Below are 55603 nucleotides of genomic sequence, written 5' to 3'. Positions count from 1 at the left end.
GGTCGACTTCGACACGTCCCACGCCTGCGGTATGCGGACCGTGTTCAAGTACGCCTGCTGACTGGAGGCGAAGTACGGATCGTTCGGTACGGCGGAGACCCTGCGACGGTAGCTCAACGACGCCAACTCGACCGCGGGGTCGGACTTGACCTTCTTCAGCAGGTCGGGCGCGGACAACTTGCCCTTGAGCTTGACGACACCGGAGGACGTTTGCCCCTCCGCTGTCGCCCCGAGCTTCGAAGCCGCGGCCTTCCGCGCCGCCGCGGTCGCCTTCCGCTTGAATTTCACCATCACGGCGTTCGGCTCGATCTCGGGCTTCGAGGTGCTGTGCCGCGCGAACCCCAGCCGATACGGCCCCGGTTCCGCGGCCACTCCCGAGGACCCACTCAACGCAACCACCGAACCCGCCACCAACACAGCCGGCAACCCCCACCGCAACAGATGGGCAAAACGGACGGACAAGACGCCCCCAGGGAAGAAAAGTTACGAACGCCGGGAGTATGACAGAGGTCTGCCACCGCCCATGCCAGGCGGCACCTGGTTTTGGCCGACCCCTCCCTTGGGGCAAACTGCAGGGCCCTCGTGTAGGGCGAACACTTAGCGCCCCCGAACGAGGTCGACGTTGTTCTCTACCTCGGTGATACGCCCATCGGTTGCAGAGCGCGTACTGCGCGCGATCACCGACGTACGCACCGCGCACCGGCATACGTGAACACGGACCGTGTGGAAGACAAAGGGGCTCGATCTGGCGTACCTGGCGCGAGAGGCTGAACGCCGGCGACCTCGAGCTGCGAGGTCCCCAGTCAGACGCTGGCTCACGCGGTGGCAGCGACGCCAGTCCTCTCTGGGTGTTGAGAATCGATCGTTATCTGGAGCCGCTGGCGTGGGCGCGGCTGTGACCTGGGGGTTTTCGTCTTGGACGGTGTCCCCAGCGAGGCGGTCATGGTTCGTGGGGCCGACGTCAGCAGGACTCGATCGTTATCGAAGTGCATTCCGAAGCTACGAGGGCGGAGACCCTGTCGACGTGTGGTCGTTTTGATGCGTCGGTTGGTAGTGGTCACCCAGACGACAAACGACAGCGACTGGCCGGTGATCGAGCCGGTCACGCGCCAGCGCCCCGGGGATGGCCAGGCCGCTGACTCGGAAGCCGACGAATGCCGTAGCCATCAGGGATATCGCTTCGATTCTCAACACGAGCGGCCTGCATCCGTCCGCATCACCACGAAGTATGGCGGGTCTATGCCTGCCGCTGCCCGCATGCTTTCCTGAAGACTCCGGGTGTGGGAGGTGGCTGGTGGATTTTCGCGAGGGTCCGGCGAAGGCCTCACCAGACCTGCCGGTCGTGCGGCAGTGGGTTGAGCGCAACCCGGACACGCGCGCGAGACTCACGGAGACCGTCGAGCATGGCGGTGATCGAGTGGTCCTGGTCATCAACATCCCGGTTCACGAGGAGATGCTCCGCGCGCGGATCGAGATTCCCCCGCTCGTGCAGTCCCCCGAGTTGCTGCGCTTCCGACGCCGGCAGCCGGCCGAACAGGAGACCGAGTGGACCCTGCAATGGGTACTGGGCCTCATGCGCAGGCAGGGCGATCTCGGCTTGCCGACCAAGGTCACCTCGACGGGACCGCACCCGGCGTCCGGGCTCATCATGATCACGCTTGACCGCGTCGACCCCACCTACGCCGCCGAACTCGAAGCCCGCGGCAACGGTCTCACCGTCGTCCTGCCCGAACCGGAGAATCCTGTTCCGCTGGCCGTCGCGCGCACCTGGTCACCTCGTGACCGAGTCCCGGACGCAGCAAGTCCGACCTGGGTCACGGTGGAAAAGCCGCGGCTGTCGTAACCGTGCGAGTGCCCCTTGACGACGGGATCAGCCCGGCAGCCTGCCTGTCCCGATCGCTCGTAACTCGCCGAGGGCCTGGGCGAGTTGCAGGCAGAGTCGCTGGTTGTCTTCGGCGAGTTCACGGTTGCGTGCGTTGGCGATCTCAAGGCGTTGTAGCAGCGACGGGTCGGTGGTGCGTTGTCGCGCGGGCACCGCTTGCGCCGGTGCCCGCTGGTGAAGCCTCCGGAGACGTTCGATCTCGACGCGAATGTCGGGTTGGGTGTAGAGCCACGACCTGGACACGCCGGCGGACTTGGCGACGATCTCGAAGGTGACGACTCCGCCGGACGCGTCGAGCTCGCGCAGCGCCCGGATGGTCTTGCTTCGCGTGAGTTCGTGGCGGCGCCGGGCCGCTCTGGTCAGGTGGATCGTGTTGTCAGCCCTCATCTCGGATGTCCTGGTCGCTGTGCCTGTCGTCTGCGAGGGCGCCGATGATCCGGTCGAGGTTGCACAAGACCTGCCGGTTCATCTCCGACAGCCGCTGCTGCCCGCGGGCCTCGGCAGCGGAGATGATCTGCAGGACCTGGTGGCGGTGCTCGTGGTGCTGGGGCAGGAAGTGGGCAGTCGTGATGAACATCAGACAGCTCAAGCAGGCGTTCGCGTGCGGGCAGGACTGCTGCAACGGCAGACCGCAGTACCCGTTGGGCAGCGCCTGGGTGGCCCGGCCGAGTCGTTGCTTGGCCCAGGCCGCGTCGGCCAGTGGCCCGGAGGGATCGAACGACACCGTCTCTCCGCTGATGTTGACCTTGCGGGCCCTCTCCCAGTGGCGCCGGATGGTGGTGTCGCTGAGCCTGGCGTAGTGCGCGGTCATGACGTGCGAGTCGTGGTCGAGGATCCGGCGCACGACCTCTTGGGGGACATCTCGGTTGATCAAGCGGGTCCCGAGCGTGTGACGGAACCTGTGCGGGGTGACGTTCACCGGCTGCCCGTGTTCGTCGCGGACGTCGCAGCGTTCCAGCCAGCGCCGCAGCGCCCGGCGGTAGGTCCGGTCGACCATCCACCGCTTCCCGTCCGGGTTGCCGGTCGGCTGCGGGAACAAGACTGGCGTGCCGTCGGGCCAGCGGTCTCGGACGCGTTGTCGCTGTTCGCCGAGCTCGCGTTCGAGCTCGTCGTCGATGGGGACGAGCGCCTCGCGCCGCATCTTGTGGTTGAAGTAGCGCAGGTAGGGACGCCGTCACCGTCGCGGGCGATGCAATCGGGCGACAGGCGCAGCGCGTCGCCGATGCGAAGTCCGCAGCGCATCATCACCAGGGTGACCAACCGGTGCGCGGGATCGGCCCACCGGGCGAGGTTGTCGGGATGCTCGAGCTGGGCCATGACAGTCTCGCTCAGCGCGCGAGGCAGCCGCTCCCCTTCCTTTGGGAAGTCCTCGGGGAAGAACATCGCGGTGGTCGGCAGCGTGTCGTCCCAGCCGTGCTGGCGGATCGCGGTGAGGAACAGGTTCAGCTGCCCGATCGTGGTTCGGTGAACCACTCGACCGCCGACGAGGGCGTGCAGGTGGGCCAGGTAGCGCTCCAGCAGCGCTCGATTCAGCTGGCCCAGGCTGGTGATTGCGGACTCCTGGCCCGCCAGGAACTCAGCAAAGCGGGCGACCGCCCTCGTCCCCGACGCCGCCGTCGCTGGGCCGAAGCCCGCCGCGAGCCGCCATCGTGCCCACCGCTTGGGAAGGCCTTGAGCCAGGGTTGCGGGATCAAGTTGAACCGGATGCGCGCCGGCGTGCGGCTGTCGATGCCGAGCTCGCGGAGCCGCCAAACGTCCCGGTCGTACTCGGCGTCCCAGGCCGCGTGCGCCACCGGGCGCAGCTCGCGGGCGGGCGCGAGTGTGCTCCGGCCGGGCATCAGCGTCATAGCCGCACCTCTCGGCCGCTGAACCAGCCCGCTTCCTCCAGCGCCTTGCGGGCATCCTCGGCGGTCAGGTGACCGTAGACGTTCGCCGTGGTGGTGATGTCGGCATGCCCGAGCAGCTTGGACACGACCTCGATCGGGACACCGTCGCGCCGCAGCCGAGTTGCTGCGGTATGGCGGTACCAGTGCGGGTCGAATGCGATCCCGGTCCGGCGCCGCAGCCGCCGTACCAGGTCATAGACCGCCGTGTAGGTGAGCGGGTGCCCGTGCGGCTGTGCCCAGAGGTTGACGAAGACGTAGTCGGAGTCCAGATCGCCGTACTCGTCATGCAGGTAGTCGGCGTAGAGCCGGACCAGTTCGGCACTGACCGGGATCACCCGCGTCGCGCGGGACTTGGTGCGAGCACCGTTGTCGTTGACCCGCGCAATGATGGTGACCTCGCACTCGGCGGCAGTGATGTCGGCATACCGCAGTCCCAGCGCCTCGCCGATCCGTACCCCGCTGTCCCACAGCAGCGCGAACAGGAACCGATCCCGCAACCGGTGGCACGCGTCGAGGATCGCCTGTGTCTCGGCGACCGTCAGCACGCGTGGCAGCTTGCGTGGCGCCGCCAGCTTGATCGTGCGCCGTCGTTGAGACTGCCCCTTACTGATGTGATGCAGGAACGGCTTCCACCCCGAACCCCGCTGGCCAGCCGTCCGCCACGTCGCCAGCAACTCCCCGAGATCCATGCCGTTGCGCGATGCGTGCTCGTAGAACGTACTCAGCGCCGCCAGCTTACGATTCGCCGTCGACGCCGAGCAGTGGTACTCCACCGACGGCAGCACCGCCACCACAGCGGCCCGGGCCGCAGGCGGCCGCCGAAGCCAGGCCATGAACTCAGCGATGTCCTCCAACCGCACCTCGCGCCAGTCCAGTCCCAGCCGCGCCAGGAACACGAACCAGTCCTTCAGATCATGCGCGTAGGCCTTCACCGTGTTCGGCGACGGCTCGATGTCGGTTAGGTAAGCCAGAAACCGCTCGACCGGCCCGACCGGACCGCCGTCATCGCCGAGCACCGTCCACGACTCCAACTGCGTGGCAGGTGACAGCACCCGCTGGACATGCATCGCTCCTCCGAGATCAATCCGCGTGATGGACAGCCGCAGATAACCACGGCCAGCACGCAGATCAGGAACGCTCAGGCACTCCTGGCCGACGTCGACGACGCCTACGCGACGGCTCTAGATAACGATCGTTTCTCGACACCACGTCGGTCAGCGGCGCCTGGTGTCGATGTCCGAGTTGTCTGCACGGTTCCAGCGCTGCGAAGTGGCCGATTTGCAGGCGAGTGCGAGGCATGGCGGTGTACCGAAGTGGCCTGCGCGAGCGTCACAGCCTCGTGAGTTGAGGCGACAGAGGACCAGGACGCATGGCCCGACGACAAATGGGCAGCCGCTCTACCCCACTTTCAGGTCGAGGCCGATGCCGGACGGGGCTAGAAGTGTCAGCTGGTTGTAGTCGATGGTGTAGGAGACCGCGGGCTCGAGGGTGGCCAGCATTGCGGCCTGCATCGCGGCGGTTTCGGCTGTGCAGGTGTGGCCTGTGGTGGCGACGTTGCCGAAGGTCAGTTCTGTGTTGTTGCGGGTGACGGTGCCGGAGAGTTCGCTGCATCCGCTCCAGCCGGTCAGGCGCCCGCCGTCGAAGCTGATCCACGCCTGCTCGGCGTGGTAGCGGTGGTGGCGCAGATAGGCGTTGGTGATGATGGTGACGACCTCCCACCTGACCCCGTCGAGCGGGACGTCGGGTTCGGCGATCTTCCGGTCCAGCAGCGTGATCGTCGTGCTGCCTGAGGTGAGGGTGAGCTCGTCACCGTTCAGCCGCCAGTTGGGTTGGCTCGTCAGGAACGTCTTCAACCATTCCTCCTGGTCCCGAAGCGGCGGTTGGCAGCCGACCTGGGTGCCGCCGATTCCGTCGATCCACAGACTCCCGCCGGCCAGCAGTTCGCCGGCCGCGGCGGCTGTGCCCAGGCTGTTGCAACCACGTGCGCTCGCACGACGTCGTACACCCGTGGCCCGTCCGCGTTCTTGTTGGGCACTCGCGCGAACTCCAGCCGGATCCGCGTCTTCGGCACCAGCTGCTTGGGCTCGCCATCCTCGGTGACTGCGGTGGACAGATACGCCTTGCCCATCGGCGCACCGGTCGATCCGTCCACAACCGCGATCGTGGATCTGAACTCGCGCAGCCGTTCCAGGATCACGTCGGCTCCGCCGACCTCCTGGTCCTGGATACCCGATCGATGCAGGGTCAGCCGGCCGTCCTGGTCGACGCGGATCATCGTGCTGGCTCGGCGGCCGGCTCGCGGAGGTGGTCGGCGTCGATGATCACAGTGTCGGCCGGGAACTGCGCACGGGCTTCGGTGGCGGAGGCGGCCGGGGCTTCGCCGGTTCGGTTGGCGCTGCTTCCGTACAGGAAGGGGAAGCTCTCCCACAGCAGCACCAGTGGACGCCAGGCTCCGTCGAAGAACACCACCCAGCCGTCCTGGATCGCAGGCGCCAGCCATTCGGGCATCGTCGGGTCCGACCCGATCGGCGCCAGTACGGAGATTCGCTCGGCGAGAGCGAAGTCGATCGCGGCGAGGGTGTCGCTCCGGAGATCGAGGTACCGGAACAGCTGATCGTGCGCGGCCGCCGAGTGCACCGAGATTCCGACCGGCTGGTCGACGGGGCGACCTTTCAGGAGATTCACCGCCCGGGCATCGCGGGCCAGCACGCCGTACGTCATCGGACTGGGGTTGGTCACGACAACAGCGCCACCACCCCGCAGTACCTCAACCGCCCGAAGTTCTGCACGATTCAACTCGGGCAGATCCATCTCCGACATTCCCCAAGTATCGGACGTACCACCGGGGCAGGGAGCAGATCGGGGGAATCGACGCCGCTCGCAAGCTATGGGGTCCTGGCCGGACGGTTGATCCGCTTCGCGCGGGAGGCCGCTCCGGCTGCGCGCTCCGAAGGCACCAGTTTGCAGGCGAGTGCGAGTCATCGGGGTGTACCGGCGTCGTCTGCATTAGCGTCACGAGCTCGGTGATTCTCGCGAGCTTGGAGACGCGGCGTTGGGCCCGGAGGAGGTATCTGAACGTGGTGTGCTGACGGCGTCGGACGAGCTGTGGGAGGCCGCCGTACGGCGGGCCGCGGTGATCAGCCGCCTGGCCGCGCTGGACACGGCGGGGGTGACCGCTGTGGACGCGGCGGCCGAGGAGCTGGGGGTGTCGCGGCGCCAGGTCGACGTTCTCGAACGTCGCGCAGCGCGGCCAGTACGACAGCGACGGCAATGCCGTGATGACGCTCACGGAGCTGAACGCATTGCTGCTCGGGCGATTCGATCGAAGTCCGGCCGGACCGTACGGCGCGTTCCCCGGAGCCGCAGGTCAGCGGTGAGCTTCTCGTCACTCAGTCCGAGCTCGACGATGCGCACGGTGCCGCCCATCGCATGCGGGTCTCGCCGACCTGGTCGCCCATATTTTGAACGCAGATCCCGCAGGGACCCACCGCGCGGCCTACTTCCAGTCGACGATGTCGTCCATGCGGGCGGGGTAGCGGAGCTCGCAGAACTCCTGGTACGCGAGCATGTGCTCGCGCATCAGGCGCTCGGCGCGGCGGGCGTCGTGTTTCTCGATGGCGCGGGTGATCTGCTCGTGCTCGATCGCGACCTGTTCGCGGTCCTCCGGCGGATACAGGACTGCGGTGACCCGGACCGACCAGATCGCGTAGATCGACTCAGCTGCCAGGGCGATGACCGGATTGCCAGACGCCACGCCGACGGCTTGATGGAATCCGCTCGTGGCCGCCGAGTACAGCTGGTCCTCGGACGAGCGCTGGCCCGTCCCGTCCATGGCCGCCCGGACGGTCTCGCCGGCGGCGTCGCCTTCCTGCTCGGCCGCCTTACGCGCCAGAACGGTCTCGTACTCCACCCGCGCATCCAGCAGTTGACGGTAGTTGGCGCCGATGGACTGCAGATGCAATGTCGCCATCTGCCCGAAGTTCCGGGGATCGTGGGCCGCGACAACGGGACCGCCACCAGGCCCGGGCTTCAGCGTGACGAGGCCGTTGACCTCGAGGATGCGCAACGCCTCACGGAGCGAGCCGCGCCCGATGGCGAACCGCTCGAGCATGGCGCTCTCCGGCGGCAAGGTGGCCCCGGCCCGCAGTCGCTGGCTCTGGATGTCGCGCAGAATCTGGCGCGCGACGGATTCCGCGAGCTTCTCGGTGCGCTGCGCCATCCTGATCCCTCCCCAACGGCCACGCCGTGCCGCTGACCACCAACGACCTGAACATTCGTATAGTAGTCACCAATGCGGTCAGCAGGCTCCATGGCGCGCCTCAGGTGACGAGCCCCGCCAGATCCCGTGCGATGGTGTCGACGGTCTCCCCCATGATCCGTTCCACCAGTTCGGCGCAGGTCGGAACGTCGTCGATCAATCCCTGGCTCTGGCCCGCCCACCACAGACCGCCGTCCGTGTCACCGTCCCGAAGGACCCTCGTCCGCCCCCGGTTGCCGGAGGCAAGATCGGCGAGGTCGGCGAAGGTGGTGCCGGGCCGGGCCTCGATCCGGACGATTTCCTCGGCCACGGCGTTCCTCGCCACCCGAGCCGTGTTGCGCAGCGAGCGGAAGACCAACGTCGTCGACCGTTCGTCGTTGCTCACCAACAGCCGCTTCACGTTGTCGTGCACGGGCGCCTCCCGGGTCGCGACGAATCGCGTGCCCATGTTCACCGCGGCGGCGCCGAGCGCCAATGCCGCCGCCACCCCACGACCGGTCGCGAACCCGCCACTGGCGATCACCGGGATCCGCAGCCGCCGCGCCGCGAGTGGTATCAGGATCAGGCCTGGTACGTCGTCCTCGCCCGGATGACCGGCACACTCGAACCCATCGATGCTCACGGCATCAACTCCGAGCGACTCGGCCTTGACCGCGTGCCGGATCGACGTCGCCTTGTGAATCACCTGGACGCCGGCCGCCTTCAACGCCGGCAAGTGTGGTGCCGGATTATTGCCGGCCGTCTCGATGATCCGTACTCCCGACTCGATGATGACGTCGCGGTAGTCGTCGTACGGAACCGGCTTGATCGTCGGAAGGATCGTGAGGTTCACTCCGAACGGCTGGTCGGTCAACTCACGGCAGCGAGTGATCTCCTTCGCCAGGGCCTCCGGGCTCGGCTGGGTGAGAGCGGTGAGGAACGCGAGTACGCCGGCATCCGCGAGCGGCGCGATCAGGTCGGCTGTCCCGACCGCGGCCATCCCACCGCAGACCAGCGGATGCCGTACGCCGAACAGGTCCGTGAAGCGGGTCCCGATCATGCGCGCTGGTCGAACTTGCGGTCGAGCAACTCCGACACGATGCGGACCTTCTGCATGGTCGGCGTACCACCGGCGATCGCCCAGCCGTGGGCATCCCGGTGCAAGCGCTCGATGCCGTACTCCTCGCTGTACCCGTTCCCGCCGTGCAAGCCGATCGCGAGATCCGAGGCCCGCTTGCCCGCTTCGTTGGCGGCCCGCTTCGCGATCGACACCTGCAGCGAGTCGGGCAGACCGCGGCCCGCGGTCATCGCGGCCCGGTAGACCAGCATGCGTGCCGCCTCGACCTCGACGACCATGTCTGCCAGGTCGGTCTGCACGGCCTGGAACTCGATCAGCGGCTTGCCGAACTGCTCCCGCGTGGTGACGTAGTCGATCGATCTGTCCAATGCGGCTTGGGCGATCGACAGGCTCACGGTGGAGTTGCCGAGTCGCTCGATCGAGAACGCGTTGAACAGCTTGCGGAAGTCGCCGGCGTTGACGAGCAGGTTCTCGGCCGGGACCAGAACGTCGTCGAAGTAGATGTCGCGCGAGGGAATGCCACGGAATCCCATCAGCTTCTCGGGCGTCCCGAACGACACCCCGTCGAAGCCCTTCTCGACGATCAGTGCACCGATCCCCCGCGCCCCGGGCTCGTCGGTGAGCCGGACGTACAGCAGGTACAGATCCGCGTGCCCGGCATTGGACACCCAGCGCTTCATCCCGTTCACCCGGAAATGGTCGCCTTCGCGCACCGCCTTGGTGGTCATGTCCGTCGCGGCCGATCCGGCGTCCGGCTCCGAGATCGCGACCGCCATCGACGAGTCACCACTGATGACGGCGGGCAGGTACTTCGCCTGCTGCCGTTCGGTTCCGAGCTGGGCGACGACCTGCGCCGGGCCCGTGTTCGCCTCGAAGACCTGGAACGCGGCCGGGCGGCAGACCTTGGCCAGCTCCTCGATCACGATCAGCGCGTCGAGGATCGGTGCGCCGCCTCCGCCGTACGGCTCGGGCAGGGCGATGCCGAGGAATCCCAGCTCGCCGAGCCGGCGGCGATCGTCGAACGGGAACGGCGTCCGCCCCTCGTCCCACTCGTGTGCCCGGTGCTCGAACAGGCCGTGCGCCACCTTGCGGGCCAGCGCGCGGAGCTCGAGCTGGTCGTCGGTCAGGTCAAGGCCGGGCATAGAGACTCCTTCGCATTGATGTCTAATGATTAGCATGGTTTATCCACTCTATGCTGTCAACGCATCCGGCGACCGGAACGAGGTCGAGACCTTGACGGCTATTGATGCATATTATTAGCATCAGTCTGTGTCCACCTCCGATGGTCGAGTCCGGGTCCAGGAGCGCGACGAGTCGCGCTGGATCACCCTCGACAACCCCAGCGCCCGGAACGCGTACGACGAGCAGATGGCCGCGGCGGTCGCGGACATCCTGGACACCTGCAACGACGTCCGCTCGGTAGTCATCACCGGCGCTCCGGGTGCGTTCTGCGCCGGCGGCATGCTGGCCGGGATGAGCGCGCCGACGACGCGCGGCATGCGGAAGCTGTACCGCGGCTCGCTGCGGATGTTCGACGCGATCAGATCCTGCCCGCGCCCGGTCATCGCTGCCGTGAACGGTGCGGCCGCCGGCGGCGGGAACGAGCTCGTCGTCGCCTGCGACCTCGCGATCGCGGCCGCCTCCGCAACCTTCGGCCAGACCGGACCGCGGGTCGGGTCCGCACCCGTCACCGGCGCCACGAACGTGATGGGCGTCCAGATCGGCGAGAAACGCGCCAAGGAGCTCGCTCTCTTGTGCCGCCGGTACGACGCTGCCGCGGCCGAGCGCCTCGGTCTGGTGAACCGCGTCGTACCCGATGACCAGCTCGAGACCGAGGTGCTGACGTGGTGCCGCGAGCTCGCGGCCCTGAGCCCGCGCTACCTGGAGATCACCAAGGTCAGCTCGAACATCTGGTGGAACGCGGCCCGGGACTCGTTCGCGAACGGCGTCGGCATGCTCGTGCAGGCGATCGGCAGCGAGGACATGCGCGAGGGCGCGAGTGCGTTCCTGGACAAGCGACCACCGAAGTTCGTCCTCGACAACGGGGAGTTCGGTTCCTGACCACCGGCCGATACAGAAACGGGAGTGAGCACGTGGACTTCAGCGCCAACGCCTTGCACGAGGACATCCGGTCCGCGGTCCGGGAGATGATGGAGCCGTTCGACGACCAGTACTGGATGGAACACGACGTCGATCACGAGTTCCCCTGGGACTTCTACAACGCCGTCGCCAAGGCCGGCTGGCTGGGCATCACGATCCCGGAGGAGTACGGCGGCGGTGGGCTCGGGGTCACCGAAGCCGCGATCGTCGAGCAGGAGATCTCGGCCTCCGGCGGCGGCATGAACGCCTGCTCCGCAGTGCACATCGGGATCTTCGGCTTCGACCCGATCATCCGGCACGGCTCCGAGGACCTGAAGCGGCGGTTCCTGCCGCGCGTCCCGACCGGCGACCTGCACATCTGCTTCGCGGTCACCGAACCGGACGCGGGCACCGACACCACCGGGATCACCACGTTCGCCACCAAGGTGCCGGGTGGCTACCGGGTCAGCGGCAAGAAGGTCTGGATCACCAAGGCCCAGCAGGCCGAGCGGATGCTGCTGCTCTGCCGTACGACGAAGCGCGCCGACGTCACCAAGAAGACCGACGGTATGACGCTGCTGTTCGCCGATATGGACCCGGATCACGTGCAGATCCGGGAGATCCCGAAGCTCGGCCGGAACGCGATCAACACCAACGAACTGTTCATCGACAACCTGTTCGTCGCCGACGAAGACGTCGTCGGCGAACCGGGCAAGGGTTTCAAGGCGATCCTCGCCGGGCTCAACGCCGAGCGTGTGATCGCGTCCAACGCGGCCCTCGGTATCGGCCGGGCCGCGATCCGCCGGGCCACGGCCTACGCAGGAGAACGTGAGGTGTTCGGCCGCAAGATCGGGCAGAACCAAGGCGTCGCGTTCCCGATCGCCGAGGCGCTGATGCGGCTCGACGCGGCCGAGCTGATGGTGAACAAGGCGGCCTGGCTACTCGACCACGACCTGCCCTGTGGCCGCGAGGCGAACATGGGCAAGTTCCTCAGCGCCGACGCCGCGTTCAAAGCCGCGGACGTCGCGGTCCAGGTGCACGGCGGCTACGGCTACGGCAAGGAGTTCCACGTCGAGCGGTACTTCCGCGAGGCACGGCTGAAGCGGATCGCACCGATCAGTCAGGAGATGGTCCTCAACTACATCAGCGAGCACGTGCTCGGCCTCCCCCGCAGCTACTGATCCGGAGAGCATCGACGATGAAGCCTTATCGCACCGTCCTTTTCGTCCCCGCGCACAAGACCTCGTGGTACGAGAAGGCCGCCGAGTCCGGTGCTGACGCGGTCTGCTTCGACCTCGAGGACTCGGTCCCCGAACACCTCAAGGAGTCCGCGCGCAAAGAGGTCGCCGACGGCGTGACCGCACTCGCACGGAGTCATCCGAGCATGGGGCTGTTCGTCCGGACCAACTCGCTCGCTACTCGGCTCACGGGCCTCGATCTCGAGGCGACCGTCGTACCAGGGCTGACCGGGATCTTCGCGCCGAAGGTCGACGAGGCCACCGACGTGATCCGGTACGACACCCTGCTCGATCACTTCGAGGCGCGGGCCGAGGTCAGCGGGCTGGAGTACATCATCCCGGTCGAGACGATCCAGGGCATCCAGCACTGCGAGGAGATCGCCGCCGCGTCACCCCGGGTCGGCGCGATGATCGGCCCGACCGCCGAGCATGCCGACATCGCCAAGGCGGTCGGATACGAGTGGTCGCCGGAGGGTCTGGAGTCACTGCATCACCGGACGCGCATCCTGCTGGCGACCCGCGCCGCCGACCGTCATCCGCTGACTGCGCTCTGGGAGCGGATCCGCGACCTCGATGGTCTGCGCACGTTCGCGACCCAAGGCCGCAAGATGGGCTTCCGCGGCCAGATCGTTCTCCACCCCACGCATGTCCCGGTCGTCAACGAGGTCTACACGCCCGACCGGGAGACCATCGAGTTCTACCGCGGCCTGTTGTCGACGTACAGGGAAGCAGAGGCTCGCGGCGACGGCGCCGTCATGTACGGCGACATCCACGTCGACAAAGCACACGCGGACAAGGCCGAGGAATGGCTGGCCCGCGTCGATCAACTGGCCGGGCTCAACGGCGGCATCTAGAGGAGCGGACACACCATGGCAGGCTTGTATTACGAGGACTTCGTGGTCGGCAAGGAGTACCGGCACGAGTGGTCCCGCACCGTCACCGAGACCGACACCATTCTCTACACGTCGATCACGATGAATCCCGCTCCGATCCATCTCGACGAGCACTACATGAAAACCACGATCCACGGGCAGCGACTCGTACCCAGTCTCTACACCGCGGGGCTGATCGGCGGCATGATCGTGCACGACCTGACGCTGGGTACGACGCTGGGCAACCTCGGGTACACCAAGTTCGACTTCCCCAAGCCGGTGTTCCACGGCGACACTCTGCGGGCCGAGTCGACCATCCTGGACAAGCGGGAGTCGAAGAGCCGCACCGACTCTGGCATCGTGTTCTTCGAGCACCGCGGTATCAACCACCGCGGTGAGATCGTGCACATCGCGCACCGCGCCGGCCTGATGCTCAAACGGCCGGCGTGAATCCCGGAATGATCACTGCCAGCTGATCAACCGCTCCATGCTCTCCGGGAACTTCTTCCGCACGTAGGTGAGGTACTCGCCGATGTGGTCTCGCATCGCCGCCTCGGCGAGCGCGCCGTCGCGGGCCTGGATCGCGTCGTAGATGCTGCGATGTGCCTTGAGTACCGCGACCCGGCGGCGGACCGGGTACTGGATCCCGTGCGCCGCGCCGCTCAGGTCCATGCTGCCGACCATCACGTCCACCAGCAGGCCGAACAGCGGGTTGTCGCTGGCCCACGCGATCGTGTCGTGGAAGAGCTCGTTGGTCTCGAGATAGACCTCGTCGTTCTCGATCCCGGCTTCCATGTCGTCGAGGCTCTGTTCCAGTACGGCGAGCCGGTCGGTGGTGATCCGCTCCGCGGCCAGCCGGGCCATCACCGGCTCGAAGGCGGCCCGGGCTTCGGCGATCGAACGGTAGCGCGCGTTCTCGAACTCCAGCAGCAGGGCCAGCGTGGCCGCGAGCGTGTCCGCGCCTGGCTTCTCCACTACCGGACCGCCGCCGGGACCAGGTTTGAACGACAGCACGCCCTGCAACTCCAGGAAGCGCAGGGATTCGCGCAACGTGCCGCGGCCGGCTTCGTACTCCTCCATCATCAGCCGCTCAGGCGGTAGCTTCTCCCCCGGGCCCAGGCCGCGCCGGTGGATGTCCCGGACGATCCGCTGGGCCAGGATCAGCGCCGTCTTCTGGGGTCTCGGAGCTACTGCCATCTCGATCTCCTCATCATCGGCCGGCCCAGACCGGGTCGCGCCGTTGTTTGAAGGCTGTCGCCCCTTCTCTCGCATCGGCCGACGCCCGCACCGGTTCGGTGTAGGCGGCTTGCCGGTGGAAGAACTCGTCACTCGGCCAATCCCGTGCGTTGCGCAGGATCTGTTTGGTCGCCCGGACCGCGAGCGGCCCGTTCCGGCTGATCGCCGCGGCCAGCTCGACCGCCACCGAAAGCGCCTCACCAGCTGCGGTCAGCCGATTGACCAGGCCCAGCTCGGCGGCTCGTTCGGCGTCGATCCGATCACCGGTGAGGGCGAGCTCCATCGCCAGTTGATACGGAATCCGCTCGGGCAACCGAAGCAACCCGCCACCGGCCGCGACCAAACCACGCTTCACCTCCGGCAGGCCGAACGACGCGGCCCGCGAAGCGACCACCAGATCGCAGGACAGCACGATCTCGAAACCGCCGGCCACAGCAGCACCGTCGACGGCCGCGATCAGCGGCTTGTCCGACGAACGCTCGACGAGACCGGCGAATCCGCGCCCCGGAACACTCGGTCGCTCCCCTGCCAGGAACGCCTTCAGGTCCATCCCGGCGCAGAAGCTCGGACCGGCACCCGCGAGTACGGCGGCACTCAGCGACTCGTCGGCGTCCAGCCGGTCCAAGGCAAGACCGATGCCGTGGGCAACAGATGTGTTGACCGCGTTCCGCACCGACGGCCGGTTGATGGTGATCACTAGGACCCGGTCCAGAACCTCGGTCAGTACGTCGCTCGCCTCGACGAGGATCTCGGTCATCGCGGCCCCATCCGGAGTGCGCCGTCCAGCCGGATGACCTCGCCGTTCAGGTACGGGTTGGCCACGATCGACCGCACCAGCCGGCCGAACTCCTCCGGGCGGCCGAGTCGGCGCGGATGCGGCACCGCCGCCTCGAGCTCGGCCTTCACCTCGGGATTGATCCGGTCCAGGATCGGCGTGTCGAACACTCCCGGCGCGATCGTGCAGACCCGGATCAGCTTGCCGGCCAGATCGCGAGCCGCCACCAGTGTCATACCGACAATGCCGGCCTTGGCGCTGGCGTAGGGAATCTGCCCGATCTGCCCTTCCCAGGCGGCCACGGAAGCCGTGAGTACAGCGACGCCGCGCTCACCGTCGATCGCCTCGTTGCGCGCCATCCGGGCCGCGGCGAGCCGCAGGACGTTGAACGTGCCGACCAGGTTGAGGTTGACGACCTCCGCGAAGATCTCGAGCGACCCCGGCGAGCCGTCCTTGTCGACGACCCGGGTCCGGACGCCCTTGCCCGCGCAATGCACGAGCACCCGGAGCGGACCGAGCGCCTCGGCCTGGTCCAACGCTGCCTCCATGGCCACCGGATCGGTCACGTCGGCAGGCGCGAACACGACGTCGTCCCCGAGTTCCTTCGCGACCAGCTCACCCGGCGAACCCGGAAGATCGACGAGGACGACCTTGGCGCCGGCCTCGACGAGCTCCTTCGCCGTCGCCCGGCCCAGGCCGGACGCGCCTCCGGTGACCAGCGCGGTCACGTTGTCCATCAACATCAGTGCTGCCTTTCTGTCAGCCGGACCAGCCGGCGGGCGAGCTGACCGGTCAGCACCTCGTTGCCGCCTTCATAGATGCGCATCGGCCGGGCGTTGCGGTACAGACGTTCGATCGTCGATCCGGTCACCAGCCCGAACCGCCCCATCACCTGTACGGCGCGGTCCACCACCCGACCGGCTGTCTCGGTCGCGGCGACCTTGGCCATCGAGGAAAGGTCCAGTGTCGCCAGTGGATCGCGCCCGGCCCGATGGGCGGCGCGATAGGTCAAGGCTCGCGCGCTCTCGATCTCGGTCCACGACAGCCCCAGCAGATGCGGGATCGGTCCGGTCTCCGCGAGCGGCCGCCCGAACTGCTGCCGCCCGCTGGTGTGCCGGACCGCCTCGTCGAGCGCGGTCTGGGCCAGACCGACGGCAGCGCCGGCGACCGACACCCGGAACGTCGCCAAGGTTGCCAGCACGAGCTTGAACCCCTCACCCGGTTCGCCGATCCGGTGGTCGGCCGGAACGACGACCTCGTCGAGGCGGACCGCACCCATGATGTGCGGCGCGATCAGGTGCGGCCCGACCTCGACCGACACCCCTGGTGTCGACGCCGGGACGAAGATCAGCGAGTAGCCGTCGCCCTCCCGGCAGAGCACGGTGTAGAACGCCGCCTCGCCCGCGTTGGTGATGAAGGACTTGTTGCCGTTGACAACGAGATCGGATCCGCGCGGGGTGACCGTCGTACTGATCGCCTTCAGATCGGAGCCCGCCTCGGGCTCGGTCAGCGCGAGTGCCGCGATCGCTTCGAGCGAGGCGACCTCGGGGAGCCACTCCTTGCGCAACCGCGGCGAGCCGGCGCGGGCCAGCGCGAAACTCCCGACGCCTTGCATGCCGAACAACCCGTCCAGATGCGCGGAGACACCCATCAGGGCCTCGCGGACCACGGCGATCGCGAGCGGGTCGATCGCCTCACCGCCCTCGGCCGGCACACAGTGGGCGGCAAGCCCTGACTCCTGCAGACCGGCACGCATCTTCGGGTGCACCCTCAGCATGCCGTCGGCCTCGTCGGCATACTCGGCCAGGGAGTCGGCCAGGTCGCGGGCGGTGGCAGCGAGGGCGACGTACTTGTCATCCAGATCGAACATCAGCCGGCCTCCAGGTCGTCGCCGAGGAAGCGCCGGAAGTTGCCGCCGAGAATGCCCTCGACGGCGGCGCCGGTGAGCCCGAGGTTCTCGATCGCGCGGATCTCGGCGGCCGGGTCGGCCATCGGCCAGTCCGAGCCGAAGACGACCTTGTCGCTGCCGTGCTTGTCGATGATCCGGCGTACCCGGGCCGGATCGACGTCGGCGAGCGTCGGTGGCCAGGAGGTTTCGAGGTAGACGTCGAGACCGAGCAGTTCCTGTTCCGCGTCGTCGAGCCGGTGGTACCCGCCGAAGTGACAGGCCGCCAGCCGGAGGTCCGGGAAGGTGGTGACGATCTCGCGGATCATCGCCGGCGTCCCGCGCGAGTTCGCGGCCGCGTCGCCGCCGTCCCCGGCATGCGCGATGACCGCGATCTCCGACCCGAACGCCTCGTACAGCTCCATCATCCGGGGATCGGTGTAGGCGAACCCCTGGAAGAGCGAGTGCAGCTTCACACCGCGGACGCCGTTCTCGCGAAGGATCCGCAGATTCTCATCCACGGGCAGGTCCGGATGCACTGTGCCGAAGCCCAGGAATCCATCGGCCTTCCGGGCAGCGACGAACCGGTTCACGCCGCCGACGTGCCGTGCTTCGTCGGCGATCCCGAGCACGACGGCCTGATCGACACCGGACTGTGCCATCGCCTGCCGCAGTCCCGCGATCGTGCCGTCACCTCGGCGCGGCAGCTGGGTCGAGCGGCCCTCGAGGGCCCGCCGGGCAATCTGGTCGGGCCAGGCGTGGCAGTGGACATCGATGATCACCGAAGCGCCTCCTAATTCCTTGCTATGATTAGTATCGTCTCATGGCAAGCGACAGTGCACCAGACAGACAGGCACCAGCAGGAGGCGTCAATGTTCGAGCTCACCGACCGCGTCGCACTGGTGACCGGCGGCAGTCGCGGCCTGGGGCGCGCGATGGTGCAGGCGTTCGCGGCGGCGGGTGCCGAGGTGGTGATCGCGAGCCGCAATCTCGCCTCGTGCGAGACGGCTGCGCTCGAGGTCGAGAAGTCCACCGGCCGCCGGGCGCTCCCGGTCGCGTTCCACGCGGGTCATTGGGATGAGGCGGAGCCGCTGGTCGACCGGGTGCTGGCCGAGTTCGGGCGACTCGACGTCCTCGTCAACAACGCCGGGATGTCTCCGCTCTACGACTCTCTCGACACCGTCACGGAAGCCCTGTGGGACAAGGTCTTCGCGGTGAATCTCAAAGGGCCGTTCCGGCTGGCCACCGTGGCTGCCAACCGCATGCTCGCGGCCGGCGGCGGGTCGATCATCAACATCAGCAGCATGGCGTCGGTCCGGCCAAGACCACACACCCTCCCGTACGCCGCGGCGAAGAGTGCTCTGAACACCATGACGATCGCGATGGCCCACGCCTACGGACCGACGGTCCGCGTCAACGCGATCATGGCCGGCACCTTCCTGACCGACGTCAGCAAGCACTGGGATGCGGACGCGTTCGCGCGACGCGCCGAGACCTTCGCCCTCCAGCGGGGCGGACAGCCTGAGGAGATCACCGGCGCCGCCCTCTACCTGGCCAGTGAGCTGAGCAGCTACACCACCGGCACCATCCTCGCCGTCGACGGAGGCCAACCTTGAGTACGCCGTACGCCGTGATCGTGGACGCGGTCCGTAGTCCCATGGGTAAGGGGAAACCCGGGGGCGCGTTGTCCCAGGTTCACCCGGTCGACCTGCTGGCCACGGTGCTGGAGGCTTTGCTCGACCGGACGGGCGTCGACCCGGGCCGGGTGGACGACGTACTTGTGGGTTGCGTGGGTCAGAACGGGGAGCAGTCAGCGAATGTGGGTCGGCAGGCCTGGCTCGCGGCCGGGTTCCCGACCCAGGTGCCCGCGACGACGATCGAGCGGAAATGTGGGTCCAGCCAGCAAGCCGTGGACTTCGCCGTCCAGGGTGTTCGGGCCGGCGCGTACGACATCGTGATCGCGGCCGGCGTCGAGTCGATGAGCCGGGTGCCGATGGGTTCCGGCCGGCAGGGCGCCGACGTCTTCGGTCCGCGCGTACGGGCGCGATTCCCGGTCCTCGCACCCCAGGGTGTCTCGGCGGAACTGGTCGCCCAGAAATGGGGTTTCACGCGGCGGCAGTTGGACCAGTTCTCGGTCGAGTCGCACACTCGCTCCGCCCACACGGCGTCGTGCGGCGGATTCGACCGCGAGATCGTGCCGATCGAACTGGCCGACAGGCGCATCGTCGCGGTTGACGAGACCATCCGGCCGGGGACCACCCTCGAACGTCTCGCCGGACTGCAGCCGGTGTTCGGCACCGAGCAGTATCGATCGCAGTTCCCGGAGATCGAGTGGAAGGTCACGGCCGGCAACTCGTCCCAGCTGACGGACGGCGCCAGCGCGTTGCTGATCATGAGCGAGCAGGTCGCCGATGAACTGTCGCTGACCCCGCGGGCGCGAGTGGTGGGCTCCGCTGTCGTGGGCGACGATCCGCTGCTGATGCTGACCGGGCCGATCCCGGCCACGCAGAAGGTCCTCGAACGAACCGGCATAGCCCTGGACGAGTTGGCCGCCGTCGAGGTCAACGAGGCTTTCGCTCCGGTCCCGCTCGCCTGGCTGGCCGAGTTCCCGATCGACCCGATGCTGCTCAACCCACGCGGCGGCGCGATCGCCCTGGGCCATCCGCTCGGTGCCTCCGGCACCCGGATCATGACGACGATGATCAACCACCTCGAGCAGACCGGCGGTCGCTTCGGCCTGCAAACGATGTGCGAGGCGGGCGGTATGGCGAACGCCACCCTGCTCGAGTCCCTCGCCTGACTCTCACGGCTCCAGAATGTCGAGCGGCACCACACCAGTGGGCCGAGGTAAGGCGTCACGTCGCGCCAGTACGGCGACCACCACGGCTGTCACGGCGAACAAGGCCGCACCCGCCGCGCAGGAGACGTCGTACGCCTTCGGGTCGGGATAGCGATCCGAGGTGTACGCCGCGAGGATGGTCGCCGCGGCCGTGCTACCGGTGGCGAAACCCACACTGCGCAGGACCTGGTTGAAGCCGGTGGCGCTACCCACCTCCCCGGCCGGGACAGCCGCGACGATCAACCCGGGCATCGCCGCAAACGTCAAGCCCGCGCCCACTCCGGCCAGCGCCATGGTCAGAAAGACCGCCCACAGTTGATGCCTGGTGATCAGCAGGCTGGCCAGTGCCAGGGCGAAGATCAGGCAGCCCACCGGCAGCAACCAGATGTCCGCCGACGCGCGGACGACCCGCACCGCGATCCGCGAGGTCGTCAGGCTGAGCGCCGAGAACGGCACGATCGCACAGGACGCCACGAACACCGTCGTACCAAGCCCGCCCGGAGAATCACGCGGGGTCTGCAACATCCACATCACCTCGGAGAGCAACACGTACACACCGGTTCCGGCGGCCAGCCCGGTGACGTCGGCGAGCAGCACCGGCCGATGACCGAGCAACCTCAGGTCGACCAACGGATCGCTGACGCGGAGCAGGTGCCAGACCGTCAGACCGCCGACAACGACCGCAGCACCGGCGAGCCCGAGGACCACAGGCGACGACCAGCCGAGCGCGGGACCACGCGTCACAGCCAGCAACAGCGCCGTTAGGGCGGACCCGAGCAGCACGGCGCCGAGCAGGTCCAGCCTGCGCCGGGTCAGGTGCACCCCGCGCGGAAGAACAATCACGGCCACCCCGAGCGCCACGGCAGCGATCGCCGCGCCGAACCCGAAGCTCGCCTGTACGCCGTACCAACGAGACAGCGCACCGCAGATCGGATACCCGAACCCGGCTCCCGCCACGGCCGTGACCGACAGAACGCTGACCGCAGGCCTGATCCGCTCGGCCGACAGGTGATCCCGGGCGATCGCCAAACCCAGCGGTACCAGGCCGAGACCTGTCCCCTGCAAGGACCGACCGGCAATCAGTACGGCGATGTTCGTGGTCATTGCCGACAGCAAACAACCCAGTGTCACGGCCGACAGCGTGCACAGCACCACCACGCGCCGATGCCGGCCGTCGCCGAGCCGGCCGAGCAGTGGTGTGGTCACCGCGCCGACCAGCATCGCGGCCGTCAGCGTCCATTGCGCGAGCGACAGCGGTACGTCGGACTCACGGGCGATCGCCGGAATCAGTGGTGCGCCCAAGCTCCCGACAAGCGAGGCGACCACCACGACCACCACCAGGCCCGCGAGCAATCCACGCTCGAGAACAGGCCGGGCGGACGTCTGGGTCATACCGCCCGCAACCGATACACCCGCTCCGCGGTGGCGGCGACGATCGCATCCTGCTCATCCGCCGACAGCTGCTTGAGGTTCTCCTGTACGGCGTCGAGCGTTCGTGTGTAGCTCCCGGCGCGGAGACTGTTCGGCCAGTCGGACCCGAAGATCAATCGGGTCGGGCCGAACGTGTCGAGCAAGTGGTCGACGGCAGGTGAAAGATCAGCGGTCGTCCAACTGTCGAGCCTGGCCATCGTAGTGAGCCCGGACAGCTTGCAGACCACGTTGTCCAGCCGCGCCAGCCTCGTAATCGAGGCAGCCCACTGCCCGCATGCGTCCCAACCCTGGGCGAGTGGCGGCTTGCCCGAGTGGTTCAGGACGAACACCGTGTCCGGACAGCTCGCGACGACCCGCTCGGTCGCATCGAGTTGGTGGGCCGCCATCATCAGTTCACCGACGCGGTCACCTAGTACCCGGAACCCACGGGCGACCTCGGGACGGCTGATCCACGCCGCGGGATCGAGCTCCGCCTGGGCCTGGTGCCGGATGCCGAGGAGCCGGCCGCCTGATACCAGCTCGTCGAGCCGCTGCAGCCGGTCCGCGACGTCAACTGAGGCGAGGTCGACCCATCCGACCACGCCCGCCACGATCGGTGTGGCCGCGGCGATCCGCAGATAGTCCTCGGTCTCGTCCTCGGTGTTGAGCACCTGCACGAGCACGGTCCGATCGATCGGCAGATCCTCAATCGTCTCGAGGAGATCGGACACGACGAAGTCGCGGTGGATCTGCGGCATCGTCGCCGGGTCGATCCACGGCAGCGGCCGGTCCGCGAGCCGCCAGAGGTGAATGTGAGCGTCGATCACCGGTCGTACCGCAGCCGGTGCCGGACAGCGAGCGCGAACAGTACGACGGTCGTGGACACCACGGTCAACGTCACCCCGAGGGCCGCGATGGTCGGATAGCTACCGCTACTCCACTGGTCGAGCATCACGAACCCGACCACCGGTGTCCGGGTGCTGGCCAGCATCGCGGACGCCGTGATGTCGCCCGACATCAGCACGAAGATCAACGCCCAGGCGGCGATCATCGCCGGCATCATGAGCGGCACCAGTACGCGGCGCAGCGTCGTACCGTCGGGAACTCCGGAGACGGTCGATGCCTCGGTCAGCGGTCTGCCGACCTGCTGGACGGCGGCCGTCGCGTACATCGCGGCCTGCGGGAAGTACATGACGACGTACGCCGTGACCAGGATCAACGCAGTGCCGTTCCAGCCGAACGGTGCTCCACCGAAGGCAGCGATGAGCGCCAAGGCGAAGACGATGTGCGGTACTGCGGCCGGGGCTTTCAGGACGGAGTCGAAGGCCTGTGCTGCCCGCTCGCGCCGTACCTCCAGGAGATGGGTCACGAGGACGGCAGCGACCACCACGACGGTGGCGCAGACGGCAGCGAGGACGAGGCTGTTACGAAGGCCTTCCCGCAGAGTCGGCTGCGCGAACATCTCGCGATAGCTGCCGAAATTCAGCGACGACCAATCCACCTCGGCGTGCCAGAAGCGCTGCACCGAGACGAGGACGAGTCCGAGAAACGGGATGACCGCGGCCAACCCGACGTACCCGGCCATCACGAACCGCGCCGGCCACCGAAGCCGGCCGAGTCTGATCACACTGCTCCGGCTGGCTTTGCCACCGATGGTGGCGAAGGACGCTGCCTTCGAGGCCCCGACCAGTCGCCGCTGGATCAGCCCGGCGGCCAGGACGACGACGAGCAGGATCAGGCTGCGTGACAGCGCCGACACCTCGTCGACCGGATAGGCCTGCGTGACGTCGTGCACGATCAGCACCGGCAGTACGTCGATCCCGGCCCGGGTGCCGATGATGACGGGGATCGAGAACAGCGCCATCCCCATCACGATCACGAGCATGACCGCACCGCCGAGTGCGGGCTTGAGGCTCGGCTGCGTCACGGTCAGCAGCGTCTTCAGCGGGCCGGCACCGGACAGGCCGGCCGCCTCCTCGAGCGCCGGGTCGATGGACCGCAGCCCGTTGACGATCGCCAGGTACGCGAACGGGACGAGGAACACGCCGTAGCACCAGATCAGGCCGTACCAGCTGTAGAGATCGAGCGGCCCGCGCGACATCTCCACCCCGACGAGGCCGGCAATGTCGCGGAGCAGTCCGTTCAGCAGCCCGATCTCGGGGTCGAGCAGGAACACCCAGCCGATGGCGGCGGCCAGCGACGGCACGAACATCGAGACCAACGGCAGAATCTCCGCCAGCCAGCCGACCCTCGCGTCGGTCCGCTCGTTGACCCACGCCAGGCCCGCGGCGACCACGACTGCGAAGGCTCCGCCGGCCACCACAAGGATCGCGGTGTTCAGCAATGCCCGCAGCGTCTTGCCGCTGGTCAGCACCTCCCACGGCGATCCGGCGCCGGTCGCGGCGGAGATTCCGAGCAGACCGAGCAGCGCCTGTGCGAGCGGGAAAACGATGAAGAAGCCGAGGGTGAGAACGACCACCCAGCTCGCGATCCGCAACCCCGGGAACGGGCGACTCCCGGGCCGGCCGATGGCGGTGTCAGCCATCGTCCCTCACCACCACACAGTTCTCCGGTGACACCCCGACCCAGGCCACCGACCCCTCCCGCAGGTCCCGCGGCGAGCTCGCGTGGTCGTCCCAGATCCGCAACAACACCGACCCGACCCGTACGACGAATTCCGTGTACCAGCCGAGGTACGCCGAGCTCACCACCTCGCCACGCCAGGAGTTCGGGGCCGCTTCGGGTTCGGCCGCGCGGATCCACCAGGAATGCGCTCGGCTCGCGACCACCAACCGCTCGTCGGTTTCGGCCCGGACGTTGGCCACGGCAACGACACCGAGCTCGGTCTCGAACTGGGGCAGCTGCGCATCGTCGACCGGGATCGGGGTGGCCGGCAGCAGGTTCGACGTACCGACGAAGTCCGCGACATAGCGCGTGGCCGGCTCGCGGTAGATCTCGTCCGGGCGGCCGAGTTGCACGATCTTGCCGTCCCTGATCACGGCGATCCGGTCGGCCAGCTCGAGCGCTTCGGTCTGGTCGTGTGTGACATAGACCGCGGTGAAGCCGAGCCGTCGTTGCATGGTGCGCAGTTCGAGGCGGAGCGCCTCCCGGACCTTGGCGTCGATGTTGGACAGCGGTTCGTCGAACAGCACGACCTCGCTGCCCGACGCCATGGCCCGAGCGAGCGCGACTCGTTGCTGCTGGCCACCACTGAGCTGGGCCGGCTTACGCGACGCCTGTTCCTTGAGGCGGGTCAGCTCGACTAGCTCGTGCACCCGCTTGCGGATGTCCGCCTTGCCGAGACGGTCGGCCCGCGGAGCGTTGCGCAGCGGATAGGCGACGTTCTCCTCGACCGTCATGTGTGGCCATAAGGCGTAGTTCTGGAACACCATCCCGACCCGCCGGGTGCGTGCGTTCCCGCGAGCGCCGTCGAACACAGTGCGGCCGGCCAGTTTGATGTTCCCGGCCTCAGGAGTCTCCAAGCCGGCCAGGCAGCGCAGCAACGTCGTCTTACCACAGCCGCTCGGGCCGAGGAGGACAAGGAACTCGCCGGCCGGCACCCGCAGCGACACGTTGTCGACGGCAATGACCTCGACCCCGCGGTCGTCGGTGAAGCGTTTGGTCAGGCCGGCGATCTCGATCCCGTCGGCGGACGCGGCTTCCGGAGTACGACGTACGTCCACCGACGCCGGCCGGGTCATCCTAGCCCCAGATCGGACACGATTTTGGCCTTCACCGCCAGCGCGGCCACGACATCCGGCGACACGTAACCTTTCGGCAGTGGGACCGTGCCCTCGAGGTTGCCGAGTGGTGAGGAGCCGGTGCCCTTGTTCAGGATCTTCTGCGCGTCCTCGGTGAGGAGGAAGTTCAGCAGAAGCCTTGCTGCGTTGGGATGCTGGGCCGCGGTCGACACCGCCGCGAACTGCTCGACCCCGGTCGTGGGCGACGGAAACACCGTGTCCACGCTGGCGCCCTTGGCGGATAGTGGCTTGCTCACCGACAGCAGGCTGGGATACACCACGGTGCCCGATCCGGCTGCGACCTGCTGGACTCCTGGCACCGAGCTGTCGACGAGCTTGGGCTTCTGCGCCGCCAGCCTGGCCAGGAACCCGTCGCCGTACGTCGTCCGCAACAGGTTGAAGTGGGCGAGCCAGGACGGCACGTTGGCCGGGTTCACCAGGTAGAGCTGGCCTTTCAGCGACGGGGCCAGCAAGCCTTGCCACGTGGTGAAGTCGGCGGCCTTCGCCTTCTTCGTGTCGATGGCGATCCCGATCGGCTGGATGTTCACCAGCGCGTAGGAGTCCTCGCGGACACCGGCCGCGGGCCACCCGTCCAAGGCCGGCTCGTCAGTGGATTGCAGCTTGCTCACCCACTGCTTAGTCACGGCGTCCTTGAAGAAGACCGGGTCCGCCAGCGTCACCACGTCGGCGGCCGACTTACCCGAGCTCATCTCCGAGGAGTAGCGGGTGGCGAGCAGGCCGGACGTCAGCACGGTCATCTCGACCTTGATGCCGTACTTCTTCTGGAAGGCGTCCGCTGCTCCCTTGGAGACCGCCTCCGGGATCGAGGTGTACCAGGTCACCGTGCCCTCGTCCTTGGCGGACTTGGAGATCGAGTCGAATCCCGTGGCCGCCTTCGCCTCCCCCTCACCGGAGCTCAGACAGCCCGACAACACAGCCGCGAGAACCACAGCGACGGCTCCGGCAGTACCTCTACGACGACCAGCAGACAGCACCATCAGGACAACTCCAGTCGTTGGCCAGTTCGATTTCCACTAGGCTAATCATTCGCCTAGATCTGTCAAGAACGGGAGGACCATCGTGAACCTCACCGGCAAGTCCGTCGCCATCACCGGAGCCGCCGGTGGCCTCGGATCCGCCATCGCCCGGGAGGCGCGCCGCCGCGGCGCCACCGAGCTGGCCCTGCTCGATGTCGACGAGACGCGGCTGGCCGAGGTCGCCGACCAGGTCGGCGGATTTCCCATCGCCTGCGACCTCGGCGACGAGCAGGAGGCGGCCGCGGCCCTCGCCCAAATGGAGAGCAAGGTGGGCCTCGTCGACGTGTACGCCGCCAACGCCGGCGTCAACTTCTTCTCCGACCTGACAACAGCGGCCGCCGAATGGGACCGGGCCTGGCGCACGCATGTCCTGTCGAGCGCCTGGGCCTTCCGCAAGCTCGCACCCGCGATGGCGGCCCGCGCATCCGGGCACCTCGTGATCACCGCCTCGACCGCAGCGATCTCGCTGAGCCCGAAGTCGGTCGCCTACACCGTCACGAAAGCAGCCCAGCTCGCCTTGGCCGAGGGGGTCGGCGCCACCTTTCGTTCGCGCGGCGTGCTGGTCACCTGCTTCTGCCCGGGTGGCATCCGGACGCCAATGCTCGACCGGATGTCCGACGACGGTTCCCACTCGCGGCGCGCACACGAGGAAGCGCACACCCCGGAGGCGGCGGCAGCGATCCTGCTCGACGGGATCGAAGCGGGCCGGGCGCTGGTGACCACCCAGACCCGGACCAGGGACGACCTCGCACAGCGCGGCGCGGACTACGAGGCCTGGATGGCCGACGTGGTGGACCGCTTTGCGTCCGACCGGACGGGCTGGTCAGGATGATGAGATAAAGGTACTATTCATATGCATCAATTGCGTGCGAGGGGATCGATCACATGCCGACAGCCGAGGGGCCGCTTGCCGGGGTGCGGGTAATCGAGCTCGGGTCGATGTACGCCGCTCCCACCGCCGGGCGGATGCTGCGCGACTTCGGGGCCGACGTGATCAAGGTCGAGGACCCCAGCCAGGGTGACTTCGCGCGTCAGTGGGAGCCGATCCACAACGGGCTGGCGATCGGCTTCGCGCGACTCAACTCGGGCAAGCGGTCGGTCGGCGTCGACCTGCGGGACGCTGACGGCCGCGACGTCGTACGACGGCTCATCGGCACCGCCGACGTGGTGATCGAGAACTTCCGCCCGGGCCGGATGGAAGCCTGGGGAATGGACTACAAGGCCTTGTCGGACGGCAACCCCGGTCTCGTCATGACCAGAGTGAGCGGCTTCGGCCAGACCGGGCCGTACCGCGAGCGGCCGGGCTTCGGCACCGTCGCCGAGACCGCCAGCGGCTACGCCTTCCTCAACGGCTGGCCGCAGACCCCACCCACGTCTCCCCCGTTCGGCTTCGCCGACTCCATCGCGGGCATCTCCGCAGCCTTCGGTACGGCGATGGCTCTGTACCGCCGGCACATCACCGGATCCGGCTCCGAGGTCGACGTCGCCCTCTACGAGCCGTTGATGTTCATCCTGGGAGACGCCGTCCTCAACTACACCTCGTCCGGCCGGATCACGCAGCGGCAGGGCAACACCTCGGGCGCCGCGTCGCCGCGCGGCATCTATCAAGCCGCCGACGGCACCTGGCTCTCGATCGCCGCGTCCAACCAGACCATCGCCCTGCGACTCTTCGACGCGATGAGCCGCCCCGATCTCAAGACCGACGAGCGGTACGCGACGAACGCCGCCCGGATGGCCAACAACGATTCCCTCCAAGCCCTCGTCATCGCCTGGGTCGCGAGCCGGCCCCGCGACGAGATCCTCGCCGTTCTCGACGCCCACGAGGTGGTTTCCGCTCCCGTCAACGACGCCCGCGACGTCAGCACGGACCCGCACTTCACCGAGCGCACCCTGGTCGAACTCGCCAACACCGTCCTCGGGCCTGCGCTGATGCCCGGCCCGGTATTGCACGTTCACGACTACGCAGGACCGTCGTACGACGGAGTCCCGGCCATCGGCGCGCACACCGACGCGGTGCTCGCGGAGATCGGTGTCAATGGCAACGAATTGGCCGCACTCCGGAGCCGGGGTGTCGTCGGCGGTGTCTGAGGTCACCACCGTCGGCGAATCCAGGGACCGGCTCGGCGAGGCGCCGTACTGGGATCCCTCGACCGGCGAGCTGGTCCGGGTCGACCTGCTCGACGGCATCGTCCGCGTCGGCGACCGGGTCGCGCTGACGACGGGGCATCGGACGAGCTTCGCCGTACCGGCTGTGGACGGATCGCTCGTGGTGGCGCAGGACAACCGCATCGTGCGCGGGACGGAGACGCTGGCAGAGCTGCCTGATCTCGACGGCCGGCTCCGCTTGAACGATGGGAAGTGCGACCCGCTGGGCCGGCTCTGGATGAGCTCCTACTCCCCGACCGGCGATCGGTGTGCCGGCGTCTATCAGCTGGAGCCCGACGGATCCCTGTGCCAACAACTGGACGGCATGATCGCCGGGAACGGGCTCGCCTGGAACGGCACATGGCTCTATGTCGCGGACACCGCCGACGGCCGAATCGATCGCTACACCTGGCATCCGACGAGCGGCCCTACCGACGGCAAGCTCTTCGCCCAACTCGACTCACCCGACGGCATCGCGACAGACACAGCCGGTGGACTCTGGGTCGCCCTGTTCGGCGGCGGAGCCATCCGCCGGTACGACGCATCCGGAGCGCTCGATCTCCACCTGCCGCTCCCTGTCTCCCATCCGACCAGCGTCTGTTTCGGTGGGGACCGCGACCTCTACATCACGACCTCGCGCCACCGCCTGCATGCGGACACCGAACCTCTGGCCGGCCGCCTTCTCAGGATGCGAGCGCCTCATCCAGGTGTGCCCGTCCACAGGTTCGGAGAGCAGGCATGACCTACGCGCACGTGTTCGAGCCCATCGACGTCGGCACCATGCATCTCCGCAACCGCGTCATGCTCCCGCCACACGCCTCCGCCATCGGCAACATCTGGGGCACCGAGGACGAGGCCCGGCGCAACATCGCCTACTTCGAACGCCGCTGCGCGGACGACGGCGTCGCCTGGGTCGGCAGCTTGTCGACCCACCTCCGCAACACCGTCGTACCCGGCTTCGAACCGACGGGCGTCGGAGCGGCGACTCTCGGACACTTCCGGCTCCCGTACTTCGTCGAGCGAGTCCAGCAGTTCACCGACTCGCTGCACGCACTCGGTACGGCGGTCACCGTGCAGATGGTGCACCAGGGCGGCATGCCCCACGCGCCGTCGGCCGTGATGAGCGCACCCACGATCAACCTGGTCCCGCATGTGATGACCGAGTCCGAGATCGCGTGGTTCGTCCGCGAGTACGCCGAATCGGCCCGCCTCGCCCAGGACGGCCGGGCCGACGGTGTCGAACTGCACCTCAATCACGAAGACCTGCACGAGTGGTTCCTGTCGCCGTACACCAACCAGCGCACCGACTCCTACGGCGGTTCGCTCGAGAACCGGGCCAGGTTCGCGGTCGAGTGCCTGAGCGCGATCCGCGATGCCGTCGGCGACACGATGACGGTCGGGATCCGGCTCAACATCCGTGAGGAACTGCCCGAGGGGTACGACGTGGCCGGCGGGATCGAGCTGGCGCAGTACTTCGAATCGACCGGGCTGATCGACTACGTGCACGGCGTCATCGGCAGTCCGTGGGGCAATCCGAGCTACATCCAGCCGACCCAGTTCGAGCCAGGCTCGTTCGCGCCGTACGCCGGAGAGCTCAAGCGCGCGTTGTCCCTGCCGGTCGTACACACCGGACGGATCACGCATCCCGACGTGGCCGAGTCGATCCTGGCGGCGGGGCACGCGGATATTGTCGGGATGGCGCGGGCGCATATCGCCGACGGCGACCTGCTCGCCAAGGCGCGGACCGGGCGCACCGACGAGATCCGGCCGTGCGTCGGCGGGAACGACTGCATCAGCCGGCGGTACGTCGAGGGGCTGCCGTTCGGCTGTGCCGTGAACCCGGCCACCAGCCACGAGGCCGACGGGCCTTGGTTGCTGCGCGCAACGAAGCGGCGACTGCTCGTCGTCGGCGGTGGTCCGGCCGGCCTGGAGCTCGCCGCGCTGGCCGGTGAGAACGGGCTCGACGTGACGCTGTGGGAGGCGGAGCCCGAGCTCGGCGGACAACTCCGGTACGTCGTCGAGGTCCCACGGCACGAGGGGTTCGCGCAATACCTGGACTGGCAGCTCGCGCGGCTGAAGCGAGCCGGAGTCGACGTCGTCACCGGCTCGCGGGCAACACCGGATCAGGTGCGCGACTTTGCGGCAGATGTGGTCGCGATCGCGACCGGCGCCCGTAGCCGGATGCCTGCGATCAAAGGCGTGGACAGCGCTTTCGACACCCGAGACGTGCTCGCGGGCCGGGTCTCGCTCGGTCACCGTGTACTGGTAGTTGCCGAGGACGACCATGTGCCACCACTCTCCGTGGCCGATCATCTCGCCACGGCCGGCCACGAGGTCACGGTCGTCTATCCGACCAGCCAACCCGCGCCGCTGGTCGGGCGCTACAGCGTCGGAGCGATCCTCGGCCGGCTCGATGCCGCCGGAGTGACGCTCCGACCGATGGAGCAGGTCCTCGCCATCGAGGAGCACACTGTGCTGACCAGGAACGTGTACTCCTGGCGGACCCGCGTCCTCGGCGACTTCGACTCCGTCGTACTGGCGTGCGGCAGTGTGTCGGAGTCATCGTTGTACGACGTACTGCGCAACGTGCTCGCGGACGTCCATATTCTCGGAGACGCCTACGCCCCAAGGCGGCTCGTCTTCGCCACCCAGCAGGCCTACGCCCTCGCTCAGCAACTGGTCACGACCGATCGACGACAGGGAGATTCGTAATGCTTCTCAAGGACAAGGTCGCACTCATCACTGCCGGCGCTTCCGGCATGGGGCGCGCCGCGGCGGTGCTCTTCGCTCGCGAGGGTGCGCACGTCATTGTTGTCGACATCAACGACAACGCGGCCAAGGACGTGGTGACCGAGATCGAGGGCGCGGGTGGGAGCGCCGAGGCGGCGATCGTCGACGTTCGCGACCTTGGCTCGCTGAAGGGTCTCGCGAACCAGGTGAAGGCGGAGCACGGCGTACTGCATGTGCTCTACAACAACGTCGGCATTCCGGGGGCGGCCGGACTCGAGCTGAGCCCGGAGGAATGGGATCTGGGGATCGAGGTCAACGCGCGCGCGAGCTTCTTCCTCAGCGGCTACCTGACCGACCAGCTCAAAGCGGCCGACGGGGCGTCAGTGATCTTCACGAGCTCGACGTCCGGGCTGGTCGGGTCGCCGTACAGTCCGCTCTACTCGTTCACCAAAGGCGGCATCATCGCGCTGGTCCGCTCGATGGCGCTCGCGTTCGCGGACGACAAGATCCGGGTGAACGCGATCGCCCCGGGCTCCGTCGAGACCCCCGGCCTGGCGGCGTTCTTCCGGATCGACGACCCGGAAGAGATCGAGCGCCGCAAGGCCGCCTTCTTCGCAACCATCCCGATGGGCCGCGCCTCCCAGCCGGAGGAGATCGCGAACGTCGCCCTGTTCCTGGCCAGCGACATGGCGTCGTACGTCACCGGTGTGACGATCCCCGTCGACGGCGGCATCACCGCCAAATAGGGCCGCCGCTCGGTCTCTGCCGCGGCGCATGGCCGGCGCATCGGGGCGGCAGGGTGCGGGTTGTTCGGGGGATGGGGTGCTGTGGTTCCGCGGGGTCGGGTGCGGGGTGGTTGCGGGGGATGGGGTGCTGTGGTTCCGCCGATCAAGGTGCGGGTTGTTTGTGGGGATCAGTGGCTGTGGTTCGGTTGGGCCTTCGGGAGGGGATGTGGTTTCGCGGGCTCCCGCGGAGAAGACCAGCCCGGGTCGTAGGTGCTGGCGGTTCGCTCGGAGGTGCCGTGGTCCCGGGTGGTCGTTCCCGGGTCGGGGGTCCGGGTGGTCGGCTCGGCGGGGCGATCCGGGGGTTGGTCGCCGAGTCGTGGATCCGGGTGGTTGGTTGGTGTGCCGCGATCCCCGGGCTCTTTGCTGTAGATCGTGGGTCGGGGTGGTTCGTTCGCCGAGTCGTGGTGTTTGGTCGGCGGCCTGTTTGCCGAGTCGTGGGTTTCGGTTGCCGACACGCGGGGTTCTTCAGCCCGGATCCACGACTCGACGACGGGCGGGGCCGGGGAGGGGGTGGGTGTTCGTGTTGTTCCGGGCGCCTGGCGGGACGCGGGGGTCGGAGCGGGCCGGTGGTGGCGTGGCTCGACAGGGAACGGGGGCTGGGCACATGAAATAACCTGTTCGAGGTCCCTATAACGGGGTCCCAGGTCCCGACAAGGTGTTCACGCCCCGGACCCGAGGTCCCGGGTTCTTCGTCGTGGGTCGGGTGGTTCGTTCGCCGAGTCGTGGCGTTTGGTCGGCGGCCTGTTTGCCGAGTCGTGGGTCTCGGTTGCCGACACGCGGGGTTCTTCAGCCCGGATCCACGACTCGATGACCGCTGGAGGGCGAGCGGACCACGACCGGCGGGTCGAGCGGCGAGAGCACTGAGCGATCACGTCCGCCACTGGATGTGTTTGACCTCCAGGTACTCGCGTAGGCCCCATTCGCCGAGTTCGCGGCCGACGCCTGAGCGTCCGTAGCCGCCGAAGGGCGCGTCGGGGCGCATCGCGCCGCCGCCGTTGATCCACACCGTGCCGGCCCGGATCCGCAGCGCGATCCGGCGAGCTTCCTCCGGGTCGTTGCACCAGACGTTGGCGGCCAGCCCGTACGCCGTGTCGTTGGCCAGCCGGATCGCCTCATCGGTGTCCTCGAACGGCAGGATCACCGCAACCGGCCCGAAGATCTCCTGCTGCACCGCCCGCGCATCCGGGGGCAGGTCACCGAGCAGGACCGGATTGACGAAATACCCCTTCTCCGGAAGGGGTTTCGTCACCTCCAGCAGTTTGGTCCCACCGGCCGCGACCGAGCCGTCGATGAAGCCGAGCACCCGGTCGCGATGGTCGGCGCGGATCATTGGGCCGATGTTCGTGGCCGGGTCCCACGGATCACCGACGACCATCTGGTCGAACGCGGCGGCGCCGGCGGCGAGGAACTCGTCGTACTTGCTCTCGTGCACGAGCAGCCGGGCCAACGCCGCACAGCCTTGACCGCCGTTGCGGGACCAGCGCAAGTGCATCTCTACCGCGATCTTCTGGACGTCGACGTCCGGCATCACGAGGCTCGGCGACTTCCCGCCGAGCTCGAGCGTCACGCCGGTCAGGTTCTGCGCTGCCTGCGCCATGATGTGGGCGCCGACCGCGTCGGAGCCGGTGAAAGACACCCGGTCCACACCGGGATGCGATGACAACTGCCGGCCGACGTCGGCGCCGCCGATGATCACATTCATGACCCCGGCCGGAAGGCCGGCTTCTGCGATGAGTTCGCCAAGGAAGAGCGTGGTCAACGGGGTCCGCGGAGACGGGAGCAGTACGACGGTGCAACCGGCCGCGAGGGCGGCGCCGAACTTGAAGACGGCCAGGTTGAGCGGATAGTTGTAGCCCGTGATCGCGGCGACGACGCCGACCGGCTCATGGACCACATCACTCATCGTCGGGTGCGGTTTGTCGAAACCACCCAGGTGCTGGGTTCGGTCGATCTTCGCAGCGTCGGCGGCCCACCGGAGATGCTCCTGGACGACCATCTTGACCTGGAGATACTCCGCGAGCGACACCGGCGTACCGACCTCGTTCACGATCGACGGCAACAGCCGGTCCGCCGCATTCTCCAGTACGTCGGCCAACCGGTGGATGTACTGCGATCGCTGCTCCCCGGTCAGCGCGGCCCAGGCCGGAAACGCCTGCCGGGCCGCGGCCACTGCTGCGTCGACCTGATCCGTCGAGGCGCCGGTCACCGTCGCGAGCTCGGCCTCCGTCGCCGGGTTCAGAACACTCCAGGTCTCGCCGCGCCCAGGGACCATCTCACCGCCGACGAGCAGGGTGCGGGTCGCCGGGATCCAGTCCTGCCGGACTCCCTCGGACGTCGTGGTCATTGATTCACCTCTTGCTCGGGAATGTCAGACCGCGCCGGGATCGCGTTGATCGCCGGGAGGACGTCCTTGCCGAAGCGGTTGATCGCGGCAATCGTCTCGTCGCAATCCATCGTCGGCCATTGCGGCCGCACGAGCAGCGGGTCCACCGGCAGCGTGGTGACCAGGTCGGTCAATTGGGCGACCACCTCGTCGGGAGTACCAACGACCGCGTGGCCTGACACGACCTTCTCGAACTCGTCCCGCAGCTCGTCGGCGTTCATCACGTCCAGACCGCGGGCGGCGTACGTCAGGTAACGCCCTTGGGCAACCCGCGCGTACTCGAGCATCGCCTCCTCGCGGGAGTCGGCGATCAGGGTGTTCCGCCGCAACGGCTGCGGACCAAACTCCTTGCCCCGGGCACGGAACTCGTCGCGGACGATCGTATACCGGCGAGCGGCCTCGGCCTTCGGTGTCTCCGGCGGGCACGCGTAGGCATCGCCGTACCGGCCACAGCGCCGTACGCCGGCCTCCGCGTGCGCACCGATCCAGATCGGCGGATGAGGTTGCTGGACCGGGAAGATGTGCGGCTGCACGTTGTCCAGCTGCCAGTACTTGCCGTGATGGTTGACCTTCTCCTGCGTCCAGAGCTTCTTCATCAACTGGAGCGACTCGTCGAACCGGCCCGCGCGTTCCTTGAAAGGGATACCCAGGTAGTCGAACTCCTCCGGCCGGTAGCCGAGGCCGGCGCCGAAGATCAGCCTGCCCTCGGTGACGATGTCGAGCGTCGCGATCTCCTCAGCCAGCATCACCGGGTGATAGAGCGGCGCGATCATGATCTGAGTGACGAGGCGGACGTGTGGATCGACGTCCGCGGCCAGCCTGGCGAGCAGCGGGACCGGTTGCAGCCAGCGCAGATCGCCGTACAGGAAGTGCTGACCGATCGCGATGTGGCTGAATCCGTTGCGCTGGGCGGCCTCCACGATCCGGCGGACGTCGGCGAACTGCTGGGCCGGCGTGACCGATCGTGGCGAGTCGCTCAGCAGCAGACCGACCTGGACCATGTGATCGCCTCTCTCTCGTCTGTCAAGACTGTCACGACATGGCCGGTAGCCCGGCCCCGGACCAGCCACCATCGACCGGAAGCACTACTCCACTGATATAGCTCGCCCGGGCCGACGCCAGGTAGAACACCGCGTCGGCGATCTCCTCCGGACGGCCGACCCTCTTCATCGGGATGCGATCGAGGTACCGCTCCATCGACGCCCGTCCGCTCGCCACCACAGCCTGCTGCAGCGGCGTACTCGCGGTCCCCGGGGCAACCGCGTTCACCCGGATCCCATCCGGCCCCCACTCGGTGGCCAGTGAGCGAACGAGACCTTCGATCCCTGCTTTCGACGCGCAGTACGACGCTCGCGCGCCGAACCCTTGGACGGCGCAGATCGAGGACAGCATCACGACACTCGATCCCTCGTGCAGATGCGGCCGAGCCGTCTTCGCGCCGACGAACGCACCTCGCAGGTTCACCCCGAGTACCCGGTCCCACTCCTCGAGCGGGTAGTCGACGGTGTCGCCCGGAGCCGCGATCCCGGCGTTGGCCACGAAAGCACCGAGACCCGCACCAAGCGCCTCCGCCCGCTTGCAGGCCAGCGCGATCACCTCGGGGTCTCCGGCGTCACCGGGCACGTAGTCATGACCGTCGGTCGCGAGCACTGGGAGTACGTCGTCGGACAAGTCGACACCGACAACGTGCCAGCCGTCAGCCGCGAAACGCTCGGCGATCGCGGCACCGATTCCCTGTGCGGCACCGGTGACGACAACACCTGTGGATGTCACGACGCTCCCTTCACTTGGGTGTACTGCGGACCGGCTGACGCCGGCAGCTGGACGATGCGTTCGACGGTGATGACCTTGTGTGCGATCAGCAGCGCACCGTCCTGCTCGACGTGAACGTCGTCGTAGCAGCCGAAGATCATCCGCGTGCCGGTCTCCTCGAACATGGTGGCCTGGAAGTAGGCGTGAGTCTGGATCTCTCCGTCGCCGCGGTCCGCCTGGATGTTGGTGACGACGTGCTTGCACACCGGGATCTTCAGCGCGTTGTGGGCCCGGTAGATGTCGAGAAAGGCCTCGACACCGACCAGGGCGGGCTGGGATCCGCGGGTGACCTTGACGTCCTTCGTCACGATCGAGCGCAGGGTGTCCAGGTCTCCTTCGTCGACTGCCCGCGCGTACCTGTAGTACAGGCGTTCACTGCTGATCATCAAGCCTCCATCCCCCGGCCGTTGCCGGGGATCTTGAGCTGATCGTGGCTGACGGCAACAGCCACCGGACGAACCTCGACCACGACCCGGTTCGGGCTGTCGAGGAGCCGCCGCCAGGCGACCGGATCGGCAGGCTGCAACCGGTTGGTGAACTCGCCGAGGAACCAGGCCAGTGTGTCCGCGTCCCGATGCACCGTGGCAACCCCTCGCAAGGACAGCATCCGCCGGCCAGGCAGACCGGAGCCGGCGCTCGACACCACGATCGATACCCGCGGGTCCTCGGCGAGTGCACTGACCTGCGCCCGGCCTTCGACCGACGTCAGCCAGAAGTGCCCGTCCGCGACGATGAAGCTCATCACCACACCGCTCGGCCACCCTTGCTCGCCGGTGAACACGAAACCACACTCGGTCTGACTGCTCAGCAACTCCTCCTGGTCCGCCTTACCGAGATGGGTGCCCTGCAACGCCTCGAGATCGTCGATGCCCAGTCGTCCCACCGCGTTCTCCGCCGTCACGACTTCCGGCCGGCCAGCGCCGCCTCGCCGAGGAAGGCACGCAGCACCGACGCATGGTTTCGCGCATCGCCGGCCGCGCCGGTGTAGACCACCTCGCCACGAGCGACTGCGACGACGTGGTCGGCAATGTCGAGGCCGGCCTGCGCATTCTGCTCGACCATCAGGATCCCGATCCCGGCCTGGGCCATCTCACCGACCTTGGCGAGGATGGCATCGACGACGACAGGGGCGAGTCCCATCGACGGTTCGTCCAACAGCATCACCTTCGGCTGCGACATCAGCGCGCGACCGAAGGCGAGCATCTGCTGCTCGCCACCACTGAGCAGCCCGGCCGGGCTGTGCTGCCGGTCCGCGAGGATCGGGAACATGTCGTAGACCTTCGCCAAGGTCTCGGCGTACGCCGTCCTGGCCGCGGCGTAACCGCCGAGCCGCAGATTCTCGGCCACGCTGATCGGTGCGAAGACCCGCCGCCCCTCCGGAACCAGCGCGACGCCCTGCCGGACGATCCAGTGCGGTGGCCGGCCGGTGATGTCGCGGCCCTCGAGCGTGACCGAGCCCGCGTGCGGCTTCTGGAGTCCGGCGATGGCCTTCAGCGTCGTACTCTTCCCCGCGCCGTTGGCGCCGAGGACGAGGGTGATCTTTTCCGGTACGACGGACAGGTCGACACCGCGGACCGCCTCGATGTTGCCGTAGCTGACCTGCAGGTCCTTGACCTCAAGCATTGTGGCGTCCCTTCCGGCCGAGGTAGGCCTCCTGCACGAGGGGGTCCTGGACGACGGCCGCCGGCGTCCCCTCGGCGATCAGCTTGCCGAAGTTCATCGCGAAGACGTAGTCGCAGGTGTCCAGCATCATCTGAACGTCGTGCTCCACCAGCAACTGGCACAGCCCCTCGTCGCGCAGGTCGCGCAGCAGCCGGGAGATCTCGGCGCGTTCGGACTGGTTCATCCCGGCGGTCGGCTCGTCGAGCAGCAGCAACCGGGGATCCATCGCGATCGCCCGCGCGATCTCGACCCGTCTCTGCGTTCCGTACGACAGCTCGGACGGGAAGTAGTCCTCCCACCCATCCAGCCCGGTACGGCGAATCGCTTCCGCCACCGCCGGGGACTCGGTCGGACGCAGCCGGCGGTGCCAGGGGAGCTGTTCGACCTCACCGAGCCGCGCGTCGGCGCCGAGCTGAATGTTGTCGCGCACATTCAGATCCGGCAGCAGCCGGACGGTCTGGAAGGTCCGGGCCACGCCGAGTCCGGCCATCGCCGAGGCCCGAGTGCCTTGATAGGGCTCACCCGCGAAGAGCAACTCCCCGTGGGTCAGCGGGGTGAGCCGGGTGATCGCCCCAATCAGTGTGCTCTTGCCCGAGCCGTTCGGACCGATGATGCCGTGGATCAGCCCGGGCTCGAGGCGTAGCGTCACCCCTTCGACCGCCTTGATCCCGCCGAAATGCACCGACACGTCGCGGGCCTCGAGAACCGGGGTGGAGACAGTGGTCGTGCTCATCACGACACCTCCGATCGCGCCGGGACCCGCGAGTCGTGTTCCCGGGAGACCAAGCTGTCCGGCTTGGTCGGCTCCGGGGCCGGTTCGGGCGCCGGGGCACGGGTGCGGCGTTTGCGGCCGAACCACTTGGTGACGTCGGCGATCACGCCGTACAGGCCGCGGGGCAGGAAGACCGCGGCGACGGCCACGATCACGCCGTACACGAGCTCCTGCCACTCGCCGATGACGGCGAGAACATCGGGCAGCCAGGTGAAGATCACCGCTCCGATGACGGCACCCTTCCACGAGCGCGAGCCGCCGACCACGATCATCGTGAGGGCCAGCACGATCAGCCCGAAACCGATGTCCAGCGGGCCGATCGCGGTCCGGACCATCACGTTCATCCCGCCGGCCAGACCACCCAAAGCACCACTGACCACGAAGGCCACCAGCCGGTACCGGCGCACGTTGATGCCGAGCGAGGCAGCGAGCTCGGGATCGTCGCGGACCGCGTCGACGCGCCGGCCCAGCCGTCCACGTTCGCTGAACGCCACCAGCAGCAGGACGACCACGGTCAGCACGAACATGTGCCCGGTGGTGAAGTCCGCGAGTACGCCGTACAGGCCGGTGGACGCGCCGGTCAGCTCACCGCCGTTGATCGCGATCACGCTGATGATCAGATCGAAGGCAACTGTCGCCATCGCCAGGTAGAGGCCGTTGAGTTTGAAGATCAGGAGACCGAGCAACAACCCGATCGCGGCTGCCACGAGTACGGCGATCGCGATCGCGACGAGGCCGTTGAAGCCCTGACGCAGAACGAGGATCGCGGACAAGTAGGCACCGATGCCGTACGATCCGGCGCCCGCGAACGAGAACACGCCCATCCGCAACGGCACCTGGATGGAGAGCGCGAGGATCAGCCCCGACAGCGTCGCCTGGATCAGCACCAGGTTGGTGTCGTAGAACGAGATCATGTCCGCCGCACCTCCTTCCGGCCGAACACTCCGGCCGGACGGAGCAGCAGGACGGCGAAGATCAGCCCGAAGCTCACCGCCTCGACCCACGAGCCACTCGTCTGACTGAGCACGAGTGTCTCGGCGGCCGCCAGGAAATAGGCGCCGAAGGCAACACCGAGCATGCTGCCGACACCGCCGAGGATGATGCACGCGAACGCCTTCACCAGCAGGGTGTCACCGCTCTCCGGCGTGATGGCTCCGAGGGAGTACGTGAACAGCACTCCGGACAGACCTGCCATCGCTCCGGACGCGGCCATCGTCACCAGCGCCAGCCGCCGTCTGTCGATACCCATCAGCGCAGCGGTCTCGGCGTCAACACCGATGGCACGCAGCGCCAGCCCGTGTCGCGAGCGCCGGAGCCAGATCGCCGTACCGGCCCAGAGCACGATCGCGACCACCACGGTCAGCGCCGCGATGCTGGTGATCCGGATGTCGCCGATCACCCACGTGTCCAGCTGGTACGACGACTCCGACAGCCCGAACGGATTGCTCTTGGTGTGGTGCTGCGCGATCGCGAGCGGGATGATCGCGACGCCGATACCGCCGATCAGGATCTGCATCTCGGCGGTGCGTTTGTCCCTGGCTCGCTTCAGGATCTGCTCGAACGCGAGCACCTGGATGAGCAGGGACATCACCGCACCGGCCACGATCCCGATCAGTACGACGGGCAGCAGCGGCAGGTTCGTCTGCCCGAGCACGAGGTACGCGCAGAAGGTCGAGAACATGAAGATCGAGCCGTGGCCGAAATTGAGGATGTCGATCGTGCCCCATGTGATGCTCATCCCGAGCGCGAAGAGCAAGTAGATCGAGCCGAGCGTCACCACGTTCACCAGGTCTTGCACGGGTGTCTCCGTCTCTGTCCGAACGGTCTCCGGGCCTGGTTCTACTGCTTGCCTGCCTCGTAGAGCAGCTTCTCGCCGTTACCGGTCCACTCGACCACGACACCCGGGACCACGATGGTGCGGTCCTTCCAGGTCAGTCCCTCACCGAGCGCACCGGTGCTCGGCTTGCCGGCCTCGGTCGCCATCGCGTCCTTGATCGCCTGACGGTCAGAGGATTTCGCGGCGGCGATCGAGCGGGCCAGGAACCAGGCCGCGTCGTACGCCTCAGCGGAGTAATTCAGCGGGTTCTCGTTGTACTCGGCCTTGAAGGCCTTGACGAACTTCTGGCTCGACGCGCTGGACTGCTGGTAGTTGAAGTCGACCGGCCAGACCATGCCCGAACCGTCGGTTCCAGCCGGCTTCAGGTTGCCGGCACTGGCGCCGGAGTTGCCGAGCACCGGCCCGGTGTACCCGGCCTGCCGCAACTGCTTCATGGCGGTGGGGTTCGAGGCGCCGACCTGGAGAATGGCGACCACGTCGGGCTTGCCGTTCAGGATCTGGGCGATCGGTGCCTGGAAGTCCTGGGTGGTGGCCGGGGTCGCGATGCTGCCCGTCACCGTCATGCCCAGCTCCTTGGCCAGGTCCGGGAGGGTCTTGCTGCCGATCTCCTGCAGCGTCGGCGTCAGCTGGGTGTAGATGATGCCCACCGACTTCCAGCCTTGCTGCTGCAGGTACTTCTTCAGAATCGGATAGTACGTGCTCATCAGCGGCGTCGCGCGGTAGGTGTAGTCACCCACGACCACACCGCTGCTGCCGGCCTGGGTGTAGACGATCGGCAGGCCCTGCTTCTGCGCGATCGGCGACATCGCCACCGCCTCGGTGCTGGAGACAGAGCCGAACACGGCGGCGACCTTCTTGTCGGCGACGGCCGAGCTCACCTCGCTGGCCGCGGTCTGCGCCTCGCTCTTGGTGTCCTTGAGCTCGAGCTCGATCTTGCTGCCACCCAGCAGGTTCGACGCGTTGATCTCTTTCACGGCCAGCTGGTAGCCCCTGTTGGCACCCGCGCCGGCGAAGGCGACGATGCCGGTGGTCGGGTTGACCGAGACGATCTTGATCGTGTCCGGCAGTCCGCCACCGGCGGAACCGCCGGACGAACTGCCACCACAGGCCGCCGCACTCACCAGGGTTGCGAGGGCGAGCATCACGACGGGGACGGACTTGCGACGGGAGCGCGCCGACGTCAGCCAGTTCATCCGTTCCTCCAGGGGATCAGAATTCTATGCTCATGATTAGCATGTAACTGGCACCATAGTTCCGCCGACGATGTGCTGTAAAGAGTGTCGGTCAGTCGATCCGGATGGCGAGCTCGGGACAGCTGTCGGCCGCGAGCTGGGCGTCGGCCTCCCGGTCGGCCGGCACCGCGTCGCCAGCGACGTACGCATGCCCGTCCTCTTCGCGCGCGAAGAACAGATCGGGCGCACTCAGCCGGCACAGGCCGTGTCCCTGGCAGCGACTGTCATCGATCTTGATGTGCATGAGCAGCTCCTGTTTCCGCACCGTGAGGGCGCGTGTGCCGTCGGTACGACGGACACCTGGGCGCCGTTGACACGAACCCTAATCAGTATAACTATGAGCCTGGTATTGGCCAGCTACGAAAGGCGGGCCCCATGGCCGCAGAGGGCAGCTACCCGGTCGCCGACTTCGACCACAACTCCGAGCAGCACTCCGCCGATCCGGTCGGTTCGTACCGCGCCCTGCGCGACGTCGGCCCGGTCGCCCGCTCCGAGCATCACGGTGGTTACTGGATCCTGTCCGACTACCAGTCGGTCTTCGAGGCGGCGCGCGACGACGAGACGTTCTCGTCCGCGCGCACCACCGACGGTGGCGAGGGCCTGTCGGTGGTGATCCCGAAGACCCCGATGCACTTCCACATCCCGATCGAGATCGACCCACCCGAGTTCCGCAAGTGGCGCAAGATCCTGAACCCGATCACGGCCCCGGCGGCGATCGAGCGGCTCGAGCGGATAGTGGAGCACTACGTCACCTGGTTCGTCGACGACATCATCGAGCAGGGCGAGTGCGACCTGGCCAAGGTGATCGGCGTCCCCTCGATCGTCACGGTCGACTGGCTCGGCCTCGACGTGGCCGACTGGCAGCGGTACGCGTCGGCGCATCACGCCGTACTGGCCGCCGTCCGTGGCAGTGACAGGTGGGAGCAGGCCGTCACGGTCGACCTCCCGTATCTGGAGGAGCGGACGCGCGAAGTGATCGCCGCCCGCCGGGCCGAGCCGTTGGACGACACGATCAGTTACCTGACGCAGTGTGAGGTCGACGGCCGGGTCATCACCGACGACGAGGTCTACTCGATCGTCGACCTGCTACTGGCGGGCGGGGTCGGGACGACCGCCTCGTTGGTGAGCAACACCGTGGTGTGGCTGTACCAGCACCAGGACGTCCGCCGGCAACTGATCGACGACCCCGCGCTGATGGACAAGGCGATCGAGGAGTTCCTCCGGTACTTCTCCCCCACCCAGGGCCTGGCCCGCACGGTCAGCCGGGACACCGAGTTCCACGGCTGCCCGATGAAGAAGGGCGACCGGGTCCTGCTGGCGTGGGCCTCGGCCAACCGGGATCCCGAGCAGTTCGAGAATCCCGACCAGGTCGACATCGAGCGCTGGCCGAACCGGCACACCGCCTTCGGGATCGGCGTGCACCGCTGCGCGGGATCCCATCTCGGCCGGGCGATGGCCAAGGAGCTGCTGACCCAGATCCTGCAGCGGATGGGCGACTACATCGTTGACCTCGACGCGTTGGAACCCTATCCGCACCAGGGCACGAACACCGGCTGGCAACGTATCCCGGCCACCTTCACCCCAGGTCCACGGCTCACCGCGTGACGCGGATCCTGGTGGCCGGCGCGGGTCTCGCGGCGCTCCGGACCGTCGAGCACCTGCGCGCCGCCGGCTGGTCCCGGCCGATCACCGTGGTCGGGGCCGAGCCACATCCGCCGTACAACCGGCCACCGCTCACCAAGGAAGCCCTCCGCACCGGCATCACCCCGGACGTCCTGCTTTTCCCGCAGCGCGCCACGACTGCTGACGTCGAGTGGCGGCTGGGTCGCCGGGTCGAGGCCGTCGACCTCCTCAGTCGCAGGGCAACCCTGGATGACGGCGATGTCCTGGCGTACGACGGCCTCGTGATCGCCACCGGGGTCCGGTCCAGAACTCTTCCGCTGAACGGGCACCGGATCCGGACGATGGACGATGCCCTGCGGCTTCGGCCGGAGCTGGTTCCCGGGGCACGAGTCACGGTGATCGGCGCCGGCTTCATCGGGTGCGAGATCGCCGCCACCGCAGCGGGTCTGGGCTGCATCGTGACTGTCGTGGAGCCGCTCGACGCACCGCTCCAGGTCGCGGTCGGCCGGTTGGTGGGTGACGAGCTGCGCCGTCGGCACGAGGAGCAGGGCGTGCGGTTCCGGCTCGGGCACAGCGTCGTCCGCGTGGACGGGGACGTCGTACTGGACGACGGCAGCCGGATCGGCACGGACGTGATCGTCGAGGCGGTCGGGTCGGTGCCGAATGTCGAGTGGCTCGAGGGCAACGGTCTCGACCTGTCGAACGGAGTCCTTTGTGACGCGGAGCTGCATCCGGTGACGGCATCGGGTCCGGTGAACGAGGTCGTTGCCGTCGGCGACATCGTCCGGTTCCCCGATCCGCGGTTCGGTACGACGCGTATCGAGCACTGGACGATGTGCGGCGAGACCGCCCGCTACGCCGCGATCAGTCTGATCGCGCGGATCACCGGAGTACCGAGCGATCGGGCCGGCTTCGCGCCGATGCCGACGTTCTGGAGCGAGCAGTTCGGGACTCGCTTGCAGTCGTTCGGGGTGCCGGGGCTCGGCTGCGAGGACGTCCGTCTGCTGGAGGGCGAGCTCGCAGGCGACTGCGCGGTCGGCTACTATCGCGACGGCATCCTGGTCGGGGTTGTTCTCCTCGGCCTGCGGAGTCGGATGCTGGAGTTCCGGCAGCTGCTGACTTCAGCGGTAGTCGTCTAGGAAGGTGTCTCCGTTCTTGGAGTACAGAACCTCGGGCCAATCGGACGCCCGCTGATCGCCGTACGCGCGGACGCTGTTGCGATCGCCGAGCCCGGTGGCGAGCTCGTCGAACGGCAGGTAGTACATGTACGACATCAGCCGATCCGCGAACCGCCAGCGACCGCCTTCGCGCCGGTAGACGTCCTTGTAGCGCAAGGCAACCTGCATCGCGACGCCGTTGCGGGAAACCTCGGCGTGCGAGGCGAGCAGCCCGGTCGCGCGATCCGGATCCGCCGGGTCGAACCGGATCACGTGGCCGTGCGAGAAGTGGTTGGTCGGACCGAGCGCGGCGAACCGGCCGAGGTACGTCGTGACGATCTCCTCGATTCCGGTCGCGGCGAACACCCCGTCCTGTGATCGCAGCGTCGCGTCGGCGCAGAAGATCTGCCGGATCCCGACCTCGTCGCGCTCGTCCATGACGAATCCGTACAGCACACCGAGCTCCTGGATCGCCGCCCGGTCCTCGACCCGCGATCCGATCCACCAGGACCGCAAGTCCGCCGGCAGGTCATGCCCCTGGAACGCCGGCTCGCGTTTCGCCCGGAACGCCTCGACCCCTTCCTTGCCGTCGCCGACCGAGGTCTCGAACATCGCCAGCGACTCGACCAGGTGCGCTTCGCGCGGATGCGGTTGCGCCGCGTCGCGGTACATCATCTGCCGGGTGAGTGCGATCGCCACCGCCGAACGGTTCGCGGTGAACCGCCGGGCCAACGCGGTGGCCGCGGGCAACAGTTCGTCGGGCTCATGGACCGCGCGGACCAGCCCGGCGTCGTCGGCCTCGGCGGCGGTCAGGATGTCGGCGGAGTACGCCAGCTCCAGCGCGCGGCTGACTCCGACGATCCGCGGCAGGAACCACGTCGAGCAGGCTTCCGGGACGATGCCGAGCTTCCCGAACACGAAGCCGATCCGCGCCTTCGTGGACGCGAGCCGGACGTCCATCGCCAGCGTCATCGTTGCCCCGACCCCGACCGCGGGACCGTTGATCGCGGCAATCACCGGCTTGGTGCACTCGTAGATCGCCAGCGTGACCCGCCCGCCGGTGTCGCGGACGCCGTACGCCGGGTCGTCGTACCGCTGCCGCAACTCCGCCATGGTGGGCCGACGGGATTCGTCGAGACCGAAGACGTTGCCGTCGACCGACAGATTCATGCCGGCACAGAACGCGCGACCCGCGCCGGTGACGACCACGGCCGCAACCGATTCGTCGGCACTCGCCCGGCCGAACGCGTCGATCAGCTCGCCGGCCATGGTGACCGTGAACGCGTTGAGCTGGTCCGGCCGGTTCAGCGTGAGGGTCAGGATGCGATCGTCAACCGCGTAGTCCAGCGTCTCGTACTCCATGACTCTCCTTGGTCAACTTGTCATGCGTGCCGGCGGCCACGCCGTACTCGCGGAGCACTGCCTTCTGCACCTTCTGCGACGGCGTCTTCGGCAACTGGTCGACAAGGCGAAAGTAGCGGGGGATCGCGAACGCCGGGATGCGTCCTTCACACCATCCCCACAGCTCCTCGGCCGACACTGGCCCGGCCGTCACCACCACCGCGAGGACCTCATCCTCCCCCGCCTCCACATCGGCCGGCACGCCGACGACCGCGCACTCCTTGACGGCCGGGTGACCGAGGATCGCCTGCTCGACCTCGTACGAGCTGATGTTCTCGCCACGCCGGCGCAGCGCGTCCTTGTAGCGGTCGATGAAGTAGAACCATCCGTCCTCGTCCTTGCGTAACGCGTCGCCGGTGTGGAACCACAGGTTGCGCCATGCCTCGACGGTCTTCTCCGGCATGTTGTAGTAGCCGTTGCTGCAGATCCCGGGGACGAGTGGGCGGACCACCAGCTCTCCGACCTCGCCGACCGGCACCTCTCGATCGGTCTCGGGGTCGACCAGCTTGATGTCGAACCAGTCCGCCGCCTGCAGACCGGCCGCGCCGGCCGGCCGGTCCACGCCGTACGGCGAGAGGATCGGGGCGCAGGTCTCCGTCAGTCCGAACGCGTCGACGAACGCCTCGATCCCGAACCGCTCCTTGAACTGGTCGACAATCGTGACCGCGGTGGGAGCGGCGTACACGCAGCGCAGTTGGTTGTCCGCATCGTCGGGTCGCGGCGGCTGCTTCCAGGCGAAGTCCATCATCACGCCGACGAAGTTCGTCACGGTGACACCGGAGTCGCGGACGTGGTCGATCCAGCGGCTGGCACTGAACTTCGGGCGCACCACCGCGCGTCCACCGGCGACGATCGCGGGGTACACGGCCATGAACTGCGCGTTGCCGTGGAACAGCGGTGTGGTCGTGAGGTAGACGTCGTCGGGTGTCAGCCGGGTCAGCGAGACCACGACCTGGGCGAAGAAGTACAGCTGCGAGTTGGGCATCGCGACGCCCTTGGACGGCCCGGTCGTCCCGGACGTGTAGAAGATCGCGCCGAGATCCTGCGGCTTCGGGGTCGGGAGCTCCGTCTTGGCCGCTTGCACGAGCTCTTCCCACGCGGACGCCGGCCAGCCGTTGTCCTGCAGCAGCCTGATCGCCTTGTCCCGGGTCCCAGTGTCGATCACCCAGAACTTCTCGATCCCGCGGGCGTGCTCCGCGATCGCGATCCAGCGCTCGGCGAAGGTGTCGTCGATGACGGCGTACCGAGCCTCGGCGATGTCGAGCTGGTGCCGAAGGAACTCCCCCTCGTAGTTCGTGTTGATCGGCACCTCGACCAGCCCGCCGACCGCGGTGCCCCACCAGGTCCGCACCAGCTCCGACGAGTTGGCCGCCATGATCACAACCCGATCCCCCTGCTCGGCACCTGCTTGATAGAGCGCCGAAGCAACCCGCTCCGCCGAGTCGAGCGCCTCCGCATAGGTCAGCGTAAACCCCTGATGCGGAACGTCCAGACACGTCGCCCCCGGCCGAACCGACGCGTGATGCCGCAACACCTGCCCGAACGTCCACGCTTGAGGATCAGCAAACGCCGGAACCAACTCCCGATAAGCCATCGACCGCCCAGCAGGCATCACACACTCCCTTAATATCTGCTGATCATAGTCATGAATTATGCATCAGACCTTCCCCCACGGCAACGACGTGCAGCGCTACAGGTGCTGCCCGGATCCGACTTCACCGGCGCCAGCACCGAATCGGCATCGTCGGCGGCATCGCCGGTTCCTGACACCAAAGCCTCCAACCGGACCGACGCCGCCGGCGGCCTGGCCGCGATCTGGCACAAGGTCACCTCAGCCTGACGCAGCGCCGACGGGTCACCTACTCGTGAAGCAGTCCCATCGGCCCATCTCCGGCGGTGACGAGCTTTCGACCTATCCGAGCACCTGCACGATCTCGCTGGAACGCCGTACCCTCCCGGACGAGAACGCCGACAGCACCGAAGCCGAACTCCGCTCGATCCTCGACGAATTCTCTCAGGCAGATCCAGACTTCCACGCGGACGTCAAGATCCTCGTCGAACCCTGCTTTCGCAGTCGACCCCACACCCACGTCGTCACCACACTCGGCGACGCCTTCCACCGCTGACCGGCCGACCCGCGACGCACCGCGGCGAACAGGTCTGGACCGACTGCGCCGTCTACCAGGCCGCAGGTATCCCGTCCGTTCTCTTCGGCGTCGCCGGCCGCGGCCACGCCGCCATGGAATGGGTCACCCTCCGCGACTTCATGCACACCGAGATCTGGCAAAACCCGCAGGCCAGAAGCCTCAATGCGAACCGTTGGCCATTGCCGGTCATCTTCGGCTGGAAACAGCGGATTGGAGGTTCGCGCATCGATGCGCACGGACGATGCTTCGCTCGGATGGTGAGATCGCGTCACCGCTCGACGCCCTTGTGACGCGGCGCGACTGGCCGACTTCGTCGAGGTTTCGCGTGCCCAGACGTTGAGGTTCCGCTGGTGTTGTCGAGCACGGCGGAGGTTGACGAGTGGCGTTGGTGAAGGATCAGTGGACGACGGCAGTGGCGCAGGCTGGCGGGAAGGTCACGCGCGAGCGGAACGAGAAGCGGTGGGGTAAGGGGAAGCGGTGACTTGGGGTTTGGCATGACCCGAGTGGGAACGAACAGTCTCGCGCGTTCGAGACCAAGACGTAGGCGAGCCGCTACGCGAACGGTATGAGACGGACGCGGCTCGCGGAGACTACGTCGATCCGAAGGTCGGCCAAGTTCGGTTAGAGGTCGTTGCGGACACGTGGCTGAGGTCGCGCTCGGTCGATCCGACGACGTTGATCAGGTATGAGACCGCGCTGCGCCTCCATGTGAAGCCACGGTTCGCCAGTCGGCAGTTGAAGAGCATCAAGCCGTCGGAGATCGCCACATGGCCAACAGACCTGGAGCGAAGGATCGGGCCGGCGACTGCGCGGACGGCGTTTGTCGTGCTGCACGGGACTTTGGAGCTTGCCGTCGACGACGGCACGATCAAGCGGATTCCGGCTAAGGCGAAGGTGGTCAAGGCGCCGACTCCGAAGCAGCGGAAGATCGTCGCGTGGAGTGACGGGACCGTTGAGCGGATCGTGGCGAGCCACCCAATGCAGTACCAAGCCATTCCGATCATCGGCGCGGCCGCCGGACTCCGTCAGGGCGAGTTCTTCGGGCTTGGCCAGGAGGATCTCGACTTCGACGAGATGGTCATCCATGTCCGGCGGCAGGTGAAACGGCTTGGAAGGGACTACGTTTTCGCGCTGCCGAAGAACGATACGGAGCGCGAGGTGCCGATGTCAGATGGAGCGGCGCTCACGCTGCTTCAGCACATCGAGCGCTTCCCGCCACGTCCTATGGCCTTCCGTAGGAGAAGCCAGACGGTGACATGCTGAACACCAACCTCCTCTTCCGTTGGCGAGATGACAGGCATCTGCGGGCGCGTGGCTACAACCAGCGTGGGCGGTTTCGCGGAGGGCGTGTCGGGTCATGATGGAGTGGCCAGGAGGGGTGAAAGAGCGACTCAGTTCAGGGATTTCAGGCCCGGCACCTTGACGACGATGAACTCGTTGTCGTCGGCAAGATTCGGGTTGCGGCCGGTGTTCGGGAAGTTGTTGTCGCACCCGAGGAGCAGCCGCTGTCCGTCGATGACGTGGATCGCCTCGATGGATTCACACGCGACACCGAAGGGGTCGCCGAGGCGGACGTCGCCGGTGTGGATCTCTGGTAGCGAGATCAAGTCCGGGTCGGGGATCGCGGCGAGGTCCACAGCTTTGTGCTTCACGAGGAACCCATCGGGTCCGACATCGCGAAGGTCGACCACGTAGACATTGCGGAACACCGCGTTGACGCCTCGCCCGGCGTCGCGCTCGATGACGACCATCCGGTTCTCGTCGAGCGCCTGCATGTCGGCGACCATGTACGCCGGCTGCTCCGTGTGGTACTGCCAAACGCGACCCGTGAACCCGGCATCCCCGACGCTGAACTCGAAGAGGAAACGCCGACTCTGATCGGTGTCGACCACGGTCGCACCTTCCAGGATCGGGTACAGATACTTCCCGTCGGGTGTCGAGGACATGGCCTCGAAGCCCCGGCTGTTCGGCTGGGTCGCCGACCCGCTGAGGAAGGGGTTGTTCGGCGACATCAGAGTTCCCGGCACGGCCGGCTGGACGAGGTTCCCGGGGACCGGGAGCGGCGGCTCGAGCAGCACGCCGGTCGCGTCGAAGTGCAGCACCCACGGGCCGAACTCGTCACCGACCCAGAGGTCACCGTTCTTTGCCCGCTGCAATGACTCCGGGTCGATGTCCTTACCGGTCAGGAGCCGTGCGGTCGTAGCCTTGTTCACGATGTCGAAGCCGATGACGCCGTTCGGGTCCCGGAACTCGATGAAATCCTTGACGGTGACCGCGCCGGTGCCGCCATTGGCCGTCTTGAAATCCGGTTCGATGTAGTACGCGCGGATCAGGAAGTCGCCCGAAGTCGCTTTTCCACCGAAGCCGTTGTCGGGCATCGCCAGGTACTCACCGGGCGCGCGCCCATTGATCATCGACGAGAAGCCCTCGACCGGCTGCGACGGTGTCGGGAACGAAATGCCGTTGACCGTCTGCCCCGCCATGAACGCACCGGAAGGCGGTCCGGGTGCATACGTCTCCACCGGCAGTACCGCGCGACCCACGAGAACCGGCTTGGGCGTCGAGGCCGACGCGGGATAAGCCGCCAGAAGAGCAAGCGGTACGACAGCCAAACCCAAGGCACGCGACAGTTTCATGACCCTCACCCCTGATCTCACCATTCCGGGAATGGCGAAGTCGCCCCCAGGTCACTTTGCGCTCAGAGAACTCCGGCCCGAGAAACATGTCAATAGTCTGCGATCAACGGGGCGAATTACGGCTCCGTCATTCATTTCCTACTCGATGCGGCCCACGCGAAGGCACGGGAACGGGCCTGGGCGGCCGGCGCCGGACCGGACCTGTCGAAACCGCTGCGGCTGCACTTCGACTCCACCTTGCTGACGGCGTACTCGGAGAAGGAGAACGCCGCGCCGACATGGAAGAAGGGTTTCGGCTTCCATCCGTTGCTGTTACCTGGACCGCCCGGAGGTGTCCGGTGGTGAGGCGCTGGCCGGGGTGTTGCGGCCGGGCAACGCCGGAGGCAATACCGCCGCCGACCACGTCACGGTGCTGGACCTGGCCATCGCGGCGTTGCCGCCCCAGGCGCGGCCGCAGCCCGATGACCCACCAGGCCGCGGTTGCTGGCCAGCGCCGATTCGGCCGGCGCGACCCGCGTGTTCGCCGCCGCACTGCGCGACCGTGGGATCGGGTTCTCGCTGGGCTTCTCGGTCGACGAGAACGTGCAACAAGCGATCCTGGCCACCCCGAAGACAGCGTGGACACCGGCCTACAACGCCGACGGCGAACCCCGCCGCGGTGCCTGGGTCGCCGAGATCACCGGCCTGCTCAACCTGACCAACTGGCCCAAGGGATCGCGAGTCATCGTCCGCCGCGAACGACCCCACCCGAGCGCCCAACTGACCTTCACCGACATCGACGGCCACCGGTTCACCGCCTTCCTCACCGACACCCCATCAGGCCAGCTCGCCGACCTGGCGATGGAACATCGCCGCCACGCACGAGTCGAAGACCGGATCCGCTGCGGCAAGGACACCGGGATCAGGAACCTGCCCTGCCACGCCTTCGCCGCCAACGCCTGCTGGCTCGAACTCGCACTGGCCGCGACGAACCTGCTCTGCTGGACCCAGGCGCTGTGCTTCACCGGCGCCCTCGCCCACACCGAACCAGCCACCTTCCGCTACCAGATACTCCACGTCGCCGCACGACTCGTCCGCACCGCCCGCGGTCGACGCCTCCAACTCGACACCGACTGGCCCTGGGCCCGCGAGCTCGCCACCGCGTTCACCAGGCTCCGCGCCGCACCCTGGCCGGCCGCCTAGCCACAGCGACCCCCCTATGACCCAAGGACATTGGAACCCGCCCACCCGACGCGACAGCCGGGCCCCATATCTGCCAACAACCCGACCGACAGACCCCGGCGGACCCTCAAAGGCAACTGAGCAACACGCCGAAGCCACATGAAACTTCGAGGGTAGGAGTGGTGCGCGACGCTGAGGACGCGGCTGAGAACCTCGCGCCTGAATCGCCGCTTCTCATCGCGAACCGATTCCACCCCAGCATATGGAGCTCAGCCTTACCACTTGGTCGGCCGGCCATTGTCGGGTCGCCGTCGGAAACGCCGCCGCCGCGTTGTCCGCTTACATAGCTGACAGATCCGGCATCACGAACATGACCGGCCGCACGCTAGTCCAGCACGTGCCCGAGGGCGCGCCCTCCGCGGGCCGAATGCTCAGAACCACCGGCGCGCGAAGATCTTCTCTACGCTTTCGATATGCACGGCGAGAAGAAAGCTCGGACGACGACGTGAGTTGTGTAGCTCAGTACGACAGCGGTACGTGCACGACCTGTTCCGAATCGATCGAAGCGTCAGGAGATCGAAAACTCCGCGTACGGCGGCCGCAGCTTACGCCACCTTCACTGCACGGGCTGCCCCCATCATGTGCAGCATCTGCGGTGCTGACTGGCACGAGTGCGACTGCCCCTGAGGCCAGTCCATCGTCGGATAAACAGCTTTGCTCAGCCGAGCCCGTCCGTATTCAGGGCGTAGAGGTTGTCCTTGAGAAACCTGTGCGTCTGGTCTTCGTCTGCGACGAACTCCTGCTCGTACCTGCTGTCAGCCCAAGATGTCTTGCCCTTGGCGCGGACGTGGAGCTGGCCACCGCGGATCTCGTAGTACCTGTCTTCGCTGCTGTTCTTGCCGCTGTAGGACGTCGAGGTCGTGTATCCCTCGTTCTGATCCAGCAGCTTCTGACGCACATCCCTTGTCAAGCGCATGTCGTCTCCTTCGCTTTGCCACGAACCGCAGGCGGCCGAGACTGGTTCATGGTCTCCCAGCAGCGGCGGCCCAGCCCACATCATCACACAGGTGGCTGGCCGGAATCGCCGACTTCTGTCGGCCCATCTCCGTACGCTTCAAATCGTGGCCAGCAGCCAGCACATCGATGACGAGCGTTCCGCAGGCGCGCTCGCTGACCTTCTCAACGGCAACGCGCGCCGGCGACCGGTCGTCGTGGTCACGAGTCCGGCTGTCGCAGTGAACCTCGCAGCCGAGCACTGCAACCAGCACACCCCTTTACGCACCTCAATCAGCGCGAGAGGATGGTGAGCGATGAGCATGAGACAACCCCCGGATCCGTTGCTAGTGCCTCGTCAAGCAACGTTGGGTAGGTAATCGGGTCGGCGGATCTTGGAGTCGACGGCGAAGTGTCGTTTGGGTTGGGCGCGTTTGTTGTGCCAGCGGACGTAGCCGGCGATCGCGGTCTCTTGGGCGGTGTGGCTGGGGTAGTCGCTGCCGTCGAGGGTGAAGTACCGCAGGGCGGTGAACTCGCACTCGATCCAGTTCAGCCAGGACGCGTTGCTCGGGGTGAACACCAACTCGATGTCGTTGAGGCCGCACCAGTCGACGACCTCGGCCTTCTTGTGCGGTCCGTAGTTGTCAGACACGACATACAGCTTTCCGGTCGGGAACCGGTCCCGCAGCTGCTTGAGGAACCCGGGGAACTCTCGCCACCGCTTACGATCTCGGAACCGGTAGAACATCTGCCCGGTGGCCAGATCCAGCGCGGCGAACATGTGCCGGACCCCGCCGGTGCGGTTGAACGTGGCCCGCAGTCGCGCCGGGCGCCGGGCGGGGAACCAGCCCCTGCCCGGCCGGGGTTGGAGGTTCAACGGGCCGAACTCGTCGACGCACAGCACCCGCCCATCGGCCGGCGGATCGTCGTACAGGTCGAGAACGCGGGCCATCTTCGCGGCGAAGTCCGGGTCCTTGCTGGCCTTCCACGTCTTGGTCGCCTGCCACCTGATCCCGGCCTTGCGCAGGATCTGGCGCACCGACTCGGTGCTGATCCGGATGCTCTTGTGCTCGGCCAGGTACTCGACCAGCTTCGACAGGCTCCACGTCGTGAACGGGGGCCCCAGCTGCTGCGGCGGGGTCTTGGCGACCCGGCAGACCGTTTCACGAACCGGGGACCGAACCTCGCCGGTCGGCCCCCGCTCCATTTTGGGTCCAGCGCCGCGAACCCCTGCTCGTTGAACGCGCGGATCACCTCCCGCGCATACTGCGGCTTCATCGCGAACATGCCCGCCGCCTCCGTAGCACTCCTGCCCTGCACCGACGCGAGCACGATCCCGGCCCGGCGAAGCCGCACCCGATCCTTCGTGGTCCGCGTGATCTTCACCAGCCGCTGCGCCTCCTCAGGTTCCAGCGAGCGCACGAACACCTCAGGCTGCCGAGCCATCACCACCTCCGCCAGCAAGCCTCCACACCCACCGCCGAACCGGTCAACCCGACACGAGTTACGACCCCAACCTTTCTGGAAGAGGCACTAGGCACTGTCTTCGGCGACATGCTGCTGCCCGGCCAGCAGATGCACGACAACTTCACCGAGGCCCTCGACGAGGTCGTGGTGTGTGTCATGAGCCGCGCCGACGTGCACCGGTTCCTGCTGTCCGATCCACGGATCGCGGTCCGGATCTCGGAGATCCTCGGCCGCCGGGTGACCGAACTCGAGCGCCGCCTGTCCGACACGGTGTTCAAGAGCGTCCCGCAGCGTGTCGCGGCCACGCTGTGCCTACTCGTGGGCGAGCAACAGAAACGCCCGCTCAGTCGCGGTGTGCAGTTGACCCACGAACGGATCGCCGCCCTGACCGGCACCTCCCGCGAGACCGCCACCAAGGTCCTCGCCGGGTACGCCGACCGCGGCTTGCTCCGCGTCGGCCGTGGCAAGGTCACCATCCTCGACCCGGCCGCCATCACCGCCGAAGCAGACCGCTGAACGGATCGGCGCCCCGGCCGCGATCACCCGTGGCTCGGGTAGCTGGGACGCGCCGGAGTCGTTTTCCTGGTCCAGCCGCCTGGGGTCGTTATGGTCGGTTGTATGGCTTTGGCGCGGCGGGTCGCGATGGTTGCCGGTGGTGGGGCACTGGCCGGCGTGGGCACCTATCTGGGTCTGGTGACTGGAGCGATTCCGGTCGATCTCGGGATCGGTCGCCGGGTCCGTCCGCTGGGTCCTGTCGAGGTGTTGATCGGGGCGCCGCGTGACGTGGTGTTCGCGGTCCTCGCAGCGCCGTACGGCGAGCGGGTTCCGCGGGCCATGCGCGAGAAGGTGAAGGTGCTCGAGCGGGGTGATGACATGGTGTTGGCCGCGCACTTCACGCCGATCCGCGGACGCTTGCGGGCCACGACGGTGGAGACCGTGCGGTTCAGTCGACCGGACCGGGTCGATTTTCGGCTGGTGCGGGGCCCGGTGCCGCATGTTGTGGAGTCGTTCCAGCTGGCTGAGGATGAGGTCGGCGGCACCTTGCTGACCTACACCGGTGAGCTGGGAACGGATCTGTGGCGCGCAGGCCGGTGGTGGGGTGATCTGGTCGCGAGCACCTGGGAGGCCGCCGTACGGGCCTCTCTCGAGGCTGCAAGGACGGAGGCCGAGCGGCGCTCAACACTGTGATTGCGTGACGACGAGCGCCGCTCCATAGCCACGCGGGCGTGTCTGCATCAGGATTCTTCGAGGACGATGACGTGGCCCCTTCGGTGCGGGTCAGCGGGCGTGCTTTGGCAGGGTCGAGGACCACGCCGTACGACGAACCGGCACGCGGATTGTCTACCCGGCCACTGGGCAGACGAAGTCGGCGGCGGGCATCCGGGCGACGGTGATGTCACCCGCGGCCGTGGCTGACGCAACGGCCTCGTCGGAGGTCAGCAGGTACGGCGCCGTGTTCCAGCTCA

59 protein-coding genes (2 of these 59 running past the window's edge) are annotated in these 55603 nt (G+C 67.4%); 20 read left to right on the top strand and 39 right to left on the bottom strand.

What is annotated here, in order from left to right; genetic code table 11:
• A protein-coding gene (locus AB0E63_RS22100; RefSeq protein WP_360369111.1) for a S8 family serine peptidase crosses the window boundary here: on the bottom strand, window positions 1-372 show its 5' portion. The gene continues 2391 nt to the left of window position 1, outside the view; 372 of the gene's 2763 nt are visible here — the first part of the coding sequence; its start codon is at window positions 370-372; the stop codon falls past the left edge of the window.
• 751 nt (window positions 373-1123) lie between these two features.
• Here AB0E63_RS22100 and AB0E63_RS22095 point away from each other — a divergent pair.
• Complete coding sequence (locus tag AB0E63_RS22095) at window positions 1124-1843, top strand: hypothetical protein (protein WP_360369108.1); 720 nt, start codon at window positions 1124-1126, stop codon at window positions 1841-1843.
• A 27-nt stretch (window positions 1844-1870) separates the two neighbouring features.
• Here AB0E63_RS22095 and AB0E63_RS22090 read toward each other — a convergent pair whose 3' ends face one another.
• The 10 genes from AB0E63_RS22090 to AB0E63_RS22045 form a co-directional block, all read right to left on the bottom strand.
• Window positions 1871-2269, bottom strand: coding sequence for a DUF6262 family protein (locus AB0E63_RS22090; protein WP_360369105.1), 399 nt, complete (start codon window positions 2267-2269; stop codon window positions 1871-1873).
• Window positions 2259-3023, bottom strand: coding sequence for a site-specific integrase (locus tag AB0E63_RS22085; protein ID WP_360369102.1), 765 nt, complete (start codon window positions 3021-3023; stop codon window positions 2259-2261). Before AB0E63_RS22085 ends, AB0E63_RS22090 begins: the two co-directional genes overlap by 11 nt.
• 388 nt (window positions 3024-3411) lie before the next feature.
• The gene (locus AB0E63_RS22080) at window positions 3412-3729 is read right to left on the bottom strand and encodes a hypothetical protein (RefSeq protein WP_360369099.1); all 318 of its coding nucleotides are present in this window, start codon (window positions 3727-3729) and stop codon (window positions 3412-3414) included.
• Window positions 3726-4835, bottom strand: a complete 1110-nt coding sequence (locus AB0E63_RS22075) for a tyrosine-type recombinase/integrase (RefSeq protein WP_360369096.1) — start codon at window positions 4833-4835, stop codon at window positions 3726-3728. The genes AB0E63_RS22080 and AB0E63_RS22075 overlap by 4 nt, the downstream gene beginning before the upstream one ends.
• Before the next feature lie 330 nt (window positions 4836-5165).
• Window positions 5166-5705 carry an META domain-containing protein gene (locus AB0E63_RS22070; protein WP_360369126.1) on the bottom strand — a complete coding sequence of 180 codons (540 nt, stop codon included), beginning with the start codon at window positions 5703-5705 and terminating at the stop codon, window positions 5166-5168.
• Window positions 5618-6043, bottom strand: a complete 426-nt coding sequence (locus tag AB0E63_RS22065; protein WP_360369093.1) for a hypothetical protein — start codon at window positions 6041-6043, stop codon at window positions 5618-5620. The genes AB0E63_RS22070 and AB0E63_RS22065 overlap by 88 nt, the downstream gene beginning before the upstream one ends.
• A complete protein-coding gene (locus tag AB0E63_RS22060; protein WP_360369090.1) occupies window positions 6040-6507 on the bottom strand; it encodes a hypothetical protein in 468 nt (155 codons plus the stop codon). The genes AB0E63_RS22065 and AB0E63_RS22060 overlap by 4 nt, the downstream gene beginning before the upstream one ends.
• 757 nt (window positions 6508-7264) lie before the next feature.
• Window positions 7265-7987 (bottom strand): FCD domain-containing protein, encoded by a 723-nt coding sequence (locus AB0E63_RS22055; RefSeq protein WP_360369087.1) that lies wholly within the window; start codon window positions 7985-7987, stop codon window positions 7265-7267.
• 100 nt (window positions 7988-8087) lie between these two features.
• Window positions 8088-9065, bottom strand: a complete 978-nt coding sequence (locus tag AB0E63_RS22050; RefSeq protein ID WP_360369084.1) for a nitronate monooxygenase family protein — start codon at window positions 9063-9065, stop codon at window positions 8088-8090.
• Window positions 9062-10225, bottom strand: a complete 1164-nt coding sequence (locus AB0E63_RS22045) for an acyl-CoA dehydrogenase family protein (RefSeq protein WP_360369081.1) — start codon at window positions 10223-10225, stop codon at window positions 9062-9064. Before AB0E63_RS22045 ends, AB0E63_RS22050 begins: the two co-directional genes overlap by 4 nt.
• 127 nt (window positions 10226-10352) lie before the next feature.
• Here AB0E63_RS22045 and AB0E63_RS22040 point away from each other — a divergent pair, with 127 nt between their 5' ends.
• From AB0E63_RS22040 to AB0E63_RS22025, 4 genes are read left to right on the top strand one after another with little or no spacing between them, the layout of a single operon-like run.
• On the top strand, window positions 10353-11144 hold the full coding sequence (locus tag AB0E63_RS22040) for an enoyl-CoA hydratase/isomerase family protein (protein WP_360369078.1): 792 nt from the start codon (window positions 10353-10355) through the stop codon (window positions 11142-11144).
• 32 nt (window positions 11145-11176) lie between these two features.
• On the top strand, window positions 11177-12343 hold the full coding sequence (locus AB0E63_RS22035) for an acyl-CoA dehydrogenase family protein (RefSeq protein WP_360369075.1): 1167 nt from the start codon (window positions 11177-11179) through the stop codon (window positions 12341-12343).
• A gap of 17 nt (window positions 12344-12360) precedes the next feature.
• The gene (locus AB0E63_RS22030; protein WP_360369072.1) at window positions 12361-13254 is read left to right on the top strand and encodes a CoA ester lyase; all 894 of its coding nucleotides are present in this window, start codon (window positions 12361-12363) and stop codon (window positions 13252-13254) included.
• Between the two features lie 15 nt (window positions 13255-13269).
• On the top strand, window positions 13270-13722 hold the full coding sequence (locus AB0E63_RS22025) for a MaoC family dehydratase (protein WP_360369069.1): 453 nt from the start codon (window positions 13270-13272) through the stop codon (window positions 13720-13722).
• 12 nt (window positions 13723-13734) lie between these two features.
• Here the strand turns inward: AB0E63_RS22025 and AB0E63_RS22020 are convergent, their stop codons facing one another.
• From AB0E63_RS22020 to AB0E63_RS22000, 5 genes are read right to left on the bottom strand one after another with little or no spacing between them, the layout of a single operon-like run.
• A complete protein-coding gene (locus AB0E63_RS22020; RefSeq protein ID WP_360369066.1) occupies window positions 13735-14469 on the bottom strand; it encodes a FadR/GntR family transcriptional regulator in 735 nt (244 codons plus the stop codon).
• 13 nt (window positions 14470-14482) lie between these two features.
• Window positions 14483-15265 carry a crotonase/enoyl-CoA hydratase family protein gene (locus AB0E63_RS22015; RefSeq protein ID WP_360369064.1) on the bottom strand — a complete coding sequence of 261 codons (783 nt, stop codon included), beginning with the start codon at window positions 15263-15265 and terminating at the stop codon, window positions 14483-14485.
• Window positions 15262-16026 (bottom strand): SDR family NAD(P)-dependent oxidoreductase, encoded by a 765-nt coding sequence (locus AB0E63_RS22010; protein ID WP_360369061.1) that lies wholly within the window; start codon window positions 16024-16026, stop codon window positions 15262-15264. Before AB0E63_RS22010 ends, AB0E63_RS22015 begins: the two co-directional genes overlap by 4 nt.
• Window positions 16026-17153, bottom strand: a complete 1128-nt coding sequence (locus AB0E63_RS22005) for an acyl-CoA dehydrogenase family protein (protein WP_360369059.1) — start codon at window positions 17151-17153, stop codon at window positions 16026-16028. The genes AB0E63_RS22010 and AB0E63_RS22005 overlap by 1 nt, the downstream gene beginning before the upstream one ends.
• Window positions 17153-17950 carry an amidohydrolase family protein gene (locus AB0E63_RS22000; RefSeq protein ID WP_360369056.1) on the bottom strand — a complete coding sequence of 266 codons (798 nt, stop codon included), beginning with the start codon at window positions 17948-17950 and terminating at the stop codon, window positions 17153-17155. Before AB0E63_RS22000 ends, AB0E63_RS22005 begins: the two co-directional genes overlap by 1 nt.
• A 90-nt stretch (window positions 17951-18040) precedes the next feature.
• Between AB0E63_RS22000 and AB0E63_RS21995 the strand changes: the two genes are divergently transcribed.
• Window positions 18041-18784 (top strand): SDR family oxidoreductase, encoded by a 744-nt coding sequence (locus AB0E63_RS21995; RefSeq protein WP_360369053.1) that lies wholly within the window; start codon window positions 18041-18043, stop codon window positions 18782-18784.
• Window positions 18781-19968, top strand: a complete 1188-nt coding sequence (locus AB0E63_RS21990; RefSeq protein ID WP_360369050.1) for a thiolase family protein — start codon at window positions 18781-18783, stop codon at window positions 19966-19968. Before AB0E63_RS21995 ends, AB0E63_RS21990 begins: the two co-directional genes overlap by 4 nt.
• A gap of 3 nt (window positions 19969-19971) precedes the next feature.
• On the opposite strand, the gene AB0E63_RS21985 is transcribed toward AB0E63_RS21990, so the two are convergent.
• Genes AB0E63_RS21985 through AB0E63_RS21965 form a run of 5 tightly spaced genes read right to left on the bottom strand, consistent with a single transcriptional unit; the run spans window position 19972 to window position 26107 of the window.
• A complete protein-coding gene (locus tag AB0E63_RS21985; protein WP_360369047.1) occupies window positions 19972-21399 on the bottom strand; it encodes an MFS transporter in 1428 nt (475 codons plus the stop codon).
• A complete protein-coding gene (locus AB0E63_RS21980) occupies window positions 21396-22244 on the bottom strand; it encodes an amidohydrolase family protein (RefSeq protein ID WP_360369044.1) in 849 nt (282 codons plus the stop codon). The genes AB0E63_RS21985 and AB0E63_RS21980 overlap by 4 nt, the downstream gene beginning before the upstream one ends.
• Window positions 22241-23962, bottom strand: a complete 1722-nt coding sequence (locus AB0E63_RS21975; RefSeq protein WP_360369041.1) for an iron ABC transporter permease — start codon at window positions 23960-23962, stop codon at window positions 22241-22243. Before AB0E63_RS21975 ends, AB0E63_RS21980 begins: the two co-directional genes overlap by 4 nt.
• On the bottom strand, window positions 23955-25118 hold the full coding sequence (locus AB0E63_RS21970) for an ABC transporter ATP-binding protein (protein WP_360369038.1): 1164 nt from the start codon (window positions 25116-25118) through the stop codon (window positions 23955-23957). The genes AB0E63_RS21975 and AB0E63_RS21970 overlap by 8 nt, the downstream gene beginning before the upstream one ends.
• The gene (locus tag AB0E63_RS21965; protein WP_360369035.1) at window positions 25115-26107 is read right to left on the bottom strand and encodes an extracellular solute-binding protein; all 993 of its coding nucleotides are present in this window, start codon (window positions 26105-26107) and stop codon (window positions 25115-25117) included. Before AB0E63_RS21965 ends, AB0E63_RS21970 begins: the two co-directional genes overlap by 4 nt.
• A 130-nt stretch (window positions 26108-26237) precedes the next feature.
• On the opposite strand from AB0E63_RS21965, the gene AB0E63_RS21960 reads away from it, so the two are divergent.
• The 5 genes from AB0E63_RS21960 to AB0E63_RS21940 are packed head-to-tail and all read left to right on the top strand — an operon-like array spanning window position 26238 to window position 31815.
• Window positions 26238-27026, top strand: a complete 789-nt coding sequence (locus AB0E63_RS21960) for an SDR family oxidoreductase (RefSeq protein ID WP_360369032.1) — start codon at window positions 26238-26240, stop codon at window positions 27024-27026.
• Between the two features lie 53 nt (window positions 27027-27079).
• Window positions 27080-28282 (top strand): CoA transferase, encoded by a 1203-nt coding sequence (locus AB0E63_RS21955; protein ID WP_360369029.1) that lies wholly within the window; start codon window positions 27080-27082, stop codon window positions 28280-28282.
• Window positions 28275-29081, top strand: coding sequence for an SMP-30/gluconolactonase/LRE family protein (locus AB0E63_RS21950; RefSeq protein WP_360369026.1), 807 nt, complete (start codon window positions 28275-28277; stop codon window positions 29079-29081). Before AB0E63_RS21955 ends, AB0E63_RS21950 begins: the two co-directional genes overlap by 8 nt.
• Entirely contained in the window at window positions 29078-31051 is a 1974-nt protein-coding gene (locus AB0E63_RS21945) for an FAD-dependent oxidoreductase (protein ID WP_360369023.1), read from the top strand. Before AB0E63_RS21950 ends, AB0E63_RS21945 begins: the two co-directional genes overlap by 4 nt.
• Window positions 31051-31815: an SDR family oxidoreductase gene (locus AB0E63_RS21940; RefSeq protein ID WP_360369020.1), complete on the top strand. Its 765-nt coding sequence runs from the start codon at window positions 31051-31053 to the stop codon at window positions 31813-31815. The genes AB0E63_RS21945 and AB0E63_RS21940 overlap by 1 nt, the downstream gene beginning before the upstream one ends.
• A 907-nt stretch (window positions 31816-32722) precedes the next feature.
• On the opposite strand, the gene AB0E63_RS21935 is transcribed toward AB0E63_RS21940, so the two are convergent.
• From AB0E63_RS21935 to AB0E63_RS21885, 11 genes are all read right to left on the bottom strand, one after another.
• The gene (locus tag AB0E63_RS21935; protein WP_360369017.1) at window positions 32723-34198 is read right to left on the bottom strand and encodes an aldehyde dehydrogenase family protein; all 1476 of its coding nucleotides are present in this window, start codon (window positions 34196-34198) and stop codon (window positions 32723-32725) included.
• Window positions 34195-35238: an LLM class flavin-dependent oxidoreductase gene (locus AB0E63_RS21930; RefSeq protein WP_360369014.1), complete on the bottom strand. Its 1044-nt coding sequence runs from the start codon at window positions 35236-35238 to the stop codon at window positions 34195-34197. Before AB0E63_RS21930 ends, AB0E63_RS21935 begins: the two co-directional genes overlap by 4 nt.
• A gap of 31 nt (window positions 35239-35269) precedes the next feature.
• Window positions 35270-36010 carry an SDR family oxidoreductase gene (locus AB0E63_RS21925; RefSeq protein ID WP_360369011.1) on the bottom strand — a complete coding sequence of 247 codons (741 nt, stop codon included), beginning with the start codon at window positions 36008-36010 and terminating at the stop codon, window positions 35270-35272.
• Window positions 36007-36435: a nuclear transport factor 2 family protein gene (locus tag AB0E63_RS21920; protein ID WP_360369008.1), complete on the bottom strand. Its 429-nt coding sequence runs from the start codon at window positions 36433-36435 to the stop codon at window positions 36007-36009. The genes AB0E63_RS21925 and AB0E63_RS21920 overlap by 4 nt, the downstream gene beginning before the upstream one ends.
• Window positions 36435-36932, bottom strand: coding sequence for a pyridoxamine 5'-phosphate oxidase family protein (locus AB0E63_RS21915; RefSeq protein ID WP_360369005.1), 498 nt, complete (start codon window positions 36930-36932; stop codon window positions 36435-36437). Before AB0E63_RS21915 ends, AB0E63_RS21920 begins: the two co-directional genes overlap by 1 nt.
• 14 nt (window positions 36933-36946) lie before the next feature.
• Window positions 36947-37672, bottom strand: a complete 726-nt coding sequence (locus AB0E63_RS21910) for an ABC transporter ATP-binding protein (protein WP_360369003.1) — start codon at window positions 37670-37672, stop codon at window positions 36947-36949.
• Complete coding sequence (locus tag AB0E63_RS21905; RefSeq protein ID WP_360369000.1) at window positions 37665-38444, bottom strand: ABC transporter ATP-binding protein; 780 nt, start codon at window positions 38442-38444, stop codon at window positions 37665-37667. Before AB0E63_RS21905 ends, AB0E63_RS21910 begins: the two co-directional genes overlap by 8 nt.
• Window positions 38444-39397, bottom strand: a complete 954-nt coding sequence (locus AB0E63_RS21900; RefSeq protein WP_360368997.1) for a branched-chain amino acid ABC transporter permease — start codon at window positions 39395-39397, stop codon at window positions 38444-38446. Before AB0E63_RS21900 ends, AB0E63_RS21905 begins: the two co-directional genes overlap by 1 nt.
• The gene (locus AB0E63_RS21895) at window positions 39394-40281 is read right to left on the bottom strand and encodes a branched-chain amino acid ABC transporter permease (protein ID WP_360368994.1); all 888 of its coding nucleotides are present in this window, start codon (window positions 40279-40281) and stop codon (window positions 39394-39396) included. Before AB0E63_RS21895 ends, AB0E63_RS21900 begins: the two co-directional genes overlap by 4 nt.
• A gap of 41 nt (window positions 40282-40322) precedes the next feature.
• Window positions 40323-41513 (bottom strand): ABC transporter substrate-binding protein, encoded by a 1191-nt coding sequence (locus tag AB0E63_RS21890; RefSeq protein WP_360368992.1) that lies wholly within the window; start codon window positions 41511-41513, stop codon window positions 40323-40325.
• 91 nt (window positions 41514-41604) lie between these two features.
• On the bottom strand, window positions 41605-41796 hold the full coding sequence (locus tag AB0E63_RS21885; protein ID WP_360368989.1) for a ferredoxin: 192 nt from the start codon (window positions 41794-41796) through the stop codon (window positions 41605-41607).
• 131 nt (window positions 41797-41927) lie between these two features.
• Here AB0E63_RS21885 and AB0E63_RS21880 point away from each other — a divergent pair, with 131 nt between their 5' ends.
• The gene (locus AB0E63_RS21880; RefSeq protein WP_360368986.1) at window positions 41928-43157 is read left to right on the top strand and encodes a cytochrome P450; all 1230 of its coding nucleotides are present in this window, start codon (window positions 41928-41930) and stop codon (window positions 43155-43157) included.
• The gene (locus AB0E63_RS21875; RefSeq protein WP_360368983.1) at window positions 43154-44314 is read left to right on the top strand and encodes an FAD-dependent oxidoreductase; all 1161 of its coding nucleotides are present in this window, start codon (window positions 43154-43156) and stop codon (window positions 44312-44314) included. The genes AB0E63_RS21880 and AB0E63_RS21875 overlap by 4 nt, the downstream gene beginning before the upstream one ends.
• Here the strand turns inward: AB0E63_RS21875 and AB0E63_RS21870 are convergent.
• Both AB0E63_RS21870 and AB0E63_RS21865 read right to left on the bottom strand, forming a co-directional pair.
• Window positions 44297-45694: an enoyl-CoA hydratase-related protein gene (locus AB0E63_RS21870; protein WP_360368980.1), complete on the bottom strand. Its 1398-nt coding sequence runs from the start codon at window positions 45692-45694 to the stop codon at window positions 44297-44299. The genes AB0E63_RS21875 and AB0E63_RS21870 overlap by 18 nt on opposite strands.
• Window positions 45663-47345: an AMP-binding protein gene (locus AB0E63_RS21865; RefSeq protein ID WP_360368977.1), complete on the bottom strand. Its 1683-nt coding sequence runs from the start codon at window positions 47343-47345 to the stop codon at window positions 45663-45665. Before AB0E63_RS21865 ends, AB0E63_RS21870 begins: the two co-directional genes overlap by 32 nt.
• Window positions 47346-47378: 33 nt before the next feature.
• Here AB0E63_RS21865 and AB0E63_RS21860 point away from each other — a divergent pair, with 33 nt between their 5' ends.
• From AB0E63_RS21860 to AB0E63_RS21850, 3 genes are all read left to right on the top strand, one after another.
• Window positions 47379-47573, top strand: coding sequence for a hypothetical protein (locus AB0E63_RS21860; RefSeq protein ID WP_360368974.1), 195 nt, complete (start codon window positions 47379-47381; stop codon window positions 47571-47573).
• A gap of 25 nt (window positions 47574-47598) precedes the next feature.
• Entirely contained in the window at window positions 47599-47859 is a 261-nt protein-coding gene (locus tag AB0E63_RS21855) for a hypothetical protein (protein WP_360368971.1), read from the top strand.
• 666 nt (window positions 47860-48525) lie between these two features.
• Entirely contained in the window at window positions 48526-49143 is a 618-nt protein-coding gene (locus tag AB0E63_RS21850) for a hypothetical protein (RefSeq protein WP_360369123.1), read from the top strand.
• A 128-nt stretch (window positions 49144-49271) separates the two neighbouring features.
• Here the strand turns inward: AB0E63_RS21850 and AB0E63_RS21845 are convergent, their stop codons facing one another.
• Window positions 49272-50516 carry an esterase-like activity of phytase family protein gene (locus AB0E63_RS21845; RefSeq protein WP_360368969.1) on the bottom strand — a complete coding sequence of 415 codons (1245 nt, stop codon included), beginning with the start codon at window positions 50514-50516 and terminating at the stop codon, window positions 49272-49274.
• Between the two features lie 480 nt (window positions 50517-50996).
• Between AB0E63_RS21845 and AB0E63_RS21840 the strand changes: the two genes are divergently transcribed.
• Window positions 50997-51698 carry a transposase gene (locus AB0E63_RS21840; RefSeq protein ID WP_360368966.1) on the top strand — a complete coding sequence of 234 codons (702 nt, stop codon included), beginning with the start codon at window positions 50997-50999 and terminating at the stop codon, window positions 51696-51698.
• 697 nt (window positions 51699-52395) lie between these two features.
• On the opposite strand, the gene AB0E63_RS21835 is transcribed toward AB0E63_RS21840, so the two are convergent.
• From AB0E63_RS21835 to AB0E63_RS21825, 3 genes are all read right to left on the bottom strand, one after another.
• The gene (locus tag AB0E63_RS21835) at window positions 52396-52653 is read right to left on the bottom strand and encodes a hypothetical protein (RefSeq protein WP_360368963.1); all 258 of its coding nucleotides are present in this window, start codon (window positions 52651-52653) and stop codon (window positions 52396-52398) included.
• Window positions 52654-52699: 46 nt separating this feature from the next.
• On the bottom strand, window positions 52700-52945 hold the full coding sequence (locus tag AB0E63_RS21830; protein WP_360368960.1) for a hypothetical protein: 246 nt from the start codon (window positions 52943-52945) through the stop codon (window positions 52700-52702).
• An 83-nt stretch (window positions 52946-53028) separates the two neighbouring features.
• Window positions 53029-53877: an IS630 family transposase gene (locus AB0E63_RS21825; protein ID WP_360368957.1), complete on the bottom strand. Its 849-nt coding sequence runs from the start codon at window positions 53875-53877 to the stop codon at window positions 53029-53031.
• Between the two features lie 347 nt (window positions 53878-54224).
• Between AB0E63_RS21825 and AB0E63_RS21820 the strand changes: the two genes are divergently transcribed.
• The gene (locus AB0E63_RS21820) at window positions 54225-54653 is read left to right on the top strand and encodes a Crp/Fnr family transcriptional regulator (RefSeq protein ID WP_360368954.1); all 429 of its coding nucleotides are present in this window, start codon (window positions 54225-54227) and stop codon (window positions 54651-54653) included.
• Between the two features lie 102 nt (window positions 54654-54755).
• Window positions 54756-55325 (top strand): SRPBCC family protein, encoded by a 570-nt coding sequence (locus AB0E63_RS21815; protein WP_360368951.1) that lies wholly within the window; start codon window positions 54756-54758, stop codon window positions 55323-55325.
• A gap of 153 nt (window positions 55326-55478) precedes the next feature.
• On the opposite strand, the gene AB0E63_RS21810 is transcribed toward AB0E63_RS21815, so the two are convergent.
• Window positions 55479-55603, bottom strand: partial view of a hypothetical protein gene (locus tag AB0E63_RS21810; protein WP_360368948.1) — the 3' portion only. 286 nt of this gene lie beyond the right edge of the window; the window shows 125 of its 411 coding nt (coding positions 287-411); its start codon lies off the right edge, out of view; its stop codon occupies window positions 55479-55481.

The sequence above is a fragment of the Kribbella sp. NPDC026596 genome, from assembly GCF_040638415.1.
Taxonomy (GTDB): Bacteria; Actinomycetota; Actinomycetes; order Propionibacteriales; family Kribbellaceae; genus Kribbella.
This window is presented reverse-complemented; position numbering and strand designations above follow the sequence as displayed.

What these genes read in the sequence shown, in the direction of transcription:
- AB0E63_RS22095 (WP_360369108.1), top strand. Translation starts at nt 1,124, where the DNA reads ATGGCCAGGCCGCTGACTCGGAAGCCGACGAATGCCGTAGCCATCAGG.
- AB0E63_RS22090 (WP_360369105.1), bottom strand. Translation starts at nt 2,269, where the DNA reads ATGAGGGCTGACAACACGATCCACCTGACCAGAGCGGCCCGGCGCCGC.
- AB0E63_RS22085 (WP_360369102.1), bottom strand. Translation starts at nt 3,023, where the DNA reads ATGCGGCGCGAGGCGCTCGTCCCCATCGACGACGAGCTCGAACGCGAG.
- AB0E63_RS22080 (WP_360369099.1), bottom strand. Translation starts at nt 3,729, where the DNA reads ATGACGCTGATGCCCGGCCGGAGCACACTCGCGCCCGCCCGCGAGCTG.
- AB0E63_RS22075 (WP_360369096.1), bottom strand. Translation starts at nt 4,835, where the DNA reads ATGCATGTCCAGCGGGTGCTGTCACCTGCCACGCAGTTGGAGTCGTGG.
- AB0E63_RS22065 (WP_360369093.1), bottom strand. Translation starts at nt 6,043, where the DNA reads ATGATCCGCGTCGACCAGGACGGCCGGCTGACCCTGCATCGATCGGGT.
- AB0E63_RS22055 (WP_360369087.1), bottom strand. Translation starts at nt 7,987, where the DNA reads ATGGCGCAGCGCACCGAGAAGCTCGCGGAATCCGTCGCGCGCCAGATT.
- AB0E63_RS22050 (WP_360369084.1), bottom strand. Translation starts at nt 9,065, where the DNA reads ATGATCGGGACCCGCTTCACGGACCTGTTCGGCGTACGGCATCCGCTG.
- AB0E63_RS22045 (WP_360369081.1), bottom strand. Translation starts at nt 10,225, where the DNA reads ATGCCCGGCCTTGACCTGACCGACGACCAGCTCGAGCTCCGCGCGCTG.
- AB0E63_RS22030 (WP_360369072.1), top strand. Translation starts at nt 12,361, where the DNA reads ATGAAGCCTTATCGCACCGTCCTTTTCGTCCCCGCGCACAAGACCTCG.
- AB0E63_RS22025 (WP_360369069.1), top strand. Translation starts at nt 13,270, where the DNA reads ATGGCAGGCTTGTATTACGAGGACTTCGTGGTCGGCAAGGAGTACCGG.
- AB0E63_RS22020 (WP_360369066.1), bottom strand. Translation starts at nt 14,469, where the DNA reads ATGGCAGTAGCTCCGAGACCCCAGAAGACGGCGCTGATCCTGGCCCAG.
- AB0E63_RS22015 (WP_360369064.1), bottom strand. Translation starts at nt 15,265, where the DNA reads ATGACCGAGATCCTCGTCGAGGCGAGCGACGTACTGACCGAGGTTCTG.
- AB0E63_RS22010 (WP_360369061.1), bottom strand. Translation starts at nt 16,026, where the DNA reads ATGTTGATGGACAACGTGACCGCGCTGGTCACCGGAGGCGCGTCCGGC.
- AB0E63_RS22005 (WP_360369059.1), bottom strand. Translation starts at nt 17,153, where the DNA reads ATGTTCGATCTGGATGACAAGTACGTCGCCCTCGCTGCCACCGCCCGC.
- AB0E63_RS21995 (WP_360369053.1), top strand. Translation starts at nt 18,041, where the DNA reads ATGTTCGAGCTCACCGACCGCGTCGCACTGGTGACCGGCGGCAGTCGC.
- AB0E63_RS21985 (WP_360369047.1), bottom strand. Translation starts at nt 21,399, where the DNA reads ATGACCCAGACGTCCGCCCGGCCTGTTCTCGAGCGTGGATTGCTCGCG.
- AB0E63_RS21975 (WP_360369041.1), bottom strand. Translation starts at nt 23,962, where the DNA reads ATGGCTGACACCGCCATCGGCCGGCCCGGGAGTCGCCCGTTCCCGGGG.
- AB0E63_RS21970 (WP_360369038.1), bottom strand. Translation starts at nt 25,118, where the DNA reads ATGACCCGGCCGGCGTCGGTGGACGTACGTCGTACTCCGGAAGCCGCG.
- AB0E63_RS21955 (WP_360369029.1), top strand. Translation starts at nt 27,080, where the DNA reads ATGCCGACAGCCGAGGGGCCGCTTGCCGGGGTGCGGGTAATCGAGCTC.
- AB0E63_RS21945 (WP_360369023.1), top strand. Translation starts at nt 29,078, where the DNA reads ATGACCTACGCGCACGTGTTCGAGCCCATCGACGTCGGCACCATGCAT.
- AB0E63_RS21940 (WP_360369020.1), top strand. Translation starts at nt 31,051, where the DNA reads ATGCTTCTCAAGGACAAGGTCGCACTCATCACTGCCGGCGCTTCCGGC.
- AB0E63_RS21935 (WP_360369017.1), bottom strand. Translation starts at nt 34,198, where the DNA reads ATGACCACGACGTCCGAGGGAGTCCGGCAGGACTGGATCCCGGCGACC.
- AB0E63_RS21930 (WP_360369014.1), bottom strand. Translation starts at nt 35,238, where the DNA reads ATGGTCCAGGTCGGTCTGCTGCTGAGCGACTCGCCACGATCGGTCACG.
- AB0E63_RS21920 (WP_360369008.1), bottom strand. Translation starts at nt 36,435, where the DNA reads ATGATCAGCAGTGAACGCCTGTACTACAGGTACGCGCGGGCAGTCGAC.
- AB0E63_RS21910 (WP_360369003.1), bottom strand. Translation starts at nt 37,672, where the DNA reads ATGCTTGAGGTCAAGGACCTGCAGGTCAGCTACGGCAACATCGAGGCG.
- AB0E63_RS21905 (WP_360369000.1), bottom strand. Translation starts at nt 38,444, where the DNA reads ATGAGCACGACCACTGTCTCCACCCCGGTTCTCGAGGCCCGCGACGTG.
- AB0E63_RS21900 (WP_360368997.1), bottom strand. Translation starts at nt 39,397, where the DNA reads ATGATCTCGTTCTACGACACCAACCTGGTGCTGATCCAGGCGACGCTG.
- AB0E63_RS21890 (WP_360368992.1), bottom strand. Translation starts at nt 41,513, where the DNA reads ATGAACTGGCTGACGTCGGCGCGCTCCCGTCGCAAGTCCGTCCCCGTC.
- AB0E63_RS21885 (WP_360368989.1), bottom strand. Translation starts at nt 41,796, where the DNA reads ATGCACATCAAGATCGATGACAGTCGCTGCCAGGGACACGGCCTGTGC.
- AB0E63_RS21880 (WP_360368986.1), top strand. Translation starts at nt 41,928, where the DNA reads ATGGCCGCAGAGGGCAGCTACCCGGTCGCCGACTTCGACCACAACTCC.
- AB0E63_RS21870 (WP_360368980.1), bottom strand. Translation starts at nt 45,694, where the DNA reads ATGGAGTACGAGACGCTGGACTACGCGGTTGACGATCGCATCCTGACC.
- AB0E63_RS21865 (WP_360368977.1), bottom strand. Translation starts at nt 47,345, where the DNA reads ATGCCTGCTGGGCGGTCGATGGCTTATCGGGAGTTGGTTCCGGCGTTT.
- AB0E63_RS21860 (WP_360368974.1), top strand. Translation starts at nt 47,379, where the DNA reads ATGAATTATGCATCAGACCTTCCCCCACGGCAACGACGTGCAGCGCTA.
- AB0E63_RS21845 (WP_360368969.1), bottom strand. Translation starts at nt 50,516, where the DNA reads ATGAAACTGTCGCGTGCCTTGGGTTTGGCTGTCGTACCGCTTGCTCTT.
- AB0E63_RS21835 (WP_360368963.1), bottom strand. Translation starts at nt 52,653, where the DNA reads ATGCGCTTGACAAGGGATGTGCGTCAGAAGCTGCTGGATCAGAACGAG.
- AB0E63_RS21825 (WP_360368957.1), bottom strand. Translation starts at nt 53,877, where the DNA reads ATGGAGCGGGGGCCGACCGGCGAGGTTCGGTCCCCGGTTCGTGAAACG.
- AB0E63_RS21820 (WP_360368954.1), top strand. Translation starts at nt 54,225, where the DNA reads ATGCTGCTGCCCGGCCAGCAGATGCACGACAACTTCACCGAGGCCCTC.
- AB0E63_RS21815 (WP_360368951.1), top strand. Translation starts at nt 54,756, where the DNA reads ATGGCTTTGGCGCGGCGGGTCGCGATGGTTGCCGGTGGTGGGGCACTG.